The organism is Helicobacter cappadocius (genome assembly GCF_030688855.1).
Lineage (GTDB): Bacteria > Campylobacterota > Campylobacteria > Campylobacterales > Helicobacteraceae > Helicobacter_J > Helicobacter_J cappadocius.
On record NZ_JAUYZK010000001.1, the window covers coordinates 230,686 to 288,356 of the forward strand.

At 34.4% G+C, this 57,671-nt stretch carries 51 protein-coding genes and 1 tRNA gene (2 of these 52 only partly in view); 34 read left to right on the plus strand and 18 right to left on the minus strand.

The features are described from left to right. The 4 genes in view from rsmA to Q5I06_RS01085 are tightly spaced (at most 9 nt apart) and all read left to right on the plus strand, a layout consistent with a single transcriptional unit that may run on beyond the window. Nucleotides 1-646: the 3' portion of a 16S rRNA (adenine(1518)-N(6)/adenine(1519)-N(6))-dimethyltransferase RsmA gene (gene rsmA, locus Q5I06_RS01070; protein WP_305516407.1), read on the plus strand. The gene continues 155 nt to the left of window position 1, outside the view; only the last 646 of its 801 coding nucleotides appear in the window; the start codon falls outside the window, past its left edge; the stop codon is at nucleotides 644-646. Next, entirely contained in the window at nucleotides 633-2,660 is a 2,028-nt protein-coding gene (locus Q5I06_RS01075) for a ribonuclease J (RefSeq protein WP_305516353.1), read from the plus strand. Before rsmA ends, Q5I06_RS01075 begins: the two co-directional genes overlap by 14 nt. A 9-nt stretch (nucleotides 2,661-2,669) precedes the next feature. Then, a complete protein-coding gene (locus tag Q5I06_RS01080) occupies nucleotides 2,670-3,632 on the plus strand; it encodes a KpsF/GutQ family sugar-phosphate isomerase (RefSeq protein ID WP_305516354.1) in 963 nt (320 codons plus the stop codon). A gap of 9 nt (nucleotides 3,633-3,641) precedes the next feature. Next, nucleotides 3,642-3,881, plus strand: coding sequence for a DUF2443 family protein (locus tag Q5I06_RS01085; RefSeq protein WP_305516355.1), 240 nt, complete (start codon nucleotides 3,642-3,644; stop codon nucleotides 3,879-3,881). Nucleotides 3,882-3,911: 30 nt separating this feature from the next. Here Q5I06_RS01085 and Q5I06_RS01090 read toward each other — a convergent pair whose 3' ends face one another. From Q5I06_RS01090 to ilvD, 5 genes are all read right to left on the minus strand, one after another. Next, nucleotides 3,912-5,336: an efflux transporter outer membrane subunit gene (locus tag Q5I06_RS01090; protein WP_305516356.1), complete on the minus strand. Its 1,425-nt coding sequence runs from the start codon at nucleotides 5,334-5,336 to the stop codon at nucleotides 3,912-3,914. A gap of 3 nt (nucleotides 5,337-5,339) precedes the next feature. Continuing rightward, nucleotides 5,340-6,401, minus strand: coding sequence for an HlyD family secretion protein (locus tag Q5I06_RS01095; RefSeq protein WP_305516357.1), 1,062 nt, complete (start codon nucleotides 6,399-6,401; stop codon nucleotides 5,340-5,342). A gap of 19 nt (nucleotides 6,402-6,420) precedes the next feature. Beyond that, nucleotides 6,421-8,097: an MFS transporter gene (locus tag Q5I06_RS01100; protein WP_305516358.1), complete on the minus strand. Its 1,677-nt coding sequence runs from the start codon at nucleotides 8,095-8,097 to the stop codon at nucleotides 6,421-6,423. A gap of 363 nt (nucleotides 8,098-8,460) precedes the next feature. After that, complete coding sequence (locus Q5I06_RS01105; RefSeq protein WP_305516359.1) at nucleotides 8,461-10,761, minus strand: DNA methyltransferase; 2,301 nt, start codon at nucleotides 10,759-10,761, stop codon at nucleotides 8,461-8,463. A 25-nt stretch (nucleotides 10,762-10,786) separates the two neighbouring features. Beyond that, the gene (ilvD, locus tag Q5I06_RS01110) at nucleotides 10,787-12,475 is read right to left on the minus strand and encodes a dihydroxy-acid dehydratase (protein ID WP_305516360.1); all 1,689 of its coding nucleotides are present in this window, start codon (nucleotides 12,473-12,475) and stop codon (nucleotides 10,787-10,789) included. A gap of 124 nt (nucleotides 12,476-12,599) precedes the next feature. Between ilvD and glmS the strand changes: the two genes are divergently transcribed. Continuing rightward, entirely contained in the window at nucleotides 12,600-14,387 is a 1,788-nt protein-coding gene (glmS, locus tag Q5I06_RS01115) for a glutamine--fructose-6-phosphate transaminase (isomerizing) (protein ID WP_305516361.1), read from the plus strand. A 1-nt stretch (nucleotide 14,388) separates the two neighbouring features. Here glmS and Q5I06_RS01120 read toward each other — a convergent pair whose 3' ends face one another. Beyond that, on the minus strand, nucleotides 14,389-15,096 hold the full coding sequence (locus tag Q5I06_RS01120; RefSeq protein ID WP_305516362.1) for an outer membrane beta-barrel protein: 708 nt from the start codon (nucleotides 15,094-15,096) through the stop codon (nucleotides 14,389-14,391). 78 nt (nucleotides 15,097-15,174) lie between these two features. Between Q5I06_RS01120 and Q5I06_RS01125 the strand changes: the two genes are divergently transcribed. Genes Q5I06_RS01125 through Q5I06_RS01145 form a run of 5 tightly spaced genes read left to right on the plus strand, consistent with a single transcriptional unit; the run spans nucleotide 15,175 to nucleotide 19,003 of the window. Then, on the plus strand, nucleotides 15,175-16,467 hold the full coding sequence (locus Q5I06_RS01125; RefSeq protein WP_370690899.1) for an MlaE family lipid ABC transporter permease subunit: 1,293 nt from the start codon (nucleotides 15,175-15,177) through the stop codon (nucleotides 16,465-16,467). Further along, nucleotides 16,464-17,234 (plus strand): ABC transporter ATP-binding protein, encoded by a 771-nt coding sequence (locus Q5I06_RS01130; protein ID WP_305516363.1) that lies wholly within the window; start codon nucleotides 16,464-16,466, stop codon nucleotides 17,232-17,234. Before Q5I06_RS01125 ends, Q5I06_RS01130 begins: the two co-directional genes overlap by 4 nt. Beyond that, nucleotides 17,219-18,007, plus strand: coding sequence for an MlaD family protein (locus Q5I06_RS01135; protein WP_305516364.1), 789 nt, complete (start codon nucleotides 17,219-17,221; stop codon nucleotides 18,005-18,007). Before Q5I06_RS01130 ends, Q5I06_RS01135 begins: the two co-directional genes overlap by 16 nt. Further along, complete coding sequence (locus Q5I06_RS01140) at nucleotides 18,004-18,570, plus strand: hypothetical protein (protein ID WP_305516365.1); 567 nt, start codon at nucleotides 18,004-18,006, stop codon at nucleotides 18,568-18,570. Before Q5I06_RS01135 ends, Q5I06_RS01140 begins: the two co-directional genes overlap by 4 nt. Nucleotides 18,571-18,574: 4 nt before the next feature. Next, nucleotides 18,575-19,003 carry a hypothetical protein gene (locus tag Q5I06_RS01145; RefSeq protein ID WP_305516366.1) on the plus strand — a complete coding sequence of 143 codons (429 nt, stop codon included), beginning with the start codon at nucleotides 18,575-18,577 and terminating at the stop codon, nucleotides 19,001-19,003. Between the two features lie 12 nt (nucleotides 19,004-19,015). Here Q5I06_RS01145 and recG read toward each other — a convergent pair whose 3' ends face one another. Then, the gene (gene recG / locus Q5I06_RS01150) at nucleotides 19,016-20,872 is read right to left on the minus strand and encodes an ATP-dependent DNA helicase RecG (protein ID WP_305516367.1); all 1,857 of its coding nucleotides are present in this window, start codon (nucleotides 20,870-20,872) and stop codon (nucleotides 19,016-19,018) included. A gap of 53 nt (nucleotides 20,873-20,925) precedes the next feature. On the opposite strand from recG, the gene queF reads away from it, so the two are divergent. Continuing rightward, nucleotides 20,926-21,414 (plus strand): preQ(1) synthase, encoded by a 489-nt coding sequence (queF, locus tag Q5I06_RS01155; protein ID WP_305516368.1) that lies wholly within the window; start codon nucleotides 20,926-20,928, stop codon nucleotides 21,412-21,414. On the opposite strand, the gene ybeY is transcribed toward queF, so the two are convergent. Next, a complete protein-coding gene (gene ybeY / locus Q5I06_RS01160; protein WP_305516369.1) occupies nucleotides 21,415-21,843 on the minus strand; it encodes an rRNA maturation RNase YbeY in 429 nt (142 codons plus the stop codon). It abuts the gene before it with no gap. A 118-nt stretch (nucleotides 21,844-21,961) separates the two neighbouring features. Here ybeY and speA point away from each other — a divergent pair, with 118 nt between their 5' ends. Continuing rightward, entirely contained in the window at nucleotides 21,962-23,815 is a 1,854-nt protein-coding gene (gene speA, locus Q5I06_RS01165; RefSeq protein WP_305516370.1) for an arginine decarboxylase, read from the plus strand. A 32-nt stretch (nucleotides 23,816-23,847) separates the two neighbouring features. On the opposite strand, the gene Q5I06_RS01170 is transcribed toward speA, so the two are convergent. Beyond that, complete coding sequence (locus Q5I06_RS01170; protein ID WP_305516371.1) at nucleotides 23,848-25,209, minus strand: outer membrane family protein; 1,362 nt, start codon at nucleotides 25,207-25,209, stop codon at nucleotides 23,848-23,850. Between the two features lie 229 nt (nucleotides 25,210-25,438). Between Q5I06_RS01170 and Q5I06_RS01175 the strand changes: the two genes are divergently transcribed. Beyond that, nucleotides 25,439-26,530, plus strand: coding sequence for an alpha/beta fold hydrolase (locus tag Q5I06_RS01175; protein ID WP_305516372.1), 1,092 nt, complete (start codon nucleotides 25,439-25,441; stop codon nucleotides 26,528-26,530). A gap of 42 nt (nucleotides 26,531-26,572) precedes the next feature. Here Q5I06_RS01175 and Q5I06_RS01180 read toward each other — a convergent pair whose 3' ends face one another. Then, on the minus strand, nucleotides 26,573-27,952 hold the full coding sequence (locus Q5I06_RS01180; RefSeq protein ID WP_305516373.1) for an outer membrane family protein: 1,380 nt from the start codon (nucleotides 27,950-27,952) through the stop codon (nucleotides 26,573-26,575). A gap of 247 nt (nucleotides 27,953-28,199) precedes the next feature. Continuing rightward, a tRNA-Ser gene (locus Q5I06_RS01185) sits at nucleotides 28,200-28,290 on the minus strand. Nucleotides 28,291-28,422: 132 nt separating this feature from the next. Here Q5I06_RS01185 and fabD point away from each other — a divergent pair. The 6 genes from fabD to Q5I06_RS01215 all read left to right on the plus strand — a co-directional run bounded on the left by fabD (nucleotide 28,423) and on the right by Q5I06_RS01215 (nucleotide 32,565). Further along, entirely contained in the window at nucleotides 28,423-29,349 is a 927-nt protein-coding gene (gene fabD / locus Q5I06_RS01190) for an ACP S-malonyltransferase (RefSeq protein ID WP_305516374.1), read from the plus strand. Between the two features lie 10 nt (nucleotides 29,350-29,359). Next, complete coding sequence (locus Q5I06_RS01195) at nucleotides 29,360-30,061, plus strand: 5'-methylthioadenosine/adenosylhomocysteine nucleosidase (protein WP_305516375.1); 702 nt, start codon at nucleotides 29,360-29,362, stop codon at nucleotides 30,059-30,061. Between the two features lie 2 nt (nucleotides 30,062-30,063). Further along, complete coding sequence (locus Q5I06_RS01200) at nucleotides 30,064-30,507, plus strand: prepilin-type N-terminal cleavage/methylation domain-containing protein (protein ID WP_305516376.1); 444 nt, start codon at nucleotides 30,064-30,066, stop codon at nucleotides 30,505-30,507. After that, a complete protein-coding gene (locus tag Q5I06_RS01205; RefSeq protein ID WP_305516377.1) occupies nucleotides 30,488-30,916 on the plus strand; it encodes a type II secretion system protein in 429 nt (142 codons plus the stop codon). Before Q5I06_RS01200 ends, Q5I06_RS01205 begins: the two co-directional genes overlap by 20 nt. 129 nt (nucleotides 30,917-31,045) lie before the next feature. Further along, complete coding sequence (locus Q5I06_RS01210) at nucleotides 31,046-31,960, plus strand: DNA adenine methylase (protein WP_305516408.1); 915 nt, start codon at nucleotides 31,046-31,048, stop codon at nucleotides 31,958-31,960. Between the two features lie 2 nt (nucleotides 31,961-31,962). After that, on the plus strand, nucleotides 31,963-32,565 hold the full coding sequence (locus Q5I06_RS01215) for a GIY-YIG nuclease family protein (RefSeq protein WP_305516378.1): 603 nt from the start codon (nucleotides 31,963-31,965) through the stop codon (nucleotides 32,563-32,565). 77 nt (nucleotides 32,566-32,642) lie between these two features. On the opposite strand, the gene Q5I06_RS01220 is transcribed toward Q5I06_RS01215, so the two are convergent. From Q5I06_RS01220 to Q5I06_RS01250, 7 genes are all read right to left on the minus strand, one after another. Beyond that, the gene (locus Q5I06_RS01220) at nucleotides 32,643-33,212 is read right to left on the minus strand and encodes a YceI family protein (RefSeq protein WP_305516379.1); all 570 of its coding nucleotides are present in this window, start codon (nucleotides 33,210-33,212) and stop codon (nucleotides 32,643-32,645) included. Between the two features lie 117 nt (nucleotides 33,213-33,329). Further along, a complete protein-coding gene (locus tag Q5I06_RS01225) occupies nucleotides 33,330-34,172 on the minus strand; it encodes an ankyrin repeat domain-containing protein (RefSeq protein ID WP_305516380.1) in 843 nt (280 codons plus the stop codon). 2 nt (nucleotides 34,173-34,174) lie between these two features. Continuing rightward, entirely contained in the window at nucleotides 34,175-34,663 is a 489-nt protein-coding gene (locus Q5I06_RS01230) for an HIT family protein (protein WP_305516381.1), read from the minus strand. An 8-nt stretch (nucleotides 34,664-34,671) separates the two neighbouring features. Then, complete coding sequence (locus Q5I06_RS01235) at nucleotides 34,672-36,156, minus strand: Mur ligase family protein (protein ID WP_305516382.1); 1,485 nt, start codon at nucleotides 36,154-36,156, stop codon at nucleotides 34,672-34,674. A gap of 11 nt (nucleotides 36,157-36,167) precedes the next feature. Then, nucleotides 36,168-36,440 (minus strand): acylphosphatase, encoded by a 273-nt coding sequence (locus Q5I06_RS01240; RefSeq protein ID WP_305516383.1) that lies wholly within the window; start codon nucleotides 36,438-36,440, stop codon nucleotides 36,168-36,170. After that, nucleotides 36,437-37,150, minus strand: a complete 714-nt coding sequence (locus Q5I06_RS01245) for an alpha/beta fold hydrolase (protein WP_305516384.1) — start codon at nucleotides 37,148-37,150, stop codon at nucleotides 36,437-36,439. Before Q5I06_RS01245 ends, Q5I06_RS01240 begins: the two co-directional genes overlap by 4 nt. Next, nucleotides 37,150-38,211, minus strand: coding sequence for a D-alanine--D-alanine ligase (locus tag Q5I06_RS01250; protein ID WP_305516385.1), 1,062 nt, complete (start codon nucleotides 38,209-38,211; stop codon nucleotides 37,150-37,152). Before Q5I06_RS01250 ends, Q5I06_RS01245 begins: the two co-directional genes overlap by 1 nt. 227 nt (nucleotides 38,212-38,438) lie before the next feature. Here Q5I06_RS01250 and Q5I06_RS01255 point away from each other — a divergent pair, with 227 nt between their 5' ends. The 15 genes from Q5I06_RS01255 to Q5I06_RS01325 form a co-directional block, all read left to right on the plus strand. After that, nucleotides 38,439-39,605 carry a hydrogenase small subunit gene (locus Q5I06_RS01255; RefSeq protein WP_305516386.1) on the plus strand — a complete coding sequence of 389 codons (1,167 nt, stop codon included), beginning with the start codon at nucleotides 38,439-38,441 and terminating at the stop codon, nucleotides 39,603-39,605. Between the two features lie 10 nt (nucleotides 39,606-39,615). Then, a complete protein-coding gene (locus Q5I06_RS01260; protein ID WP_305516387.1) occupies nucleotides 39,616-41,352 on the plus strand; it encodes a nickel-dependent hydrogenase large subunit in 1,737 nt (578 codons plus the stop codon). 12 nt (nucleotides 41,353-41,364) lie between these two features. Beyond that, on the plus strand, nucleotides 41,365-42,063 hold the full coding sequence (gene cybH / locus Q5I06_RS01265) for a Ni/Fe-hydrogenase, b-type cytochrome subunit (protein ID WP_305516388.1): 699 nt from the start codon (nucleotides 41,365-41,367) through the stop codon (nucleotides 42,061-42,063). After that, nucleotides 42,060-42,596, plus strand: coding sequence for a HyaD/HybD family hydrogenase maturation endopeptidase (locus Q5I06_RS01270; RefSeq protein WP_305516389.1), 537 nt, complete (start codon nucleotides 42,060-42,062; stop codon nucleotides 42,594-42,596). Before cybH ends, Q5I06_RS01270 begins: the two co-directional genes overlap by 4 nt. Then, the gene (locus Q5I06_RS01275) at nucleotides 42,596-44,260 is read left to right on the plus strand and encodes a hypothetical protein (RefSeq protein WP_305516390.1); all 1,665 of its coding nucleotides are present in this window, start codon (nucleotides 42,596-42,598) and stop codon (nucleotides 44,258-44,260) included. The genes Q5I06_RS01270 and Q5I06_RS01275 overlap by 1 nt, the downstream gene beginning before the upstream one ends. 8 nt (nucleotides 44,261-44,268) lie before the next feature. Continuing rightward, on the plus strand, nucleotides 44,269-45,516 hold the full coding sequence (locus Q5I06_RS01280) for an EAL domain-containing protein (RefSeq protein WP_305516391.1): 1,248 nt from the start codon (nucleotides 44,269-44,271) through the stop codon (nucleotides 45,514-45,516). A 27-nt stretch (nucleotides 45,517-45,543) separates the two neighbouring features. Continuing rightward, nucleotides 45,544-45,909, plus strand: coding sequence for an aspartate 1-decarboxylase (gene panD / locus Q5I06_RS01285; protein WP_305516392.1), 366 nt, complete (start codon nucleotides 45,544-45,546; stop codon nucleotides 45,907-45,909). A 1-nt stretch (nucleotide 45,910) separates the two neighbouring features. Then, nucleotides 45,911-46,216: a YbaB/EbfC family nucleoid-associated protein gene (locus Q5I06_RS01290; RefSeq protein WP_305516393.1), complete on the plus strand. Its 306-nt coding sequence runs from the start codon at nucleotides 45,911-45,913 to the stop codon at nucleotides 46,214-46,216. Beyond that, the gene (locus Q5I06_RS01295) at nucleotides 46,216-47,265 is read left to right on the plus strand and encodes a DUF7488 domain-containing protein (RefSeq protein ID WP_305516394.1); all 1,050 of its coding nucleotides are present in this window, start codon (nucleotides 46,216-46,218) and stop codon (nucleotides 47,263-47,265) included. Before Q5I06_RS01290 ends, Q5I06_RS01295 begins: the two co-directional genes overlap by 1 nt. Then, nucleotides 47,266-48,144 (plus strand): polyprenyl synthetase family protein, encoded by an 879-nt coding sequence (locus tag Q5I06_RS01300; RefSeq protein WP_305516395.1) that lies wholly within the window; start codon nucleotides 47,266-47,268, stop codon nucleotides 48,142-48,144. Continuing rightward, nucleotides 48,141-48,926 carry a 5'/3'-nucleotidase SurE gene (surE, locus tag Q5I06_RS01305; protein WP_305516396.1) on the plus strand — a complete coding sequence of 262 codons (786 nt, stop codon included), beginning with the start codon at nucleotides 48,141-48,143 and terminating at the stop codon, nucleotides 48,924-48,926. The genes Q5I06_RS01300 and surE overlap by 4 nt, the downstream gene beginning before the upstream one ends. A gap of 49 nt (nucleotides 48,927-48,975) precedes the next feature. After that, nucleotides 48,976-49,617 carry a hypothetical protein gene (locus Q5I06_RS01310; protein WP_305516397.1) on the plus strand — a complete coding sequence of 214 codons (642 nt, stop codon included), beginning with the start codon at nucleotides 48,976-48,978 and terminating at the stop codon, nucleotides 49,615-49,617. A 10-nt stretch (nucleotides 49,618-49,627) separates the two neighbouring features. Next, a complete protein-coding gene (locus Q5I06_RS01315; protein ID WP_305516398.1) occupies nucleotides 49,628-50,251 on the plus strand; it encodes a 6-pyruvoyl trahydropterin synthase family protein in 624 nt (207 codons plus the stop codon). Next, complete coding sequence (locus tag Q5I06_RS01320; protein WP_305516399.1) at nucleotides 50,245-50,991, plus strand: 7-carboxy-7-deazaguanine synthase QueE; 747 nt, start codon at nucleotides 50,245-50,247, stop codon at nucleotides 50,989-50,991. The genes Q5I06_RS01315 and Q5I06_RS01320 overlap by 7 nt, the downstream gene beginning before the upstream one ends. Nucleotides 50,992-51,151: 160 nt before the next feature. After that, nucleotides 51,152-57,671, plus strand: part of the annotated coding region (locus Q5I06_RS01325) for a beta strand repeat-containing protein (protein ID WP_305516400.1) (this coding region is incomplete at its 3' end). 1,786 nt of the annotated region lie beyond the right edge of the window; 6,520 of its 8,306 annotated nt are in view.

Consider the following 57,671-nt stretch of genomic DNA (forward strand, 5'->3'; position numbering starts at 1 on the left):
ATTTTATCAACTTAAAGCGTATGAAGTCGATAGTGATTTATGTTCTTTTCTTCTGCAAAAATATAAAGCTCCTATCGCCTCTGAGGATTTAGTTCTTGTTTGCCAAGATGTTTTGGAGCTCCCATTAAAAGAAGGTTGGCTTGATGATAAGGAGTATATTCTTGTATCAAATCTTCCATATTATATAGCTTCAACGATTTTGCTACGAGTTCTAAGAGATCCAAAATGCAGAGGTTTTGTCGTAATGACACAAAAAGAAGTTGCACAGAAGTTTTGTGCCAAGAATGGGGACAGGAATTTTTGTGCTTTGAGCGTGATAACCCAAACGCTTGGAGAATCTGAAATGCTTTTTGATGTTCCAGGGGAAGCTTTTGAGCCTATACCCAAGGTAACTTCATCGGTTTTCAGGATAAGAAAGAATAATAATCTGATTCAAAGTGGCTTTGAAGAAATGCTTAGAGTTGCGTTTTGTGCCCCTAGAAAAAAACTATTTAGCAATCTTGCTAATAGATACGATAAAAAGATTCTTCAGGATTTGTTTGATGAACTTTCTATTGAGCTAGATATTAGGGCACATCAAATTCCAGCAACAATATATCACCAAATATACAACAACCTAAAGGTAGAAAAATATGGAAAACAATAACGACAATATAAATCAAAATCCTCCAGCAGGTGAGGGACAAAAAAAGAGATTTTTTAGGCCTCGTTTCAAAAGAAATTCAGAAAACGATGATAAAAGCCAAAATTCTAATAGTTCCTCTCATGCAGAAAATTCAGAGAAGCCACGACCTAGAAGATGGGTGGGTAAAAATAAAAATACCCATACCAATCCATCTCAGCCACAAGAATTAGAGGCCAAAAATGGAGTGCGCGAAATTCAAAGTATAGATGAACGCGGAAATTTGGGATTTCATAAAGATCTAAAAAGAGGGGTAGAGGCAAATAATCGTATCCAAAAAAATAGTCTTAATCCTCACTACAAACTTAATCTTAATACAAAAGCCAAGGTGCGTATCACTCCATTAGGTGGGCTTGGAGAGATAGGTGGGAATATGATGGTGATGGAGACAGAAAACTCTGCGATTATTATTGATGTTGGAATGAGTTTTCCTGAGGAAAATATGCATGGCGTGGATATTTTGATACCGGATTTCAATTATTTATATGCTATCAAAGATAAAATAGCAGGTGTGATCATCACACACGCACATGAGGATCATATTGGAGCTGTGCCTTATCTATATAAACAGATGCAGTTTCCTTTGTATGGAACACCTCTATCCTTAGGGATGATAGGGAATAAATTCGATGAACACGGTCTCAAAAAATTCCGATCATTTTTCAAGATTGTTGAAAAACGTCATCCCATTGTTGTAGGTGATTTTGAGATAGAATGGATACATATCACGCACTCTATTATCGATGCTTCCGCTCTAGCGATTAGAACAGAAGCGGGAATTATTATTCATACAGGAGATTTTAAAATCGATCACACACCTATCGATAATCTACCTACAGATTTACATCGATTAGCTCACTATGGAGAAGAGGGAGTAATGTTACTTTTGAGTGATTCTACGAACTCTCACAGAAGCGGTGTTACTGCAAGTGAGGCAAGTGTTGGCCCCACTTTTGATTCACTTTTTAAGGGTGCCGAGGGACGTGTGATAATGAGTACCTTTTCTTCAAATATACATCGTGTTTATCAGGCAATTACTTATGGCTTGAAATACAATCGTAAGGTGGCTGTCATTGGACGCTCTATGGAAAAAAATCTTGATATTGCCCGTGAATTAGGTTACATAGACCTTCCGCATAATATTTTTATTGAGGCTCATGAGGTTGCAAAATATCCTGATGAGGAAGTTTTGATAGTCACGACAGGGAGTCAAGGCGAGACAATGAGTGCTCTATATCGAATGGCAACAGACGAACACAGACATATTAAGATCAAGCCTACAGATATGGTTATCATTTCTGCAAAAGCAATTCCTGGAAATGAAGGATCGGTTTCCACAGTTTTGAACTTTTTAATGAAAGCAGGTGCAAGGGTTGCATATCAAGATTTTAGTGAAATTCATGTGAGTGGTCATGCAGCACAAGAAGAACAAAAATTGATGTTGCGTTTAATAAAGCCAAAATTTTTCCTTCCCATACATGGAGAATATAATCACGTGGCCAAACATAGAGATACCGCTATCAAATGCGGGGTTTTGGAAAAAAATATCTACCTGATGGAAGATGGAGATCAGGTTGAAGTCAATCCAAGCTATATAAGAAAGGTTCGCACAATAAAAAGTGGTAAAACTTATATTGATAATCAAGTGAATAGACAAATTGATAGCAATGTAGTTGCAGAGAGACAAGCTCTTGTTGATTGTGGTGTTGCAATCTTAAATATTTTTATTTCGCCTAGAGATCAGAAAATACTCAAAGAAACAAATATAATGACTCTTGGAATTGTAAATATTAGAGAAGAGAAAGATCTCTGCAGGGAGATTGAGAATGCACTAGAAATGTATATAAAAACTGCTAAAAAAGAAGTTTTAGAGAATAAAAAGACTTTGGAAAACGAGATAAGGAATATAGCACGAAAACTTTTATTCAAAAAGCTTAAAAAGTATCCAACTATTATTACAAATACTTTTTTGTCTTAAGGAGTGGTTGTGGATTTCAGTAATATTGCCAAAAAAGTTCTTGAAGATGAAGCTAAGGAACTCAATCATTTAGCTTCAAAATGTAAGGATATCCAGTGGGACAAAATTGTTGATATGATTGTTGCCGCAAGGGGAAAGTTGATCGTTTGCGGGGTTGGAAAGAGTGGTTTGATAGGACAAAAAATATCAGCTACACTTTCAAGCACGGGAACTCCTAGCTTCTTTCTTCATCCTACAGAAGCGATGCATGGAGATTTAGGAGCAGTAAGCAAAGAAGACATTGTTTTGGCTATCAGTTATAGTGGCGAAAGCGAAGAGCTTGTTGCGATTATGCCTCATTTAAAGAGGCTTAGTGGTGGTCTTATCACGATGAGCAAGAGTATAAATAGCTCTATTTCAAGACTTGGAGACTATTTTATTCCTCTTGAAATATCTCAAGAGGCTTGTCCTTTGGGTATAGCTCCTACAAGTTCGACAACTCTGACATTGGCATTGGGAGATGCCCTTTCTGTTTGTTTGATGGAAAAAAGAGGATTCAAGAAGAGTGATTTTGCTTCTTATCATCCAGGAGGAAGTCTAGGAAAAAAACTTTTTGTAAAGCTCAACGATTTGATGCAAACACAGAATTTGCCAATTATCAATGCAGAAATCACTCTTAAAGAAGCTGTTATTAAAATGACTGAATCAAGATTGGGAAATGCAATCATTGCACAAGATGGAAAATTACTCGCAGTGCTTAGCGATGGCGATTTGCGTCGAGCGATGATGCGAGAAGATTTTAATTTCAATCATCCTGTGATATCTTATGCTTGTAAAAACCCAAAATATTGCGATAACCCAAATTTATTAGCAGTACAGGCATTGAAATATATTGAAGATAACAAAATCCAATTTTTGGTCGTCACTGATGAGGATAAAACAATAAGAGGTGCTATTCATCTGCATACTCTTATTAGTGCAGGGATTGAATAGGAATATAAAATGTTTGAAAAAATTGATGAAATTTTTAGAAATGTAGAATCTATTAGAGATGAAATCCAGATACTGTTAAATATGGCAAATATTACTCTAGTGGATTATATTATGATAAAAAGGGGATCGCAGGATATGCCAGAGGGCTTAAGTATGTCTTTGTTTTCTCAAATAAATGAACAAATTGACGATCTCAAAAAACAAATCGATGCACTTAATAAACTCAAAAGACAACTACTAGTTTTTTGAAATTCAAATTTCAACATCTCTTTTGAGGTATTATTTTGCATTTTTCTTCTCTTTTTTGCCCTCTTTTGGTAATTTCACTTCTTCAATATTAAACCCACTTCCAAGCGATTGATATAAATTGATAAGCGATTCGATGTAAGCAGTTTTTAAGGTGATAATTTGTCCTTCAAGATCAAGCAAGGAACGTTCTGCATCTACAACTTCCAAATATGAAGAATATCCATCTTTATAGCGACCTTTTGCGTATTGCAATGTCTTTAGAGCAGCTTTGTGTTCTTCTTGCAGTGAAAGCTGTTGATCTTTGAGCCATTCAATACTAGCTTGAGCATTTTTTACTTCTTTGTAAGCATTTAGGACAATTTTTTTATAAGTGTATGCAGCTTCATCCCTTTTTGCATTTGCAACCGCAAACTCACCTTTGAGTTTTCCTCCTTGAAAAAGAGGGGCTAAGATACTTGCTCCAATAGCTCCTGTGAATATATGTCCTGCTGTGTCAAAAAAGTCAGTAAAAGCTGCTACACCTAGATTAGCAATTAGATTAAAATCAGGTAAAAAATTTGCTCTAGCTTTTGCCAAAGCCTCACTACTGGCGGCAAGTTCAAATTCAGCATAGGCTATATCAGGTCTATTTCTCAATATTGAAGAAGGAATCTTTTTTGGCAAAATAGGTTCGTTGATCTGATTGAGGCTTTTGAGTGTTTTGAGCTCTTTTGCATTTATGCCGGTAAGCTCTTCTAGTGTATTTTGAGTTTTTTCTATGCTTAGTTTTGTTGGGGCAATTTGAGCTTTTGTCGCTTCGTATTGGATTTTTGCTTGTTGTTCATCATATTGGCTGCTATAGCCTGTTTTTGACTTGCTTTGAGCGATATCTAATTCAATAGCACGGGCTTTTAAAGTATTTTGGAGTATGGAAAGCTTGTCTTTAAGTGCGATAAGATTGATATAGGTTTTTGCCACCGAAGCATCAAGAGAGATCTTTGTGGCGATAGATTGAGCTATTATTGCCTGGGCTTGATAAGCTTTATTTTTGCGTTCTTTTTTGTTTTTTCCAAAGAAATCAAAATCATAAGAGATATTTAGGGTTGGATCTATCATTCCAATAGGTGTGCTAAATCCAAAAACTGGGGTGAGCATATTTTGTGTGTATTGCGGACTCATTGTTATATTTACACTTGGATAAAGCGTTGATTTTGCAATTTTTAATATTCCCATTGCCTGTTGTATTCTTGTTTGTGCTATTTGAAGATCGCTATTATATTCTCTTGCTTTTTGGAGGATAAATATAAGATTAGGATCATTAAAGTTTTTCCACCAGTTTTTTTGCACTTGTTGTTCTGAAGTTTCTTCTAATGCAAGAGTTATTTTGCTATCTTTTGGCAGTTCTGAAATTTTTGGCACACATCCAATGAATAAAATACCAAAACTAGCTATATAAAAAGCATTGCTCCATCGCATTTTTTAGTCCTTTTGGGTATGGATGGTTGCTATGACGCTCATACCAGCTTTTAGATCCTTAAAATGTGAATCATTGGGATCGATTTCTATGCGCACAGGGATGCGTTGAATGATTTTTATAAAATTTCCTGTAGCATTATTCACTCTTATAGAACTAAATTCGCTTCCTGTAGCTGGAGATATTCTTTCTACCCTACCTTGCAGGACTGCTCCACCCAATGCATCTACGCTGAAGGTTACTTTTTGTCCAATATGTACATCTTGCATTTTGGTTTCTTTTATGTTAGCTTCTACCCACTTCAGATTAGGTATCAAAAATGTAAGAGGAGTGCCTTGCGTGACAGCTTGACCGATTCTTGCACCAATTTGCCCAAGCGTACCATCTACGGGGGCTTTAATTAATGAATATTCAAGATTGATTTGAGCTAGTTCTAAAAGTGCCTCTGCTCTTTTAACATCTGCTTGGAGTGCAGCTTTGCTAATTTTGTATGCTTGAAGTTCTTCAATGGCTTTTTGATATTGAGCTTCAGATTCAGCAAGCGCGTATTGAGCTTTTTTGAGAGCTGTTTGTGTATCTTCATACTCTCTAGCACTTAATGATCCTTTTTTGACAAGTTTTGACACACGGTTATTCTGACTTTTTGCATTTTCAAGAGTTGCTTTATCTGCATCGATAATTGCTTTTTTTTCATTTACTACAGCTTCTCTTAATCGATAATTTTGATCATAGGTATCAAGAGAAGCTTGCACACTTTGTAAATTTGCTTCGGCTTCATTGACTTTTTGGACAAATATTCGTCTATCTATTTGCAAGATAGGTTCCCCTGCTTTTACTGAAGTGAAATCATGCACGTATATGTCTGTAACATATCCACTTACTCTTGGAGAAAGAAGCGTTGTTTTTGCTTGTATGTATGCATCATCGGTGCTCACAACTCCTCGAAAAAAAGGTGGTAATTCCCAAGCATACAAGATGGATAAAACCCCACATATAACAACGATAATGCTGATAAATGTTGCAATGAGTTGAGGTTTTTTAGGTGTCCAAGATTTCAAATAAGGCATAGGTATTCCTTTTTATGGATTAAAAATGTGCATCATAACTTCTTCCTTCCTGAAGACGTCGTTTTTCTAGCTCATCTAAGAAGGTTTTAGTTTTAAGATTTGCAATAGCAGTCCTACGACCAAGTATCGCAAGTTCTCTATCAACAGCTGTTTTCTTTCCAACTGCAAAATATAGCCAATGTAAAACCAAAAACAAAAAGATTCCAATTGCCATATAACCAACGATTGAAAATAGATCGCTATAGGCCATTACACCTGCTTGTTTGGTGATTTCAGTAACAAAGTCAGGGTTTGTGCTGATTGCAGGATTTGTATCTGGAGCATGATTGATGATATCTTGAAGTCTACTAGCAGTGCGCACTTTGATAAAAGTAGTTACCAATGCAGAACCCAATTGACCAAAAACACTTTGAGAAAAACTAAAAATAGCGATGAAAGTCAATACATATCCACCTCCTCTTGGAAGTGAAACAACAATTCCTTCAGCAAACAAAGGTCCTATAAAAAATACACTTGCTGCAGCAATCAGGAATTGAGGAATATAGAGTTGATTTGGAGTGATTTGTGGAGATAGGTTTGTAGAGGCAAAAGAGCCAACAATAAGCATTGCAAAAGAGATAATCAAAATAATAGAAGTGCGTTTGTATCCCATCATTGCTATACAAGAGACACCACCAAACAAAGCTCCCAAGGCTACGATTCCATAGTAGTTTGCGAGTTGATAATCTGTATATCCTAAAACATTTCTGAATAATCCTGTTGCACCTGTAGTTTGTTCGGTTAGGCACATCCTAGCAAAAGCACCAGCAAGAGCAAGTTTGAATACTTGAAGTGTGCCTACAAAAGAGAAATTTATGAGTGGCCTTACCCTATTTATTTCAATCAGAAAAAATCCTACAATACAGACTATTCCGATACATATTCCATACGCAATCCAAGGCTTATCCCACCAAATAATATTTCCAACACTGAAGATCAAGCAAAAAGTTGCGGTCCCTATAGCGTATAGAGCGAGGGAGGGAATATCTTTGATTGAAAAGGCTTTGCCTAGTTGAGAAGGAGGGAGTTCAATGAGCAAATACGCTGCTAATACAAATAAGGTTGTTCCCATATCAATATATGCAACCAAGTGAGCATCTTCGCCTAGCATCAAAAAAGGATCTAACCACCTTGCAAATGGAGAACCCACCTGCATAAGACCAACACTCACACACATTACGAGGTAAGTTTTCGTTTTTGGAAGCATTTGCATGGCATAATAAGCACAAAAGGTAGATAGACCACTGCCTACAAGTCCATTGAGAAATCGACTGAACGCATAGATGTAAAAACTATCACTAAACATCTGGATAATATGGGCAATACATAAGATCATTACCACACCACCAAAAAAAATCCTCATTCCAAATTGCTGACGCATTTTGAAAAGCACCACACTTGTCCAAGCATAGCCCATATAATAACAAGCTGTTAAAATCGCACCTTCTGCTGGAGTGATACCTAGATAGCCCTGAATTTGATTGATATTAGCGATTGTGAGATTGTTTTGCAGTCCTGCTGCAAATAAGGCAACTATCCACCCTATCGCATAAACAAGTTTTATTTTTGTAGGAAGCTCTGGTCTTGCTACAGATCCCCAAAAAGAAGGCATTTCGTTGGGTTTGAGCACCTCATTTAAATTCTGGGTTCTTGGCATATATTCCCCTGATTTAAGAGTTTTTCGTATATTTTCAAAATATTAATTGCACTATCAATGAATTAGAATTGGCACTTCAAGTCGATTTGGACATACTTTAGATTTTTTTATGTTTTTAGGACTTTAGTTAGATCGTTTATTCTAAATCAAAGAAGAAAATCTGTCTGATTTATGACAAAACAGAATAAAACTTGCAATTTTGTTTGCATTATACATCTTTTTTATTAAATCAATGTATTATCTTCTGATGTTGCTTTTTCAAGTAAGTCAAACGGAGACTTAAAGATACTTTATTGTTTTGGTGCTTGGCTTTGACTAGATATGATGCTAGATCAAAGTTTTATTACAATTTAATCACTAAAATCAATTAAATAAACTCATAGAAGCACTTTTAAAAACATAATTTCCTTCTTGAGTGAGAATAGAAACCTCTTCGAGAATATCTTTTATGAGTTCTTTGCTGGGTGTTACTCCATTTTTTAGTAAAGGTATCACTTCTAGGCATATGTCATCAAAAGTTATTTTTGTGTTTTGTCTTTGTGCTTTTTTTAAAAAAGAAACAATAAAATATTTTGCTCGTGTTTCTATGGATATGTTGTGGCTTTTAAATTTAGAACCTTTTTTGATGTGATATTTTTGAGTCTCTTTATCATAATCATAGTTTTCATTGATGATGGGAGTGAGAGTTTCAAATTTATTTCCAAGTTCGTGTAAAAAACCCATTTCAAGACCCGTAATAGTCAGCTCTCCATAGATTTCTTCTAGGGTTGCTCCATTTTCTTTTGCGATCAAAGCTTCGATATGATTAAATATTAGATCGTAATCATCGCCTAGTGATTCTTTGGCGAGAGTTTTTGGATTTTCTACTTTTTTAAAGTGCATTATGAGTTGTCCGCTTAGGACGGTAAATGGGTTTTGAACCTTTTTAAAACTCGATTGACCATTGCTCTGTCTGATGCTACCTATGTACTCAAATCCGATTTCTTCAGCGTACTCTACGATAGTTTGCCAAAGCTGTGGGCTTTGATGTTGGAATACAAAGCTCATCCAGCGATTGAATTTTAGCACTCGATACATTTCTTTGAGACCTTGTTTTATTAAATCATAATACTCTTGAGTGCTTTTATTGAGACTACCTTTTTCAATACATTCTTTTTCTAGTAGGGTTTTATCTACAGGGAAATCTAGCCAAGCATTCCACATAGTTGATAAATCTAAATAAGGGATTTTAGCTCCATAAGGTGGATCTGTATAGATATAATCAACACTGTTAGATTCTATTTCTTTGAGATTAGTGGCATCTCCTTGAATGAATTTAGATTTTGGGAGCATTTGATAGAAATGAGGAGAATTTTGAAGTTCTCTTTTTCCACTGATAATCCTCTGAAGTTTGCGTCTAAAGGTTTCAGAAATATTAAAAGGAGTTGATATTTCAGTTTTTGCTATTCTGTATCTATAATAATTAAAAATGCCACATACTCCACCACTTCCTTTTCTTTTTTCTGTTTCGTGGAAAGTTTTATTGCACATTGTAATTGTGTTAACAAGTGCAAGGAGTAGAGATAGTTTAATATTTTCTCCTTTTGTTTTTAGAATTTCTCCACGAAGTAGAGCTAATTCTATAATCTGAGAAGGGGTAAAAATATCTCTTAGAGTAGCGACATCACTACCTTTGGGTAGTATTTCGTCTTTGGGTATCCATAGGGTTTTCTTATGCCCCCCCCCCATAGAGTTTTTAGCTTGAATGTTAGAAGGATAATAGGAAGCATTTTTTAGCATCTCTTTAGCTTCTTTATCATTTTTTGGAGTGATTTTTTCAAAATTTTTCAATACCATCTCGCCTATTTCGTAAAGTTCGCTTAGATTTACCTCTGTGCTTAGTGCAGTTGCCATAAAGACTGATAGAGGGTTGAGATCGATATGAATTCCCACTCTGCCTTTCATCATCGCTTCTATCGCACTCACTCCACTACCTCCAAAGCTATCTAGCACAACATCGCCTTCTTGAGTAAAATTAAGAATATGATTTTGCACAATATCCCAGCTTTGACGAGTGAAATAAGCTAGACAACCAAAGTGCCTCTTGGCTTTTTGTTTTTGAGGTTTTATTGCCTTTGGTAGGCTTCTATTTAGATACCATTCATCATCTCTATTGGCATCTTCTTTTATTTTTTGAATTTGTGATTCTGTATTGTTTGTGATATAACTTTTTAGGGTGTCAAATTTAGTTTCTAATTCATTTTTTAAATCAATCTCTAAAATTAACTCTTGACCTATTGAAGTAAATAGCGTAAATTCTTTTCCATTACATAAGGCATAATAGGGAGCTTTGATCTCTGCATTGATGGCATAATAAAAAGCTTGTTGAGGGTGATTGCCATTTTTGATGTTTTCAGTTGGAGCTTTTGCATCTAAAACACAAATGGGTTTATTCTCTACATAAAGAATATAATCAGGAATCAGTATTCTATCTTGACCTATTTTGGTATTTGAGCCTAAAATTGTAGGTGATTTTATGCTTAAGGAAGTCTTAAAGCTTAGTGTTTTGTTTCCCTTAAGATCAAATTCAAAATCTAGTTCTTTTAATAGTGGATCAATAATTTCTCTACGAACAGAATCCTCTTTAAAGTCTTTTTCATCTACATAATCAAGATTTATATTCACTTGTTGCCCTTTGCTAATCCTAATATTAAAGCTCTGTCTTCAGCATCGCACCATTACTTGCATTGCTTACTAATAGGGCATAGCGTTTGAGCCATTTGCCTTCAATTTCTTTGCGTTTAGGCTGCCATTTTTGCTTTCGATCCTTAAGGATATCTTCGCTTACTAACAATTCTAAGATTCCATTATTCACATCGATTTTTATTTTATCTCCATTTTCTACAAGTGCTATCACTCCTCCTTCTGCTGCCTCTGGACTTACATGACCGATACAAGCCCCTCTTGTAGCTCCACTAAATCTTCCATCTGTTACTAAGGCTACAGATTCTCCTAGACCCATTCCCATTATTAGGCTTGTAGGGCTTAGCATTTCTGGCATACCTGGTCCGCCTTTTGGTCCTTCATAGCGGATAATGACAACATCTCCAGATTTTACTTTGCCTGTAGAAATTCCTGCTATCGCTTCATCTTGGGAGTCAAAAACCACTGCAGATCCAGTGAAATTTTTCATCTCTTCTGCCATTGCTCCAGCTTTGATAACCGCTCCTTCTTGAGCTAGATTTCCATAAAGTATTTTTAACCCCCCTGTTTGAGAATAGGCATTTTCATTTGTGTGAATGATGGTAGTATCTGTGATAGATGCGTTTTTGATCCGTTCTAGCATACTCTCACCTGTAATAGTGAGGGTATCATAGATAACTCCCCCTCTTTTATTCACTTCTTTCATAACAGCACCCACGCCTCCAGCACGATTGATATCTTCCATAAATACATTATTAACTGCAGGAGCTATTTTAGTGAGGTGAGAGACATTTTTTGCGATTTCATTGATATTTTTGAGACTGAAATCCACATCTGCTTCTTTTGCAATCGCCAACATATGTAGGACAGTATTTGTGCTACCTCCCATTGCCATATCTACAACAAAAGCATTGTGAATGGCTTTGTCATTGAGAATATTTTTCATTTTAAATTTTTCAGTTTTTGCTTTATCTAGAGCAATCTCAACTATCTTTCTAGCAGCTATTCGTAAGAGTTCTTCTCGTTCTTTTGTAAGTGCTGGAATAGTTCCATTTCCTGGAAGTGCAATACCCATAGCTTCACATAAAGTATTCATTGAATTTGCAGTGAACATACCACTACAGCTTCCTCCACTTGGACAAGCTTTGCACTCAATTTCATAGAGCTTGTCCTCACTGATTTTTTTAGCCTCATAAGCACCTACAGCTTCAAATACCTGCGAGAGACCAATACGACTACCATCACTAAGCGTTCCTGCAAGCATAGGTCCTCCACTCACAAATATAGTCGGCACATTCACTCTAAGTGCTCCCATAACCATACCTGGAACGATTTTGTCACAGTTGGGGATGCAAACCATTGCATCGAGTTTGTGAGCATTCATAACAGTTTCTATGCAGTCTGCGATAAGCTCTCTACTAGGCAAACTATAGAGCATTCCGCTATGCCCCATCGCTATGCCATCATCTACCCCGATTGTATTGAATTCAAAGGGAACACCCCCAGCCTTTCTGATTTCTTCTTTTACAATTTTGCTATATTCAGGTAGGAAATAGTGTCCAGGTATGATGTCAATATAGCTATTTGCTATTCCGATAAATGGTTTATCAAAATCTTCATCTTTGAGTCCCACGCCTCTAAGTAGGCTTCTATGAGGAGTTCTTGAGTGTCCTTTTTTGATGGTATCGCTTCGCATTTTCTATCCTTTTATAGTGTATAGATATTATTATACTTAAAAAGATTTCTATTTTTTAACAAATCTTTCGCATTCAAGAGAGTTTATTGTAAAATGCTAGATATTGAATTATCGGAGGTTTTGAATGTGTGGCATTGTAGGCTATATCGGAAGCAATGAGAAAAAAGAAATCCTGATCAATGGTCTAAAAGAACTTGAATATCGCGGTTATGATAGTGCTGGTATCGCGGTATTATCTGCTGGAGAACTTAAAACCTTCAGAGCAGTGGGCAAGATTTGTAACCTTGAAAATAAATGTGCAGATTTTATCTCCAAAGGATTTGGAATAGGGATAGGACATACGCGTTGGGCAACACATGGTAAGCCTACAGAAATAAATGCTCATCCTCAAATTGCACATTTTAGCAATGTTGTCCATAATGGAATCATAGAAAATTATCAAGAAATCAAAAAAGATCTTGAACAAAAAGGTCATTGTTTTTTGAGTCAAACAGACACTGAAGTCATCGTGCGTTTATTTGAAGAGTTTCTCAAGGACACAGAGGATGGATTTGAGGCTTTTAGACAAACTATCGCTACTTTAAGAGGAGCTTATGCGATTTTGCTTATCAGTGTGAAGTATCCAGATAAGATTTTTTATGCAAAAAATGGATCTCCATTGATTATTGCAAAAGGAAATGACGGAGTGTATTTTGGAAGCTCAGATGCTTGTGTGATTGGATATGCAGATAAGGTTGTTTATTTGAAAGATGGGGATGTTGGATGTATGGACATCCATTCTTTTGAATCTTTGGAAAATATTAGACCTTTGGAGCAAAATAAAGCATTTGCACAAAAAGATGGGTTTAGATATTTTATGGAAAAAGAAATCTATGAACAACACAAAGTTTTGCTTGAAACAATGATGGGTAGAGTAAATGAAGATGGTGTTGCACTGGAGTCAGTTCCAGATGGATTTTTTGAGGGTGTTGACGAGCTTATTATTTGTGCTTGTGGAACGAGCTATCATGCGGGTATGAGTGGAAAATATGTGCTAGAGCGGATCGCAAAAATAAGAACAAATGTAGTCATGGCTAGTGAATTTAGATATGCTAATTCGGTGATGAGGAAATCTGAAATTTTTATCGTAATCTCTCAAAGTGGCGAAACTGCCGATACGCTAGAAGCACTCAAACTTGCTAAGGCAAATGGACTTAAAACTTTAGCTATTTGTAATGTTGATAATAGCTCAATTGTACGTGAAAGTGATGCAGTAATCTTGACTCGTGCAGGAATTGAAAAAGGTGTAGCTTCTACTAAAGCTTTTGCAACACAAATGATGGTTTTATGGATGCTTGGGGTTTATATAGCAACTCAAAAAAATTTGCTCAATAAAAATGATCTGGAAAATCAGTTTACATCTATGGTTCGTTCTGTAAAAGCTACAGAAGTCAGCCCTAAACTTCATGAAAGGTTAAAAAGACTTTCAAAGAGATATTTACACGGACATGGATTTTTCTTTATTGGTAGGGATGTTTTTTATCCTTTGGCATTAGAAGGAGCATTGAAACTCAAAGAAGTTAGCTATTTGCATGCAGAAGGATATCCAAGCGGAGAAATGAAGCATGGACCTATAGCATTGGCTGATTCTTTATTATTTACTATTGCTTTAGTTCCTAGACATTTGTTAGGTGATAAAATTAAAAGCAATGTAGAGGAACTTAGTGCCAGAGATTCTACAATTTGCGTTATTAGTTCAGAGGAAGTTGAGACTGCCGATGATATGGTATATATCGATCCTGCACAAGACTATATGGAGGAATTTTTTTCTATGATGGTGGCACTTCAGCTATTGGCACTAGAAGTTGCCATCAAGCTAGGTAATGATGTGGATATGCCTAGAAACTTGGCAAAAAGTGTTACAGTAGAATAGTTTAGAATTTGTAATTGTACATTACATAGGGCATCAAACTTGTTTGGAAGTTTCCATTATTGAGAAGGCTTTTTGCTGTTGGCAGGACTTTTACCCCGAATTCTATGCGATGTTTTACAAAAATATCTAGTGTTATTCCTGCTTCGATAATGATTCCTGCTGTATAGATTGAATCTTTGATGAGTTTGAAATTTTGATTATCTGCATAAATAAGTGCTCCGCCACCAAGTCCTGCAAACCCTCCTAAGAAATGTTTATAGCTCTGACTTAGTGGAAATTCAGCTATCACATCGATCCCTAAAGAAATCATAGCAAAAAATGAATTGCTATGATCGGGTGCTAATTTATAATTTACAAATCCACTTGCCATATCCAAACCAAAAAATCCTCGAATACCTATGTTTTTGTTGAAAAATGTTTGAGAACCTGTTTTCAAAGACAACATAGCAGGGATGCTCTCTAGGGTTTGTTGATTGTACTTTTTTTTGACTTCAAAAATACCAATTCCTATACCGATATATTTTCCACTTTTTTTGCGGATAAGCCTTTGCTTTTCTCTGATTTCAGCAACTCCATAGCCTTCATTTTTGGATTTTTCTATCTCTTGAGATGTTGTTGATATTGAATTATCAGATGAATTTGAAATATCTTGGGCACATAGAATATGAAAAAAAACTAGCATCAAAACAATTGTTTTAATTTTATTCATTTTTTGGCCTCTAAATCAATAGTTGGTTGTGCAACTATTTTTTGTTATAATCTTAGCAAAAATATTGAAGGAAGGACAATGTCAAAAACTTCTTTGAGAATGTTGAAAAATTCTCAGAAATTGATTGTTTGTCTTGATAAAGATTGGGATTTTCAAAGTCAATCTGAACATATAGATTCCAATACGCAAAACACTAAAACCTTTTCTTCAATTCCTCTGAGAGTTGTTGAAGATTCTCAGAAGATTATTGTTTATCTCAATGGTGATTGTAATTTCCAAACCCGTTCTAAATACTTGGAAGCCCTAAGATCTAGCATCAAAAATATCTCAAAAGATTTGATAATTGATTTTGAACGCACAGGACACTTTGATTTTATGTTTGCAGTTTCTTTATTTTCTATCCTACGTTCTTCTAACTTGGATACAACTTTTATCAATGCTTCTGAGAAGATTTGCAAGATACTAGAGACTGTATCGGCGATTTTGCCAAAAATTCTTCAAAATAATCGCTTAGATATAGATACCTCAAGCAAAAATCCTTCCCAAAATTCTATAAAAAACATATGGAAAATATTGCTAATTCCTCTAAATGCTCTTGGTAAAGGCGTTTATAACACTCTTGCCAAAGCATTGGATTTTTTTAATTTTACGGGTCTAACACTTTATTTTTTTGGTCAGTCTTTGCTCCATCCTTCAAAAATACGAATCGCACCGCTTTTTTATCACATCAATGAATCAGGGTTTAAAGCCCTTCCTGTAAGTATTTTAACGGCAGTTATAGTGGGTTCTGCAATAACATTACAAGGTGCAATACAACTCCAAAGTATGGGAGTTCCTATGATGAGTATTGAGACAACTGCCAAACTTTCCCTCAGAGAGATGGGACCTTTTATTCTTGCACTTGTTATCGCAGGACGAAGTGCTTCTAGTTTCACAGCACAAATTGGCGTAATGAAGATTACTGAAGAGCTTGATGCAATGAAAACGATGAATTTTAATGTATTTGAGTTTTTGGTATTGCCTAGAGTTTTAGCATTGGTAATAGCAATGCCTCTGATGGTCTTTTTAGCTGATGGATTTGCTTTGTTTGGAGGAATGTTAGCTATAAAATATCAGTTGGGGGTTGGTTTTGCTCAATATATTGATAGGTTCTATGATACAGTTAGTTGGAATCATTTTTGGGTGGGGATTATTAAAGCACCATTTTTTGGTTGGGCAATAGCTATGACAGGATGTTTTAGGGGATTTGAAGTGAAGGGCGATACAGAGGAAGTTGGTCGATTGACAACGATCAGTGTTGTGAATGCTTTATTTTGGATTATTTTTATCAACGCCATTTTTTCAGTTATTTTTACAAAGTTGGGTATATGAAGCCAATCATACAAGTTAAAAATCTCTATACAGCTTATGGAAAACATATTATTCATAATAATATTAGTTTTGAGGTGGAAAAAGGGGAAATATTCGCTATTTTAGGCGGAAGTGGTAGTGGTAAGAGTACTTTACTTCGAAGTATGATATTATTAAACCGTCCCAAAGCTGGAAAAATTGAAATCTTTGGTGAGGATATTTGGAGTCTCAAAGAAGATAAAAAAAATATGTTTTTAAATCGTTGTGGCGTGTTATTCCAGTTTGGAGCACTTTATAGTTCTTTGAATGTTTTAGAAAATGTTGGAATTATGCTCGAAGAATACAGTTCTTATTCAAAAAAAGAGATTCAAGAGGTTTCGAAAATATGGCTAGAGATGGTAGGATTGAATAAAAGAGTTTATCAACTCTATCCCTATGAGCTTAGTGGAGGAATGAAAAAACGCGTAGGATTAGCCAGAGCAATGGCCATTGGACCTGAGATTTTGTTTTTAGATGAGCCAACAAGTGGATTAGATCCTGCTAGTGCTGGGAAATTTGATGAACTTATTTTGAAATTAAAAGAAATGCTTAATTTGACTATTGTAATGATAACACATGATTTAGATTCTATTGCTGATACGGTAGATAGGTTTATATTATTAAAAGATGGACAAATTGATTTTGATGGGAATTTGAAAGAGTTTGTTTTTGAAGCCAGAACAGAAGGTCTTACAGAGGATAATTTATTTAACTCAACGCGAGGAGAGAGATTTTGGAAAGAAATATAAACTATACGGTAATTGGAAGTGTGTTTTTTGCTGTAGTTGTGTGTATGGTTATTTTTGTATTTTGGATTGGTCGTATTGGCGTAGATGATACCAAATACAGAGCCTATGAAGTCTATACAGATAAGGAAATTTCTGGTATAGCCATCAATACACCCGTGAAATACAAGGGGATCACAATAGGAAGTGTGACTAGCGTTGCTTTTGACAAGGATAGATTAGGTACGGTAAAAATAGGGCTGAATATTTTATCAAGTATCCCTATTCACAAAAATTCTCTTGTAACTCCAGATTCTGATGGTTTGGCCGGTCTTGGCTATTTATCCTTGGAACAAGGTAGTGATCCATCATTTATAGGCAAAGATGATCCTCATATTTTGAATTTCAAACAAAATTTTATGGGAAAGATAGCCTCTCAAGCTGATGAAGTAACAAAAGAATTGCTCGGTGTATTAAAAAATATCAAAGATCTTACTGATACTCAAAACATCAAAAGCATTTCTAATATTATCAAATCATTGGATTCTCTATCTACAACTCTTGCGGAGACAAAAGATGAAATCAATGGATTTTCAAAAAATTCCAATTTACTTTTGCTTAATATTAATCACAAACTTGAAAGTGGCGAATATGATATTAAGAAAATGCTAAATCCAGTAGTTATTGAACTTGAATCAAGTTTAAAAAATGTAAATAACTTTTTTCAAAAAGGTTCAGGAATGCTTGATAAGTTTGATAATGATCCCTATAACACACTATTTGGAGTGCAAAAATGAAAAAACTAACAATTCTTATTTTCCCAATTTTTATATTGTTTTTGACAGGATGTATTAGTTTGAAAATAAAATCAGAATTACCCACAATATATTCTTATGATTTTAATGCCAATATTTCACCAACCTCTTGTGAAACATATAAAAATATTGCTCTTATTGACATTGATAGTACGGGCATTTATGAAAGCAAAAAAATTATCGTTCGTAACGATGATGGGAGAATAACTAACTTAGAAGGTAAGCAGTGGATTGATTCACCAAAAAATATTTTCAGAGACCTATTGATTCAAGAAGGTGCAAAACATTGTATTTCAATAAATTTGCCTCCATTTGGAACACAACTTCCACAAAATGTTCTCAAGCTCACTTTGGTATCACTGGAAATACGCAATGGTAATCATCCAAGCGCACAAATGGTGTTAGGCTATAATCTTGCAAAATCCGGAAAAAAGATGAATGGATTCCTGCAGGAAACACAAGAAATACAAGGCGATGATATTAAGGCACTTCAAGAGGTAGCAAAAAATATCGTTAATCAGTTGGTTAAATTGTTTGGAGAATAACAAAATGTTAAATTCAAGAATATTATTGAGTTTGTTAGCCATAATTTTTTTATTGGCGTGTTCAGATAAACAAAGTAGTGATGAAGGAGAAAAAGAACTCAAAGATTCTGTTAAGTTGGATTTTTTGAATGCAAAATATATGATGAGTTTGAGTCAAGCGTCTTGGGAGGGGATACAGTTGAATCGCTTAGAAAATGGTAGATATAGTTTGGTTTTTTCTTTTATTACTCCTTATGAAAGCAAGGATTGTGTTCTGCAAGGAGAAGGAAAACAAAAAGAAGATGAATTTTATTTTTTCAGTAAGAGCAATGATTTGAAAGTATTGCTTAAACGCACCGATGATGGACTTGCAGTTGGTGTAGATAACAAAAAAATTCAAAATGTTTGTGGCAAAGATCATCGTGCAAAGGGTATTTATACTATCAGCCAATAAAATATTTTCATTTTAAGTGGCATCAATTTGTGACTTTACTTCCTGTAGAATTGCCTCATCGGTACTCATATTGAAAAATTCAAATTCTGCACCACTTTGTCTCTCTCCCATCAAAAGATCTCCGCTATTTCGATATTTTAGATCAAGCTCTGCAATATCAAAACCGCTCAAATGTCTTGAAAAATCTTTGAGTCTTTGTGATTGTTTTGTATTTGTGTATAAGAAACAATAACCTTTAAGTCCATTTCTGCTAACTCTACCTCGCAATTGATGAAGAGTGGCAAGACCCAATCTTTCTGGGGCAACAATAATAATGCTAGAGAGTTTTGGCAGAGAGATCCCTACTTCTATAAGCGTAGTTGCAAGTAGAATATCTCCCTTATCTCTAAAATCTTCTAAAACTTGTTCCTTATCTTTGTCTTTTCCGGAAGTTACATATACATTTTTAAAGTGTTTTTTCCAAAATAGCATTCCTTCTTTGAGTGAGAGATAGTCAAAATTTTCACTTTCTTCTACGAGTGGATAGACAATCACTATTTGTCTGTGTTGATTGATTTCTGATTGAATGTGAGAGATAAGGTGATGAAAATCGCTTTTGTCGATAATTTTTGTAGTGATGTCTTTTTTGAATGGAAGTTCTTTGATATAGCTCACATCTATGAGGCTTGAGTTTAGCATAGCCATTGTTCTAGGAATTGGTGTGGCTGAAAATTGCAAAACATGAGGTTTTTTAGTATGTCCGGAGGTTTTTTCCTCAGTAGTTTTTTCTAGCTGGTGACGTTGTTTGGTTCCAAATCTGTGTTGTTCATCGCTCATTACAAGGGCTAAATCCTGGGTTTCAAAATCTCTGTAAAGTAAAGCTTGAGTTCCAATGATAAAATGTACTTCTTCTCCAAAAATATTTTTATCTATCTGCATGTCTTTGCTATCTGCAGTTATGAGTTTGGTTTTAATTTTTGTAGGAAGATATTTTTGAGCTTCTTCATAGAGTTGTCTAGCTAGAATGGTTGTAGGTGCCATTAATATAGATTTTTTGGGATAGGCCATTGTAACAGCACTTAAAATAACAATGGTTTTTCCACAGCCCACATCCCCCATAATCAGTCGTTTTGCGGCAATAGGCTTTGTTAGGTCTTTTGCAATGGTTTCAATAGTCTCATTTTGTGCTTTGGTGAGGCTAAAAGGAAGGGATTTTATGAAACTTTTATAATCTCCTGTGCAGATATGTTTAGCATCAAAATACCTTCTTTTTTTCGATAGATGTCTCAGATAATTGTAGATTTCTATCCATTTGAGTGCATTTAGATAGGGATCTGGAAAAGAGGCATTTTTTTGATATTCTTTGAGGAATTTTTCTGTAGGATGAAAGATTGTTTCAATATATCTAGCAATATGATTTGGCACACCTTCTTCCATCAAATTTTCTATGGTAATGATTTTTTGGGCAAGTTCAGAAATCGTAGAACTTCTTAAAGCAGTGCTTTTAAAACTCAGTGTAATTTTCCCTATCTCATTAATCGGTTTTGGTTGAACTATTGTGTATTTATTGAATTTATATTCTATTTTTCCTAGTACATATAGGCTTTTACCTACAGAAAAAATATTTTTATGGAAGCTTTTTGCATTGAAAATCACCATTTCTATTGATTCTTTAAATTTTGGCATAAAGGCCTGAATTTTGAGTATATTTTTACCTCTTATAAAATCCAAAGCACATACCTCAATATTCAACACTCCTATAGAGTTGTTTTCCAAAGATTCTAATAAGCAGGTATTGATATAAGCTTTTGGAACATGTGTAGCAAATGAAAGTATGTCTTTATGACCTAATTTCTGCAGTTTTTGATGTTCAATGGATGTTATCTTCATGGGGATATTTTATTATAAAATTTGTATAATCACAAACTTTATGAGGAGTATTAATGGACAAAAAAGATTTAGAGAATATTACGCTTTTGGGAAATCAAAATACAGAGTATGATTTTAGTTACAATCCAAATGTCTTGGAAGTTTTTATTAACAAACATCCAGAAAATGATTATTTTGTAAAATTCAATTGCCCTGAATTTACAAGTTTGTGTCCCATTACTTCGCAACCAGATTTTGCGACGATTTATATTAGTTATATTCCTCAAGAAAAGATGGTGGAGTCGAAATCTTTAAAATTATATCTCTTCAGTTTTCGCAATCATGGGGCTTTTCACGAAGACTGTATGAATATTATTCTCAAAGATCTTATTAGGGTTATGCAACCAAAATATATAGAAGTTTGGGGAAAATTTACCCCTAGGGGTGGAATCAGTATTGATCCTTATGTGAATTATGGAATATCAGGTACAAAATATGAACAGATGGCAGAATACCGACTAAAAAATCACGACCTTTATCCTGAAAAAATTGATAATCGTTAATTATTGATTTCTATCAATAAGGCTTTTTGGAAGATTAAATAGTTCCATTAATTGTTGTTCTTTTGCACGGTGTTCCCCATTGTCTTTTTCGTGATCATATCCTAAAAGATGTAGACCTCCATGTATAAACAATAATGCTACTTCTGATTCTAAGGAGTGTTTGAGCTCCTCACTAATTGTTTTGGCCATTTGTAGATTGATAACAACGCTTCCTAGGGGTAATTTTCCATCTATAATGCCCATATCATCAAAAGGAAAACTCAACACATCAGTTGTGCTATCCTTAGAGCGAAAGGCTATATTTAGCTCTTTTATACCTTCGTTATCAGTAAGGATAAGTTCTATGTTTTTTGGGGTCAAAGATTCCGCTATCCTCTCTAAAATACTAATATCAAAACAAATATTTGTTTCATTATTGATTTCTAACATCTTCATCCTAATAAATTTAAATTTCATAATTATACATTGCTTCATAAGAGGAAGTATAAAACTCAATATAAATGATATAATTTATCTCAATATTATTTAAGCTCAAGAGGAAAAATTTATGGTTGATTATGGAATCAAGTTTTGGTCAAATGATGATTTTATTATTGATAATGGTGTGGTTAAGGTGAATTACAAAAACAAACCCGCCTTAATAGAAATTGTAAATGAAGTTCGAGAAAAGGGATATAAAGGACCTCTTCTAATTCGTTTTCCACATTTGATTGAAAAACAAATTGAAAAAATATTTACAACCTTTGAGAGTTCTATTCAAGAATACAAATACAAGGGTAGCTTCAAAGCCGTTTTCCCTTTGAAGGTCAATCAAATGCCAAATTTTGTTCTTCCTTTGGTTGCTTGTAGTGAAGATAAATGCTACGGATTAGAAGCTGGGAGCAAGTCTGAACTTATTGTCGCGATGGCATATACAAATAAAGGATCTCCTATAACTGTAAATGGCTTCAAAGACAAAGAAATGATAAGCTTGGGTTTTGTTGCCGCAAATATGGGACATGATATCACTTTGACCATTGAAGGTCTCAATGAGCTTGAAACTATCATTGAAGTTGTCAAGGAAATGGGAGAACCTTATCCAAAAATAGGTTTGAGGATTCGCTTACACAGCACAGGTACTGGGATTTGGGCAAAAAGTGGAGGGATTAATTCTAAGTTTGGTCTTACAAGCACTGAACTTTTAGAAGCAATAAAACTTTTGGAAGATTCTCACTTGCTCCATAAATTTACAATGATTCATTTTCACATAGGGAGTCAAATTAGCGATATTTCTCCTCTAAAAAAAGCTATTCGAGAGGTGGGAAATATTTATGCAGAACTTAGAAAGATGGGAGCAACCAGTCTTACTTGTGTAAATATTGGAGGTGGGTTGGCAGTGGAATACACCCAGCATGAGGGAAGCAATAATCGCAATTATACTTTGAGTGAATTTAGCGGAGATGTTGTCTTTTCCTTGAAGGAGATTGTGAAAAACAAAAAAGAACCTGAACCTGATATTTATATTGAGTCTGGACGATATATTTCTGCCAATCATGCTGTACTCATTGCCCCAGTTTTGGAGTTGTTTTCTCAAGAATATGATGAAAAAGCTCTTAAACTGAAAGAAAAAAATCCTCCCTTGATAGCTGAAATGCTTGATTTATATCAAAGCATGAGTGAAAAAAATGCGATTGAGTATTTGCATGATAGTTTTGATCATATGGAATCTTTGCTGACTTTATTTGATCTGGGTTATATTGATTTGCAAGATAGAAGTAATACCGAAGTGCTTGTGCATTTGATTATCAAAAAAGTTATCAAACTTCTTAAGTATAAAAATCATAATGATATTATTCGTATTCAAGAGCAAGTTCAGGAACGATATTTGTTGAATTGCTCATTTTTTCAGAGTTTGCCTGATTATTGGGGATTAGGTCAAAATTTTCCTGTGATGCCACTAGATAGGCTTAATCGTAGACCTACCAGAAGTGCCAGTTTATGGGATATTACTTGCGATAGTGATGGAGAGATCACATTTGATTCTTCTAAGCCCTTGTTTTTGCACGATGTAGATGTAACCAAAGAAGAATATTTTTTAGGATTCTTTCTTGTGGGGGCATATCAGGAAGTCTTAGGAATGCGACACAATCTTTTTACCCATCCTACGGAATTGAGTGTTGTTTTTGATGATGATCTCAATAAAGGCTATGAAATAGAAAATCTCTTAGAAGCCCAAACAATTTTAGATGTATTAGATGATTTGGATTATGATACAAAGGAAATTGAACGTATCTTAAAACAACGTATTGAAGAAAATCAGGATATTGATGAAGAGACAAAAAAAGAAGTAATGGGTCAGCTTTATATTATGCTAAGTGAGAATGGCTACCTTCGAACAATAGCAAGCAGTGAGAAAAATTGATTTTTTGCCTTATTCTAAATAGCCTAAAATTTTCATAAACGTACAATAAGGTTGAACATAAAATAACTTCTGTCTCCTAAATTTTTTGGTGTGTCCGTTTTTGTGATGGGGCCTCTTGCGTATGCAGGGACATCTTTGGTGGGTATCCAAAACTTAGAGTTGTATCCCGCAAAGGTCTCATCTAGGTAATATGCCAATACCCCTTTTAAGGTCACATTTGGAGTCCAGTTGTATGAAGCTAGAATACCAGCTGTATTTTCTGTGCTTCGATAGGACCAAGTTCCTCTATAAAATAGTCCTAACACGGTATTTTTAAGAGTCGTTGTTGTGGCATTTACTAAAAAACTTTGGGAATCTTTTGCTAGAAAATCACTCATCCATAAATTAGCATAATAGCTGTTGTCATAAATGCCTACCATTCCAGGATTTCCATAAGTTCCGAGCATCGCATTAAAATTTCCAAAATTCTTAAAATAACTCAATTGAACTTGATAGTCTTTTAAAAAACTGAAACTTTGCAAGATATAAATATTCCCAGCATCTTTGCCTGGACTCAAAAAAGGAAAAAGTAGTTTTGTTCCGGGTGAATATGCTTTGTGATGGAATCTTTCATAAGAGGCTGTGATATAGGTATACCATAGAAAGGTATTTTTATCCCCCACACTTGCTTTAAAAGAAAATCCTGGTATTGTGTAATAATCAGGAACAGAGTATATATAAGGACGGATTTTGATCTTCTTGTTTTGGGTATGATATTCTAAGCTCAAATGATACAGTCCATTTGGTATGCTTTTATTCTGAAAGTCCCATACCCAAGCTCCAAAAGCTGTAGTCAAATCTGAAACTGCCAACGCCTTGAGTAAAAAATTATCACCTGAATAAATGTATTCCCCACCTTGTGCTGTTGATTTTATCCAATCATCATCTTCCACGATAAATCTTCCTATGCGCAGGAAATTGTTTGGATCATCGTATCCTATAAAAGCACGATAAAATAAAAAACGATGAAATTCAATCGCTTCAGGATTATTTTTTCTTGTATCATCAGGGACGGGATAGGCTCCATTGTATGTATAAGCAACTCCACCGAAATACCCTAAAGACACTTTTAATTTTTTTTCATCACTGATATTGTAGTCATAGTCTCCATAAAATTTTAGACTTGTGTAAGCAAAACTATCTTGAGGATAGATTCCATCGTTAGCATTTTGAAGACCTTTTATTTTGTCAGTTGAATTAATTGTCGCAGGATGAGTAAAAGCAGTCCTACTCAGTAAATTTGCTTCAGCTCCTAAAAAGAATTGATTTTTCCCATAATCTCCTATATTTTGTTGAGCATTCAAAAGGGTTGCATATCCAAGCAAAATAATCAAACTCAATTTTTTATGTAACATTTTTTCCCCCAAATGTATGATTTTATTGTAAATGGGTAATATTTACAATAAAGTATGTATCAATGATATATAAAATGGAATTGTAAGCAAAAGAATTTTGATTTATTAGAATATTTTTATATTATACTATTACAAAAAGAAACAATGTCAGTAGAATCTTTTAAGATCGATCAAAGATACTGCTGAATATTGAATATCAAGAGTAGTTAATACTTTCAAAGGAGTTTTTATGTATAGATTTTTTAACATAGGTTTTAAGATTATTGTTTCTATTTTCAGTGTAGTACTTATAACTCAAGCTTTATATGCAAAAGATAGTCCGAGTATTGATAAGTCTCTAGGAGAAAACCCTGACGCATTTTTGATTTTGCAAATCCCAAATAATGATCAAAAAATATCAAAACTTGCCATTGACAAAAAGGCTTACATCAAAATCAATGGAATACAACAATATATTATGATTAAAGGAGAAAATCTCAACAATCCTGTGCTTTTGTATCTGCACGGAGGACCTGGACTTTCTGGAATGGGAAAAGAACCTTTGATGCGAAATTTGGAAAAACTCTACACTGTTGTGTATTGGGATCAAAGAGGGACTGGGAAAACATATGAAAAAAATCACAGCTCAGATCAAATAGATCCAAAAAATAAACCCACCATAGATAATATGATTGAAGATACTAGGCAAGTGGTACAATATCTTAAAAAAATATTCCATAAAAATAAAATAGCCATATTGGGGCATAGTTGGGGGAGTGTTCTTGGAAGTGAATTTGTTTTAAAATATCCTGAAGATGTTTTGTATTATATAGGTGTGGGACAGGTAACAAATGCGATGGAAGATGAGAGGATTGTTTATGAACACTTATATGATATTGTAAGCAGGAGTGGAAATAAAGAAGATTTAAAAGCATTGAATAAAATTTCCAAATATCCTTATTTCAAAGATGAGAATGAAATTTTTAAGGACCTCATAATGGTGCGTACTTTACAGGCGAAATATAAAATCATTAATACTGATATTAAACCAACAGCAAAATCTCAAAAAAGCTATCACAAAAATGGACCCATCTACAGTAATATCTATAAATATATGATGGGTTTTGATCTCTATAAAACCACTGATTATAAAATTCCTGTGTATTATATTTTGGGAATGCACGATTGGCAGGTTCCAACGGTGAATGCGATTAAATATTTTTATAAAATCAATGCTCCAAAAAAAGAGTTATTTTTAATTCCAAATGCAGGGCATAGCACAATGACCGATCAGCCTAGAGCGTTTTTTAATGCTTTAAAAGTTATTTTAGAAACAAAATAACTCATATTAAGGTGCTACTCTTGATGCACCTTAACTTATAAGCTATTTTAGAAAGTTGTATTTCATATATATGGCTAGATAGCTTCTATCTGAAGTGTTTCCGGGATTGTTTGGAGAGGGTGGAGCATAAGATCCTACTTGGTAGCCAGGTTTTGTTTCATTTTTAAAAAATTCTACAAACGCTCCTACTAAAATCCCTTCTTTTTTGAAGTTATATGACCCGCCTATTCTTATGGCTTGTTCATTAGCTCTTCTTGAATAGGTCAATCTACCCAAGACTGACCAGTCAAAATCTTTTATATGCCCACCTCCAAATAAATAGGGAGTGAAAGCATCTGCACCAATGGTATTGGATACTGATTGTCCGATGTCATATACGGAGTTATCCCAAATATCAATCATCAAGACTGTGTTGCCCCTATTGCCTAAATAACCATTAGCATTTCCAAAATTTTTATGAACACCAAGACCAATATTATAAAAACTGATTTTGAAAGTTTGTGTGAAATCTACTGAGACGGAGAATTTATCATTGTAGTTTCCATATCTAAGTTTTCCCATAGCATTTGGACCAGAAAAAGGGGTAAAGATTAGAAACCTTGTGTCTGATCCCCAGCCTTTTTGTGCTAGAAATTCAGGACTAGTTTCATATGAAACTTTGAGAGATGGGATATAGTATAAAGTGGGATAAAAATAAAAATTTGGACGAATGGTTAGACCATTTTTGCGATAATCCATCCCGATAAAATACATACCCAAGTTTGCTTGATAGCCTTTTTTAGTTGTTATAGAATAAGGTGAATACCAGTCATATATCCATCCAGCCCAAGAGGCATTTGCTCGACCAAAACTCGCCTCAAAAAAAGCTCTAAAATCTTTGTATTTAAATACCAAATCTAGCCCTTGTGTGTATGAGGAAAAAAGATCAGCATAAGAGTTAGAGGCAACAGGGTATCTTCCTCCCCAGAATTCAAAAAATTCAGAGTTATAATGCAAATAGGTTGTGGGAAAAAGAACATTATGAGTGAATTTCCCCGCATCTAGCTGTCCATAAGGAACATTTCCAAGATAACCCACCCAATAACCAACATAATTGTAGGCAAACCCATCAGGAACATACAAACTTCCATCAGCTGTTCTATCTGATTTTGTAGAATCATAAAGTATTTCTCCTGCTGTACCGGAAAATCCAAAATCAAGAGATGAAGAATTACCCTTTAGAAGTTGCATATTTACGCCTAAAAATACAGACAATGCACTATAACTTTCAGTTGGAAAGATACCCTTACTCGCATCAATGTATTTAGGATTATTGATATTGAAACCTTTTTTATTCCAAGAACTTATCCAGCCATCAAATTGATAATCAAGCGAGAGAGCAGAGGAAATCACCATTGCACATAGAAGGAAAATTTTACACATATTTCATCCTTAATATTTGTGTTATTCGTTTATATTCTAAAGCAAATCAAAAAAAAACGATAAAATAAAGATTTTTTTGAATATATTTTTATGAGATATGTTACAAAAAGTATTTTTATAAAAGTTTTTGATACATAAAGTTACATTTTATTTTTGAGAAAACCTAGATTAATGTCTTAATAAAAATTCTTTGGATTTAAACATGCAAGAGATAATTTAGTATGAAGAATCTTTGAGGTTACGAAAATGGCGGACAGGGAGGGATTCGAACCCTCGGTAATCTTGCGACTACGCATCCTTAGCAGGGATGTGGTTTAAGCCAACTCACCCACCGGTCCAACGAAAATAATATTGTATTGATCCATTATTGGAAGTGTAATTCTAACTGAACGCATTAAAAAAATCAAGTAAAATATGTTAAAATTCTCACCTCAATTAAATATTCCAAAATATTCAAACAAAGGTCATCTATGAAATATGCTTTTATTTTTCCTGGTCAAGGAAGCCAAAGTATCGGCATGGGCAAAGAGTTCTACGATAACTTTAGCGTAGCCAAAGATCTTTTTGAGAGAGCCTCTCAAAGTATCAAGGTGGACATGAAAAAATTATTATTTGAAGAAAATGATCAAATTAATCAGACCGCATTCACACAACCTGCTATCTTTTTGGTGAGTTATGTTGCCCATACAATATTTCAAGAAGAATGCTCTTTGTTGCCAGAAATTGCACTTGGGCATTCATTGGGAGAAATTAGTGCTTTAAGTATCGCAGGAGCACTTAGTTTTGAAAACGCAATGATTTTAACTCACAAAAGGGGAGAGTTGATGCAAAAGGCTTGTGAGGGTAAAGATGCTGGAATGATGGTTGTAGTCGGGTTAGAGGATGAAAAACTTCAAGATTTCTGCACAAAAGAACAATCTGAGGGCAAAAGCATCTGGTGTGCAAACTACAATGGAGATGGACAAATAGTTCTTGCCGGAACAAAAACAGATTTAATGGCAGCAGAATCTAGCATAAAAGAAATGGGGGCAAAAAGAGCATTGCTTCTTCCTATGTCAGTGGCTAGTCACTGCCCTATTTTGACAGATATTTGTGGTGACTTTAAAGTGTTGCTAGATGAATTATTGAGCGAGAATTTTTCTCTAAGTGTGCTTTCAAATGCAACAATGGAAGCTTATAATACAAAACAAAGAGCGATTGAATTATTATCTGATCAGCTTGTTAAACCCGTGCTTTATAAGCAATCTATCAGAAAGCTTAGCAACGATGTGGATATGTTTATAGAATTTGGTCATGGGGGAGTGCTAAAGGGACTAAATAAGAGATTGAGTGAGAAAACCACATTAAATGTGGCTAATTTGCATTCGCTCAATGAGGTCATCACTCAGATAAAATAAAGGAAAACATATGAAAATCGGTATTATTGGTGCAATGCGTGAGGAAATTACTCCTTTACTTGAGATATTTGGCAAATATGAAGAATTCAGCTTAGGGGGCAATCGTTTTTATTGTATTTCCTATAAGGATTCTCAAATCTTTATCGCTTATAGCAAGATAGGCAAGGTGCATTCTGCTTTAACTGCTTCAAGCATGATATTGCATTTTGGATGTGAAAAAATCATTTTCAGCGGTGTTGCTGGAGGATTGCGAAGTGATTTGAAGGTAGGAGACTTGATGATTGCTACTAAACTTTGCCAACATGATGTAGATATTACAGCTTTTGGACATCCACTTGGGTTTATTCCAGAGAGTAAGGTGTATGTTGAGACAGATGCAGAGCTTAATGATATTGCACGAACTGTGGCAAAAAAACATGACACCTTGCTCAAAGAGGGCATCATCGCTTCAGGAGATCAATTTATTGCTAGTGGTCAAAAGAAACAATGGCTTATTGAGAATTTTTCTGCTGATGCAGTTGAGATGGAGGGAGCTTCTGTAGCTGTTGTGTGTGATTTGCTGAATGTACCTTTTTGTATATTCCGATCTATTAGTGATAGTGCAGATGGAGAAGCAGATGTGAGTTTTGATGAATTTTTAGATAGTTCTGCACGCGTTTCGGCAAACTTTGTCAAAAATATGGTAGATACTTTATTAAATATAGGGAAATGAAGATGAGGAATGCATTTAGTATGATTGAGTTAGTATTTGTCATTGTTATTATTGGTATTATTGCTGCTATTGCTATACCTAAGCTTTCTGTCACTCGAGCAGATGCACAGTATGTGGCAGTGCAGAGCGATATACAGACAATTTTGAGCTCTATTCAAGCTAAAAGTCTCACTGAAGATATTGATTCTAGTACTCTTAATGGTGATTTTATAATGGAAACAGCGGGTCTAAATCCTACGCGATGGATACCCACTGCAAACGGAGTGCGTTTAGCAAAAGATGGAGCAGTAGATAATAAAAATAACTGTGTATTGATAGATTTTTCTAGCAATACACTTGATGTAAAGATTGATAAGACTATTACTTCACCTTTGTGTCAAAAACTCGCACAAATTTATACCAAACCAATTACTATTTCATTTGGTAATGGTAGCATCAAACTCTAACGCATTTAGTTATATAGAGCTAGTGTTTGGAATTGTGATTTTTGGGGTTATTTTGAGCTTGGCAGTGCCAAGACTTAGTTTTAATTCCAAAATCTGTAATATTACTCTAAGCACTAGGTTGGCTACTGTTCAAAATGAGCTGTCGCTATTATTTACGCAATCTCTTTTTTCTCAAAAAAAGATAACTAAGAATGAAATTTATTTGGTATTATCGCATCTCGAAGAGGAAAATACTTCAAAATGCTCTATGAAATTCGATACCAAATCCAATAGTATTTTTGCTGTTTCTGGTGAGGAAAGTGTGAAATTTTCTATCTCACCCAAAGATTTCTCTACTAATCCAAAAATATCCTGCCCTCTTGTCAATAGATTATGCAAGAAATTGAGTTACAAGAGAAAGCAAAAATAGATATTTATCAAATAAATTTTAGAGCTTTTATCAGTGTGTTATAATTAACAATCTATATAGCTAAGGTGTAAAATTTTAATGTCAAGATATCTCAAAACTCCAACTCTCTTTGAATCAAATTTAAAAGAAATGGATCTCAAAGAACGGAAAAAATATTTTTTAGATACTTTAAAGGGCAAAACTCTTGCTTATAAACGTTATAGCAGAAGTCCGCTTCGTTATGGTGGTGGTAAATCCCTCGCGGTAGGTTTGATTATCGAGCATTTTCCTAATGAACTCAAAAGACTTATCAGTCCTTTTATGGGTGGAGGAAGTGTTGAGATTGCTAGTGCTTTGGAGCTGGGTATTGAGGTTAAGGCTTTTGATATTTTTGATATTTTGGTGAATTTTTGGCAGGTTTTGATTGGGGATTGTGAAAGACTTTATGAGGAGCTTTTGAAGTTAGAGCCTGTAAAAGAAGTGTATAAAGATATAAAGATTGAATTAAAAAAACACTGGGATAAGGAGATCAGCTTAGATTCAATAACACTAGCTAGAGACTATTATTTTAACTTTAATCTGAGCTATGGACCTGGTTTTTTGGGATGGATGAGCAGTATTTATGAAGATAAAAATCGTTATTTAAAGGCATTAGAAAAGATTAGGGATTTTAAAACTAATAATTTAAAAGTAGAATGCCAGAGTTTTGAGTATTCTTTTCAAAAATACCCTGATGACTTTTTTTATCTTGATCCTCCTTATTTTCTTGAGGGGGATTCTAAAATGTTCAAAGGAATTTATCCCCAGAGAAATTTTCCTATACATCATAATAATTTTAATCACCAACTTTTAGCTGATTTATTGAAAAATCATAAAGGTAGATTTATCTTGAGTTACAATGATTGTCAATGGATAAGAGATAAATATAAAGATTTTAAAATCTTAGAGCCCCAGTGGCAATATACAATGGGGCAAGGCGAAAAAAGAATTGGCAAAAATAGAATCATTAGAGGGGATAATCACAATATCAAAAAATCTCATGAATTATTAATTATTAAGGAATAAATATGAAAATTACCCAAGTGAAGACCGCTTTTAAAATTGCTGATGTAGAATTTGTGCAAGGTAGCACGAAACTGAATTTTAATTATCTAAAAGAGCTAAAAAATCAGAATGGAAAAATTCTTCCTCAAAAAATTATTACAGAAAATCTAGCTAGAGTTTATCTTATAGTGGTTGATGGAGAGATTAAAAAAATAGGTGGATCACAAGCTAGTGGCGGTATTAAAAGTACTTTAAATATCTATCAAGATGGCGGAATAAAGGGAAGACCAAGTATTAGAAGTTACGGGATTTGGTATTTTTTGTATCATACGATTTTGAGTGGAAAAAAGATTGAGTTTTATATGATTTATCAGGAGAATTTTGAAAAAGATATTAAAGGACTTTTTGGACTAAAAAAGGTTAAAGAAGCATATATTAGTTATAAGTTAATCGAACGGTGTTGTATTGAAGATTATCTAAATACCGAAGATGGAAGATTTCCTGAATGGAATGTTCAAGAACAGGGTATGGACTGGCCATTAAATATAAAAGATGATCATGCTCAGCTATTGAATAAAAGCTCTCGTCGCAAAAAGACAATTAACCGCAAAGAAGTAAAAGCGTAGAAATAAAGCCTTCAGATAAAAAATAATTTATGATTTGATAGGGCGAATTGGTAGAAAACTACCAATTCTAAAGAAAATTATTTGATGTCTGCTTGGAAACCGATTTCTACTTCTGTATAGGTTTGTTTGCCATGAAGTGCAGAGACCATTTTATCTGTAGATAGGGCTACATAAGAGTTGTTGAGATTAAAATCTTTGGACATATCTATTTTGCCTGAAGCTTTGAATTTGCCATCAGTTAGAGTGTACTTCATAGGCACTTCTTTGGTTATGCCATTGAAAGTAATTTTTGCTGTGATTTCACCGCTAGAATCATCACCACTAATTTTAGTCACCTCCGCTTGTATTTTGGAATCTTTTAGTTTGGCTATAAAGGTTCGATGAATGTTGCCATCTCTTGTTTTGTCTTTAGTATTTTCTTTGCTGAAATCCGCTGTTGCTTTTGCTTTGGACATAATATCAGAAATGCTGCCTTCTGTTTTTACAAAGGTAAAAACAGCACCATCAATAAATCCAGGCACCTTTGTTTTATTTTTGAGCTTATAGCCCACGAAATAGACCTTTGCACTTGCAGTATCGATTGTAAGTGCGTTTAGAGAGTGGCCGAATATACTTACAAAAGTAAGTGCTAATAGAATTCTTTTCATTGATTTTCTCCATTTATTTATAATGATACTCGTTATTATAATATAAAAATTGATAATTTACGCAACATTTATTCAAAACATTTTTTATTTTTTATATCAAGATTTCAAGTGAGAGAATTACCACACCTGAACATCTATACGAGTTGTTTTATACATACTTTTGTTGCTACCGTTAATAGTGTATTCTACCGCAAAACCATATTTAATCTTTGCCATCCCTGATCGACTGATAGAAATGCTTTTATATGCGTCTTTGCTTATGGGTAGTGATCCAATATTAGCTGAAGCATTTGGTGGCAGAGTTCGATTGAACTGTGATTCTGATACTAGATCTCCATCAATATATAAAGCAGCATAAGTAATGGTTACAAAATCAGGTGTAAGATTTGCTATAGAAAACCCTACAGAACCTTGAGAAACCCTAAAAGCACTTGATGTAAGTAAAATATTTTTATCACCCAATCTCACAGCCGGTACGCTCACGCGTGATAGTATATAACGTGCAGGGGTATCTCCATTGTTATTTTCAATATACATATCCCCGCCATATTTCATTAAGAGTGCAATCATATTATTATCTTGTCTAGATACAGCATAGTGAAGAGGAGTATTCCCTCTAATGCTATCTTTGATATTAGGATCAGCACCTTCTTTTAAGAGAACTTGTGCGAATTTTAGATTACCAAACTGAACAACTTTGTGAAGTGCTGTTTCGCCGTGCGAGATGGCATTTACATCTGCTCCACGATTGATGAGTAGGTATAAAATATCCATATTATTTTTTCTAGATGCATCATATAAAGGAGTGCTTCCACGCAAACGAGAGTTTACATCAGCCCCAAGATCAATACCCTTTCTAACATCTTTGTAATTATTGCTAAACAAAAGATAATCATATTTATTAGCATAGGCAACCGAGATTAAAAGACACAATATGCACAACGAATAAATTTTTTTCATTTTCACTCCTTGAAGTATTTTTGAGCTAGTTTTTTAATTTTTTCATACACTATATCGAAATCTACTCCATAGGTTCTACCCTCTGCAATAGTGGTGAAAAAATTTGTATCCCCAATATATCGAGGAAGTATATGCAAATGGATATGTTCAGGAATCCCTGCACCCCCTGCTTTTTTGATATTCATACCGATATTAATTCCACTAGCTCCATAATCATAAAGTAGCGATACGGCTTTTTGCGAAAGTTTATGTATGTGTAGCCAATCTTTTTGAGAAAGTATGTCTGGGCTGTCTGTATGAAAATGTGGGATAAGCATAAAATGACCTGGTGTGTATGGATAACGATTCATTACCCCAAAAAGAATCTCATCGCGATAAAATACCCGATTTTCAATATCAAGTTCTGGATGTTTGCTTATATCGCAAAATACACAACTATTGTCTTTTGAACCAAAGTATTCACTACGCCAAGGAGAGTAGATTCTATCCATCTGCTTTCCTAAATGTAGCTTGGAGCATCATTAGCAAAAAGTATCAAATCTTCTTGCTGGGTGCTAGCTTGGAGGATATTTTCTAGTTGAGCTTTATCTTTGAGAATAATCTTTTGAGGTTTTTGGATATATGCAGATAAGATCTTCGAATTTAATTCCCCTGTAATAATGACAATATCAAAAACCTTATCAATTTCTTTTGCAAGAGCAATATTAGATTCTGCATCGCTTTCAACCAATCCAGGTGTGACGATTATTTTTCGCTTAGGATAGAGGCTAGACAACCTTACAGCTTCAAGCATACCTTTTAGATTCCCATTAAAGCTATCATCAATGATGATTTTTTGATTTACATTTAACAGATTGAGACGATGAGGTGTGGGCTGGAGTTTAGAGACAGACTTTTGAATATCGGCAATAGGGATTTTTAGAGCATTAGCCAACACAATCGCCACGCTGATATTATCTACATTGAATTCCCCTAAAACTTTGGTTTCAAATAGATACCATTCTTTTTGTAGTTTTATCTCAAATGATGTGCCCTCCAGTGTGGCAGAAATATTTCTTATATCATCTGGATAGGGCTGTATAAGAGATTTTTTATCTCCTGATATATACTCAGGTATAGGATTTTTTTCATAAACAAAAGCTTTCTTTAATCGTTTGGATTCTAGGAGTTCAAGTTTGGTTTGCAGAACATTATCAAAAGTCTTAAAATATTCAATATGTTGGTATCCTACCTCACCTATAATAGCATATTGTGGTTGTAGCAATAGAGCTATTTCTTTAATATCCCCAGATTGCCTCGCACCTGCTTCGGCGATATAGATATCTGTGCCAAAATCAAGATTTTTATTAATATCATCAATAATGCCCTTGAATGTATTTACACTTCTTGGAGTTGCATATACAGTGTATTTGTTTTGAAGAATTTGATAGAGAAAATTTTTGATACTTGTTTTTCCAAAGCTCCCAGTAATTGCTATGATTCGTAGTGATGCCATCAGGGCGAGTTTATCTTTTGCCATTTGAGTGTAGCGATTCAAAAGTAATATTTCATAAAGTTTTGAAAATATGCAACCAAACAGCAATGGCAAAAGATATAGGAAACGTAGACTTGGATTGAAATCTTTTGAAAGGATAGTCAATATTTCATTGAAAAATACAAATGCGAAACAGATGACAAAAAATCGTAATACCCTCTTAGTGAATACCAGCTTTTTATCAAGCTTGAATGTCCATATTGTTAGCAATGGTATTTCGACAATATATAAATACGCATAGAAAATCATATTTTGGGCATAAAAACTAGATATAAGAAACACACAAATAGGGATTACAAAATGAAGAAAGTGCCATTTTTGTTTGTGGTGCTTAGTGATTACACGATAAAGACTGTAGTTATACCACTGTAGATTGGTAATCAAGTAATAACTAATACAAAAAATAAAAATCCACCTTGAAACAATATCAAGAATTTCTAACCAACTCATACCCGCCCCACTTATTTAATGATTTCAAAACTATCTGATAAAAAACCATCGATGATGTGAAAATCTACACTCTCAACTTTTGATCTTGAAGGCCCAACTTTGAGAATAGAAATAAATTTTTCAATATTTTCTTTTTCCCCATATGCGAAGATTTTTACACTTCCATCTAGTTGGTTTTGGGCTGAACCTACGATATGGAGTTGTTCGGCTTGTGTTTTAGAAAACTTTCTAAAACCCACTTTTTGGACAATGCCTGTGACCGTTATTTCGATAGCTTGTTTCATCGCCCTTCCTTGTGATATTGTTCGTCTATTATTTTGGCCTGTTTGAGGAAAAAATAATGATCACCCTCTAAGACAAAAAAATGATTATTTGGTATTAGGGTTGAAATTTTTTCACCACACCATAATGGAGTAGCACTGTCACTTCTGCCCCAAAATACATAGGCTTTTTTGCAAAAATGAGCGTATATATTACTAAAATCTTCATTTACAACTTGTTTAAACACTTCATACATAGCTTCATTTAGGTTTTCAGCATCAGCACTACGAAGTTTAGATGAATTTATCCCTAGAGTTTTGAAAATTTTAGCAAGAAAGATTTTAGTCTTAACTCTTAAAGATTTTTGTATAGGGATTCCTGCAGAGCTTAGTAGAATGATTTCATCGCTATTACAGAGCAAGGCAACCTTGCCACCAAAACTATGTCCCACAATAACATTTATTTTAATATCAAATGAAGCGATGAATTCGTTGGTGATTTGAGCGTAATCTTGGGTTGATATAACTACAGAATTGGGGCTATTTCCAAATCCAGGCATATCTAAATAGTAGTGATTGAAATCTTTAAAACTATTTTTAAATGCAAGTTCCATCAATTCTTTATTGCTTCCCCAGCCATGTAAAAAAAGAATATTTTTAGAGCAGTGATGATTTAAGAATGTATAGGATAATTCAAATTCATTGCCTCTGTAGCAAATCAGTCTTTTTGCCACTATTTGCCTTTTGCTCTTTGAATTTTGTCTATATATTGATAAGAAATTTTGATAGCTTCTTTTTTGGGCAGATATGAGCTAAGCTCTAATAGAGTATTTAGAAAATTATCAAATAAATAATTTGCCCCACTCCCAGGAATAGGATTGATTTCATTGAGATACACTTCATCTTCAATCACAAAAAAATCACACCTTATCAATGCTCCTTCAAATTTATTGACATAAATTTTTTTGAAGGCATCTTTGATTTTTTTTTCTAAATCTTCGCTAATATCTGCCTTCCTGACTTGTTCTGTTCGAGAAAAATCAAGATACTTATTCTCAAAGTCCAGCAAATCTTTTTTTTGAGGCTCTTCAATGATAGAAAAAATATATTCATCATCACTATTATTGCCATCAGCAATTTTGCAACCAGCTAGATTATATTCTTTGACTCCCTTTATAAAAGGCTCGATGATGATTTCTTTATCAAATTCAAAGGCACTATCAATAGCATAGGAGATTTCATCTGAAGAATAGATAACCGATACTCCAATAGAGCTTCCCAATCGTGAAGGCTTGACAATCAAAGGAAATTCCCCATTTATTTTTCTAGGACTATGTTTTTGAAGCATTTCAAAAGGAAGCATTTTAATACCCCTTTCTTTTGCGTATAGCTTTGTAAGGTATTTATTGAAACTAAGTACGCAACCTTCAAGACGCGGACCGATGAAGGGTATTTTATAAAAGTCCAAAATACTAGCTAATGTTCCATCTTCTCCATCAGCTCCGTGTATAAGATTGATAACTATTCCAAGTGGAATGGATTTCTTTTTCAACAATCCTTGCGAAAAAAAACTTCCTATGCCGACATAGAGTTCCTTGCATTTTTTGTATTCACCAGAAGAAAAAAATGTTGATTTCATACTTTCAGAAGGGATCAAATAAAATCGATGAGAAGAGTCTAAGAAAATAAAGCCTTCTACATTTTTCTCACCCAAAACCTTTTTGAGCGAAATCGCACTCACAATGCTGATTTCGTGTTCCCAACTCAGTCCTCCAAATAAAATGCTGAATTTCAAATCCAACTCCTCTTTGTATTATCGTTTTTGGTATTTGGTGCGAGTTTATCTAAAAAATACTTAAAAATCATTTCTTGAAATTGTAATCACGATGTTATCACGAGTTTATTTTAGTAATATTTTAACTTCTACATTGTTTCTCATTTTATTGTTTTGTTGGGAAAAAAATTATATAGTAACTAATGGAAACGATTTCAAACTAACAAACACGACGCAAGGATAATCTTATGGAACAACAAAACAAAGACAAACGTCTGTATCAACAAATTTCCCAAAGGCTTCAAAAACTCTCAAAACTCGCCGCTCACAATGAGGATAAGGACCTTGTTAAGGAGATGAGTAAAAAAGGCATCGATAGGAGAGACTTTATGAAATGGGCAGGGATGATGACTGCTACATTAGCTCTTCCTGCTAGTTTTGCACCTCTGACCGCAAAAGCGGCTCAAATAGCCAATCGTATTCCTGTGATTTGGCTACATATGGCAGAATGCACGGGTTGTAGTGAGAGTTTGCTTAGAACCGAAGATCCTAGTATCGATAGTGTTATTTTTGATTATATTAACCTAGAATATCACGAAACCATTATGGCAGCCTCAGGTTATCAGGCAGAGCAAAATCTTAAAAATGCCATTGAAAAGCACAAAGGAAACTATATCTTGATGGTAGAAGGGGGGATTCCTCAAGGAACTGAATATTTTCTCACCATTGGAGCAGATGGGCGCACGGGAGCTCAAGAATGTAGAGATGCCGCAGAGGGAGCGGCAGCTATCTTTGCTATAGGTACTTGTTCAAGTTTTGGAGGGGTTCAAGCAGCCTATCCAAATCCTTCAAATGCAAAACCTTTGAGCAAGATTATTAATAAACCTATCATTAATGTGCCTGGTTGTCCGCCAAGTGAGAAAAACATTATAGGAAATGTGATGTATTTTATCATGTTTGGGACATTACCCGCTGTAGATGCCTATAATCGTCCGACTTGGGCATATGGTCATAGAATCCATGATCTTTGCGAGAGAAGAGGGCATTTTGATGCAGGAGAGTTTGTGCAAGAGTTTGGAGATGAAAATGCAAAAAATGGTTATTGTCTCTATAAGGTTGGATGCAAAGGACCTTATACCTTTAATAATTGTTCTAAGCTTCGTTTCAATTCACATACAAGTTGGCCTATACAAGCAGGACACGGTTGTATAGGATGTTCAGAGCCAAATTTTTGGGATACAATGAGTCCTTTTGAAGAACCTATTGGAAACCGATTGTTTCATACTTCTTATGATGGCATAGGTGCAGACAAGACTGCCAATACGATCGGAACGACCATATTGGCAGCAACAGCAGTTGGAATTGCTGCTCACGCGGTGATTTCAAGTTTTGTAAAAAAAGAAGATGAGCAATAAGGAGCAAAACATGACAAAACGAATAGTAGTAGATCCAATCACAAGAATAGAGGGGCATTTGAGAATAGAGGTGATTGTAGATGAAAATAATGTAATCCAAGATGCTTTTTCTTCATCCACTCTTTTTAGGGGGTTGGAGACAATTATCAAAAATCGCGATCCTCGAGATGCTGGTTTTATAGCACAGAGGATTTGTGGGGTTTGTACCTATTCTCATTATAAAGCTGGTATTAGTGCTGTTGAAGATGCATTGGGTATCACACCTCCTTTGAATGCACAGCTAGTGAGAAGTTTGATGAATATTGCTCTGATTTTGCACGATCATGTCGTGCATTTCTATACCTTACATGGACTTGATTGGTGTGATATTACCTCTGCACTCAAGGCCGATCCAGCAAAGGCCGCAAAGATTGCATTCAAATACACAGATTATCCTTTATCAGCAGGTGAAGATGAACTTAAAGCAGTTCAAAAAAGAGTGAGTGATTTTGTTAAACAAGGTGCTCTAGGACCTTTTAATAATGGTTATTGGGGACATAAAACCTATCATTTTTCCCCCGAACAAAATTTAATTGTTCTCTCGCATTATCTAAAACTTCTTGAAATTCAAAGAGAGGCCGCAAAAATGACAGCTATTTTTGGGGCAAAACAACCTCATCCTCAAAGCCTTACTGTGGGGGGAATTACTTCTGTAATGGATGTGTTAGATCCTACTAGACTTGCAGAATGGAAGTCCAAATTTGAAAAAGTTGCTGATTTTGTTAATCGTGCTTATTGGCCTGATCTTATTATGGCAGGGAATGAGTTCAAAAATGAACAATCTGTTACAAAAGGTTGTGGATTGACAAATTTTATTGCACATGAAGAGATTCTTATTGGCAAAGGACAAAATCTCTTGAGTTCGGGTATTGTGCTTGATGGCGACATCAGTAAATTAATCCCTATTGATGAAAACCTTATCAAAGAAGAGGTTACTAATTCATGGTATACCTATGAAAACACAGAGGAAACTCAACTTCAACCCTATGATGGACAAACCAATCCAAAATACACAGGCTTTAAAGATGGCCAAAGTATTGGTCCTGATGGAAAACTCATTGATACAAAATTACTTGATTTGAAAGGGAAATATTCATGGATCAAGTCTCCTAGATATGATGGGGTGCCTATGGAGGTCGGACCTTTAGCAGCTGTTGTTGTTGGACTTGCAGCAAAAAATCCTTACATTACACCTGTAGCTACTAGGTTTTTAAAGGAATCAGGATTACCATTAAATGCTCTTTTTAGCACACTTGGAAGAACTGCAGCTAGATGTATTGAAGCTAAAGTAATAATAGATAATGGTTTGAAAACCTTGGATGCACTGATAGAAAATCTGAAGTCCGACAAAGAAACTTGTGCTCCTTATGTGATTGATAAAAATAAAGAATATAAAGGCAGATATATAGGTCAAGTTCCAAGAGGAATGTTGAGCCATTGGGTGAGAATCAAAAATGGCGTAGTTGAAAACTATCAAGCTGTCGTTCCTTCGACTTGGAATGCAGGTCCAAGAGACTCAAAAGGTCAAAAAGGACCTTATGAAATGAGTTTGATTGGCACAAAAATAGCTGATATTACAAAACCTTTAGAAATTATTAGGACTATCCACTCCTTTGACCCTTGTATAGCTTGTTCTGTGCATTTAATGGATGCTAAGGGAAATAAAATCAGTGAATACAAAGTAGATCCTGCATTCGCAAGAATCTAAAGGAGGGCTAAAATGAAAAACTCAATCAATTCAGGCAAAAAAGATTTCCAAGCTTATGAGGAATTTTCTGGTCTAACTAGGATATTCCACTGGATAAGAGCATTTGCTATTTTTGGGTTGATGTTCACAGGTTTTTATATTGCCTTCCCATTTTTACAAGCCGAACCTAGTTCTACGCCCACACATTTTTTACAAGCCTATGTTAGGAGTTGGCATTTATTCTTGGGATTTGCACTTATTGGAGTGTCTATTTTTAGACTTTATCTTTTTATATTTGATAGGCAAAGTCATCCTGAAAGGATTTCTTTTGCAGCTTGTCTCTCTCCTAAAATATGGATAGATCAGATTAAGGTCTATTTATTTTTAGGAAAACATCCACATATAAAAGGTGCTTATAATCCTCTGCAGTTTGTAACTTATTTTGCTTTGGCTTTACTTGTTTTGATTATCTCTATTACAGGGGTTGTCTTGTATTACAATGTTTATCATAATGGCTTAGGTGCTATTTTGCAAACTTTTTTTAAGTGGTTTGAAGTGATGTGTGGTGGACTTGCAAATGTGCGTTTGATTCATCATATTGCAACTTGGGGTTTTGTTATTTTTATTCCGGTACATATCTATATGGTTGTGTGGAATTCTTTGAGATATCCAAATGGCGGGGCTGATGCTATGATAAGTGGAATTAGATATAAAAAAGATATAAAAATTTGAATATCTTAGTCTTAGGTATAGGTAATATTCTTTTTGGAGATGAAGGAATAGGCGTTCATCTCTCCAATCTTTTAAAACTCAATTATACTTTTAGCGGAGAACATCAGGTTGATATTATTGATGGTGGGACTATGGCACAAATGCTTATTCCTATCATCACTTCTTATGATAGGGTTCTGATACTTGATTGTGTCAGCGTGGAAAAAGAACAAATTGGAGAAGTGTATTATTTTGACTTTGATAATGTACCAGATTGCATTACTTGGGCAGGGAGTGCTCATGAGGTTGAAATGCTTCAGACACTCAAATTAACACAGCTTTTAGGAGATTTACCTCCTGTAAAGATTATTGGCATTGTTCCAGAAGTCATAGGTGAAGACACTGCATTCAGGTTATCTAGCGAAATTTTGAAGGGTGCTGTTTTGGCGGAAAAATTAGCTATCAAATATTTAGAAGAACTTGGAGTTCAGGTTCAAAAAACAGATTTTAGAGACCTCCAAGACATTGCTAATTTTTCCTTTAAAGGCTATTGATGATATTTGAATTTGTTTTTTCAGCCTCTAAGGCTATTTCTTGCAATAACGGATTCATATCTATTTTGCACACCAAAGCCCAAAATCGGGCATTAAGATTTGCTGATAAATTTCAGAACTCACAAAATAACACTTTGTATTCATTTTTTATTGATTGCGATCCCAAAGATGCTTTGGATTTTGCAGATGAGATTTCAAAAACTCTACCTTCATCCATCTGGTTTAATTTTATAGAGCTTAAAAATCCTGAAAATCCGGGCATCAAAAAATGGCATAAAGTTTCTACTAGATCTGTAGATTTTTTGGATGTTTTGACGACAAAAGACATATTAGATAGTCAATCTTCAAAATTTTGCGATGTATTCAAATGGGTGAAATCCATAGAATTTTTGGGAAAACCTATAGACGATGTTTTTAGCCTCAAACATAGCTTAAAAGATATAGCTACTAGGCTCAAAAATGCTGAAAGTGTGAATATAAAAACCTCCAGAGGGATCAAAGAGTTATCCATAAATTCCAAAACTTCAGATGTTATGTTTTGGGATATTTCAAATCTTTTTACTTATATGCGTGTGGATAGGATTCAGTCCGAAGTTTTAGCTAGTTATGAAAAACCAAAGATGAAACTCTGTCCTAAAGAAGTTTTTACTCCATCCTTATTGCAGAGCGAAGAAAATTTTGAGCTTAAAGCTAGTCTTCCTTTTGATCTAGTGTTGTCACTTTTGGGTATATTTGCTCTTGAACTTGAAATTGGCTATGTTTTTTTGAAGGATGTTAAAAAATCTCAGATTTGTTTGAGTTATGAATGCTATAATATTGCTAAGGAACAAGAGATTGTTGTGAGTAAAGATGGAATCATTATTGATACAACGATTTCAAAAAAATCTAAAAGTATCCTTGATATTATTGATAAACATTTTGAAGATGAAATACCCAAAAAAAATACGCATTCAGATGAACTGAATGGATATTCCAAAAAAAGTACTCCTCCTTTAAATCATCAAAAACTCATTGTATTTTTAAGCAAAACTCACCCGACAAATATTCTTATCAAAGATGATAAAAACATAAAATCCCTTTTTCCTATCCAATATGATAACAATCCAAAAAACATTCTTGATAATATCAAGAAAAATTATAAAAGCGGAGATAAATTGATTGCAAATTTTGAGAAAACTTTCCCAAATCTTTTCTCAGCTATTAATTCTCTTTCAGATAATCCTAGTGAAACAAACAATCTCATTGATATATTCTCGAGTGCTTCGTATATATTAGGCTATACTTCAGAATTTAATACAAAAAATGAGAAGATACTCAACAATGCAAAAAAATTTCTTCGAGACAAGGGGCCTAGAATAGATTTTAAACTCCAAAAGATTGGTGATGAGGTCTGTTTGGATTATCCTAAGATATTGAGATCTTCGATGAGTTTCAGGATAGCTGGACTTGATGAGGCGACTTTGAGTTATGGTTTTGTAGATTCTATGGCGGAGTTTTTGGGGAATTTTGTTCGAGATGCGACGATGAATTTCAATATAAAAAGAATTTTAATTTGCGGAAATATGCTAGATGAGAAGATTTTTTTAGATAAAATTTTACACTATCTTCCAAAGAATATAGATCTTATGCTCCCCAAAGAGGGGTATATAGATTATAAAAGCTAAGGCCCATTGTGCATGTAAATAATCTGGATTTTATTGAAAATCAAACAAATAATGCAGATACTTTTATCAAAGAAGTCTATAGCGGAAAGGTTACAAACCTCGCTATCATCGAAGTAGAGAATTTTAATGGAATAGGCATTGTTTATGGGATTAAAGCTGTTATCGAAATGATCGGAAACTTTGCATTACATGCGAGAAATTTTTTTTCTAGCGAGTATGAAATATATACTTTGGGTTTTGGCATGTTTGCGATTACCACAGATTCTAGAGTTTTTCTTAACCCATTTGTCGATAAAGTTAACAGTTTCAATGATTTTTTTATCAAACACGAATTTTCCATCAATAAAAAAGTAAAAATTTCTTTGGGTCTATACATAGGAATATCTTCAAAATATACACTCAGAGGGACTTTTAAATATCGTTTTGATGTCTTAAAAGAGGCTTTTTGTGCTTTATTGGACACAAAAAATTCGCATCAGCATTTGATTGTCTATAATAAAACCCAAACTAGTCTCAAAGACATTCAAGAAAATATCAAAATCACCAAGCTAGTCTATCAAGCTTTTAGTGAAGATGTTTTGATACCTTATTTTCAGCCTATTGTTGATATTAATACTGGAAAAATTTTTAAATACGAAACTCTCATTAGAATCCACACAAGCAAAAATGAAATATTTTATCCCAAGGATTTTTTGCAAGTGCTCAAAAAAACAGCTATTTATTCCCGTGCTATCAAGCAAGTTATAAAAAAATCCATTAATATTGCTGTTTTAAAAAACATCAATATTACGATAAATCTCGGGATGATTGATATTGAATATACAGATATTGCTCAATGGCTACTTGAAGAAATACAAAAAAATAAATTAGGTGAACGTATCACTATAGAAATCACAGAACATGAGAGGAGTAAAAATTTTTCCTCTCTTGTGGAGTATTTTAATGCAGTGCGAAAAACCGGAGCACAGATTGCACTAGATGATTTTGGTTGCGGTTATTCAAACCTTGAAATATTAATGCATATTCCACTAAATTTCATCAAAATTGATGGAAGTTTTGTTGTAAATATTGATACAGATAAACATAAAGCACAGATTGTCTCTGGGATTGTCAAATTTGCAAAAGCACTCAACATACAAACTGTTGCTGAATTTGTTAGTACAAAAGAAATCTACAACAAAGTCAAAGCGTTAGGTGTAGATTATGTGCAGGGATATTTCACAGGAAAACCTATAAAATTTGATGAAATATGTTAAAATCACAGAAAAAGGTTACTGAAAAATATGAGATTTGAAATGCTTCATAGCAAAATACATCGTGCAAAAGTCACTGATGCTAACCTCAATTATGTAGGTTCTATCACTATTGATTCCCATCTTGCCAAAAATGCGGATTTATTTGAAGGTATGAAGGTAGAGATATTGAACATCAATAATGGTGAACGTTTTAGCACTTATGTAATTTTTGGCACTCCTTCTTCTGGAGAAATCTGCCTCAATGGAGCAGCTGCTAGAAAAGTCCAGATAGGAGATATTATTATTATCGTTGCTTATGGAAGCTATGAAAAATCAGAATTACCCTCTTATCGTCCTACTATTGTGATGGTAGATGAGCAAAATAAAATATTATCTATAAAAAACGAGGTGTGAAATGTTTGATCCTGAACAACTAAACGGACTTTTTGGAAATATGCAAAAAGAACTAGCTGGTATGGAAGAAAAGGCAAAAGAAACTACCCTAACTTCCAAAAGTGGAGGAGGGCTTGTGAGTGTGAGCGTAAATGGAGCTGGAGAGCTAGTAGATATAGATATTGACAATAGTCTTCTTGAGGACAAAGAATCTTTACAAATTCTACTTATCAGTGCTATCAATGATGCTTACAAAAGCGTAGAAGAGAATAAAAAATCAATGGCTATGCAAATGCTAAGTGGCCTCAATCCATTTGGAAATCAATAATGCCTAGGGGCTTTTTTAAGATTTTATTACCTGCTATTTTTTTTAGTGGAGTTTTTGGGTATGATTTTTCTCACTGTATCACTTACTACAACCAAGCCACAATACCTACTCAAAATTCCCGTTCTGTTTCGATAAAAACCTCAAAAGGTCCTTTAGAGATAGTTTTTTCTCCTACTCTTCCACAGGGTTTAAAAATACTAAAATCAGATCCATTTGTGGGTTTGTATATTGTGCAGGGAAAAAAACCACATTATTCTTATCAGTTTAAAAATATTGATTCTTATGCTAAAAATAGAGAACTTTCAGCCATTGCTCTAAGATATTCCAAAAAAGGCAAGATTTTAGCATATCAAAAAGGTTTTATCGATTATGCAGAATTTTCTTCTCCTATTCCTAGAAATGGTGTAATTAGTAATATATGCTATCAGATTTATGGGCTAGGAGTAGGTGGAAGATATTTTATTGACAAAAAATATTTAGACAGATTTTTGAGTGAAAAATCAGCTTATTATGGAGATATTGGTGTCAGGGTTATTCAAAAAGACAAATACATTCTTGTGCGTCAAGTTGATCCATTTTTTCAGGATAATCCATTTTTATCAGGAGATGTGATTTTATCCATTAATGGAAAAAATATCAATTCTTATGGAGATTTTGAATGGACATTGAGCAATCTTCCATACAAAAAACCCGCACAAATTGAGATATTAAGAAATACTCAAAAACAAAAATTGAATGTTGTTGTTGATAAACGTTATGGAGGATTTTTACTCCCAGATACTTTTTTGGAGAGATTTGGTATTGTGCTAGACAAAACTCTGACCATCACCGATATTGACGAAAATTCAAAAGAAAAATTAAACTTAAAGATAGGCGATCAAATCATTTGGATTAACGACAAGCCTGTGTTGAAAAATACCGATGATTCCACCCAAAAAGCAAATGATTCTCTTAGAAGTGCTTTGACTCAAGCAGGGTTAAATAAAAATATGGAAATTTTGATTATGCGAAGTGGCTTAGAACTTCGTTTAAAGTTGCAGGAAGAATAAATGGATTTGAATTTTTATCACAAAACATGTAGCGATTTTGAAGAGTTTTTGATGCACTCTTGCCCTAAAATTGAAGGATTTCACCCTTATTTTCAAAATGCTTTTTGGGAAATGCTTCTAAGTGGAGGAAAGAGATTTCGTCCCAAACTTTTATTAGCTATTGTCTCAGGAAGTATCCCTTCTTTGGCAAAAAATGCTTTTTTACCTGCTCTTGCCTTAGAGTGTTTACATACTTATTCGCTTATTCATGATGATTTACCCGCCATGGATAATGCAGATCTTAGAAGAGGGCATCGCACACTCCATAAGTTGTATGATGAAACAGGGGCAATATTAGTAGGTGATGGTCTTAATACCTATGCTTTTTATCTTCTAAGTATAGCTCGTCTTGATGAAGGAGTAAAAATCAAGCTCATTGAGGAGTTGTCTTATAATGGCGGTATTGGCGGAATGGTGATTGGTCAAGCGATGGATTGTTATTTTGAAAATAAGACTTTAGAGTTAGAAAAGCTTGAGTTGATACATCTAAACAAAACAGCCAAATTGATTGCTTCATCTTTGAAAATGGGGGCAATTATTTCAAATCTCTCCATTGATATTCAAAATCAACTCTATGATTTTGGCTTAAAGCTAGGCTTGTATTTCCAAATACGAGATGACATCATTGATGCTACCCAGTCAGAATCTCAAGCTGGAAAGAATACTTCTGCAGATGGGAACAAAAATAGCTATGTAAATTTACTAGGGTTGCAGGGTGCAAAACAAAATGCAAAAGATTTATGTGTGCAGATAATTGAAATGATTGAAAAATACGATATGCCTATCAGGAAAAATTTGGAGGATTTGTTGTCAGGGTATTTATTACAAGGAGATGAATGAAAACAATATTGCTTACCAATGATGATGGTTATGATTCTAAGGGACTTTTAGCACTCAAAGAAGCTCTTTGCGAGATAGCAAACATCTGCATTGTTGCACCATCTACTGAAAAATCTGCCTGTGGGCATGGACTTAGCCTCACAAAACCACTAAGATTTGTAAAAATACAAGAGGATTTTTACAAACTTGATGATGGAACTCCAGCAGATTGTATTTATTTAGCACTCAATACCTTGTATAAGGATAAACATCCTGATTTGATTGTCTCTGGGATCAATCTCGGATCAAATATGGGGGAAGACATCACCTATTCTGGAACGGTTGCAGGAGCTATGGAAGGAGTGATTCATGGCATTCCATCTGTTGCAATCTCACAAGTGATAAAGGACAAATCAAATATTGATGGATTTGATTTTGCCTTAGCCAAACAAAGTATTTTTGAAATAGTGAGCAAGATTTTTGAAGGTGGATTTCCCTTAGAAGATAGAAAGTTTTTAAATATTAATATTCCTCAAATACTTCCTTCAGAATCAAAAGGTTATCAAATCACCCAAAAAGGCTATAGAATTTATAGTAATCAAGCCCATTTTAATACAAATCCAAGAGGACAAGGGTATTATTGGCTTGGACTTCATCCATTGGCTTGGAACGAACGAAAAAAACCTACAGGAATGCTTTCAGATTTTGGTGCAGTATCTAAGGGCTATGTCTCTATAACTCCTATTACATTGGATATGACAAGTTATGAAGACATAAATTCTTTAAGTTTGTGGTTAAAATGACTATTTTGTCGATATTATTCTATACATTTTATAATTCTGGAGAATCCCGATGAAAATTAAAATCTTTACTTTTTGTTTGTTTGTAATGGTTTTTTGGGGCTGTGCTAATAAGCTTAGTATGGGATATTACTCAGTTTTACAAAAGGGTTACACTTTCAATGCAAATGCTCCTATTGTGGTTATTTATGACAAAAATGACTTACTTTCAAGTGGATATGTCAATGCAGTTGTTTATGGATTGCAAATGCAAGGATTTACAAGCGTTTATAAAGAAGGAGATATGCCCTTAAGCCGAGCAAAAAACGCGGTATATATGAGGGTATTTCGTAGTATCATGCCTTTTCCGAATGTAAATTACAGCTTTGCTGCAATTGATGATGGGATGTTGCAGTCTTGCTATTGGTATGGCTCCCAGTTTTATTGTGCTCCCAAAGCTAACAAAACCATTGCCTTAACAGGATATTCAGAGACATTAAATTATATTTCCACTTATCATTTCACATTAGATTGGTATGATCTTAATATCAAAAAACGAGTTTTGTATGTTGATGGTAGCGTAAATGGCAAGACCTGTGGCTATAGTATGCTTTTTAGGGATTTAATATCACACACTATTTCTCGTATTGATTTCACGCGTCCTGAACGTTATCAATATTATTCAGACTTGCCTTATTATTGGCCTTGCAACTAGAGGAGATTTGATGGTTATCAGACGTTCTTTTGGATTTTGTGCTTCGCACATCGTTCGCAACTGTACTTCCAAGAGATGTTCAAGCAGTATTCACGGACACAACTATAAAGTGGAAATTTTTGTTCAGGCAAATTCGCTAGATAGTGCAGGGATGATTCTTGACTTTGGAATTTTTAAAAATCAAATTGCCGATTTTATTGATGGTTTTGATCACTCCCATCATTTTTGGGATGCTGAACAGAGTGATTTTATTGATTTTATCACTCAAAATTCTGCTAGATATGTCAAACTTTCAGTGAATCCAAGTGCCGAAAATTACGCACTTTTGTTGTTGTTTTATATTGATAAAATTTTAGAGGCGATGGAATTTGGCAACTCTGAAGGAGATATTCTTGTCTCTTCTGTGAGGGTTCATGAGACCGATCATGGATATGCAGAGGCTTTTAGAGAAGATTTGTCTAATCCCAAGATGATGAAGCATATTCATATAAATTCTATTTATTTTTCAGAACCCATAATGGCTGAATGGAAAAATCCTATTATGCTCGAAGAACTAAAAAATTATTATGTATCCCCACATTCAAAGCCTTTCAAAAATATTACTCCGCCCCATCAGATAAAGATACAATGTTAGGAATTTCAGAAATATTTTATAGTTTGCAGGGTGAAGGTGAATTTATTGGCACACCGAGCATCTTTGTACGGCTTGGGGGTTGTAACTTAAAATGCACGGGTTTTGGAAATCGCTATGAAGGCAGTAATATCATCGGTTGTGATAGCATTTACGCCGCGAATGCAAAATTTTCAAAAGAGTGGATTTTTTTTCAAAATTCTCAAGAACTGATTTCTTCCATACAATCTTTCAGTACTCTAAAATCTGATATTGTTATCACTGGCGGAGAGCCAACCCTACAATTTAAAAATCCTATTTTACTTCAATCTATAGCATATTTTTTGAAAGAAGGTCATAGGGTTTGTGTAGAAAGCAATGGAAGCATTAAATTTATATTTGATGAGGTGCTAAAAGAGCTTTATTTTACTCTAAGTGTTAAACTCAGCAATTCTGCGGAGCCATTTGAGAAGAGAATCAATATACAAGCGATTCAAAATATCATCGACAATGCAAAAAGTGTTGTATTTAAGTTTGTATTAAATGCGCAAATGTGCGAAGATGGTAGTGCGATAAGAGAAATAAAAGATTTGCTCTCCAAGCTAAAACTCAAAAACAATCGTGTTTATCTGATGCCCCAGGGAGTTTCTGTAGCAGAACTCGATAAAAATATTGAAAAAATCTACCCTCTATGCCTTCAAGAGGGTTTTTCTCTAACAGACAGGATTCACATACGTATCTGGGGAGACAAAAGAGGAGTATAAATACTATTAAATATAAATAGAAATAAATTATTTTACTTTTTATATAAATAAAGCCTTATTTTCGATGTTTTTCGAGATTTTCATCTTTTATTTACTATCAAGTAAAAAAATATGATATGATTCCATTCAAAAATAACAACTAATATCCTAAGGAAAACCTATGAAAAATATAATGAACAGCGACAAAAACAATAAAATAATGTCCTCTAATGCCCAAAATTCGGTTATAGCCCCCCCCCCATTGACTTTTTTAAAAAGCAATTCTTTAGAGAATTTTGAAAATCCAAAAAAATCTCGATCTACTGAAAAATACAACAAATCTTTTATCCCTGTTATTTCTTTTGTGCTTTCTACATTTTTGTTTTCATTTAGTGGTGAGTTAAGAGCAGACACTTTAGGTGATGCTTCTTGCACACTAGGAGATAGTGCTTCTTGTGCGAAGCTTATTTCTGAGCCTAACGGTGTTTCACTCACGCCATTAGGCTCAGATCAGTACAATTTAAATTTCAATATGACGCATTTAGATTTTAATAAATGGCAAAATGAAAATCTCCCTAATAAAGTTATTAATCTAACAGCCAATAATGCTATTATTAATTCTAATGGCAAAGAGATTTATGGAAATAATACGGAAACTAAGTTTAATTTTAAGAATTCAGTTTTAAATGGAACGATCTATTTTTACAAATTTCTATCTTATGGAGCCATCTATCCTTATAGAATGTCTCCTGACACACTTAATTTTGATGGTTCTTATCAGGGAGATTCTAATCCTTCACTCAAAGATTATGCTTTTGTAGGCGACTTAAAGGGACATGTAGCCAAAAGCGTAACATTCAACTTTGCAAACAATGCGAATTGGAAGGGCAACACTTCAATTGATGGTTGGTATACTGGTCATTCTTCATACACATTTAATTTTACGAATTCTTCTTTAGAAGGAAACATCACTGGTCCATCAGATAATGACCATATACACTATAGTACAACAACTTTAAATTACAACTTTTCAGGTAATTCAGACAAAGGCTTCGCTCTAAAGGGTGCTAATGGTGCTAGCTCAAATATATCTGCTGCTAGAGGAGCTTTTAATTTATCCCTTGATAAAGGAGCTAAAGCTTACGCAAATATTACAATGAATTACAATGGATTTAGTGGTTATGATACCCAAAAAGTTAATTTAACTCTTAATGATAACTCTTTCTTGCAGGGTAATGTAGTTTCTTACATGGGTACTATCAACGCTAATTTAACTGACTCTTCTATGATTGGAGGGATTAAAAACTCCACAGGAACAGCTTGGAAATGGAACTTAGACAACTCTAGCGTTGATACAAAGAGTGCAGGGATAACTATAGGAAATGGTGCCACTTTTAATTTTGATCTTAAAAACAACTCTTCTTTGATAGGCAAAGCGAAACTTACTAATAGCAACATTACTGTAACTCTTAATAATTCTTCTTGGCAAGGTGGTGCAAGTGGCAATAGGGGGAATTTCAATCTCAATCTCGATCAAGGTTCTAAAGCTTCTGGAGATATTACGTTTACTACAGATGGCACTACCTATGTAGGTCCTCTTAAGGCAAATATTAACCTTAATAATGGCTCTATCTTAGAAGGAAAGATGAGCACAACAAATGGTAAAATTACAATAAATGCTGATAATGATTCTAAAATCAACGGAAATCTTACTCTAAGTGGTAATTTTTATAATGTTTCTTTTAATCCTTCAGCTACTGTTAATCTGACTAAATCTAGTTGGGTAGGCAACATCACTATTGATAATAGTGGCACTTCTAACAATCTCAATGTGAACCTCACCCTTAACAACAACTCTTCAATACTAGGCAATATCACTACCACCACTGGCTCTACCAACCTCACCTTAAATGCAGCTTCCTCTGCAGATACCATCACCTCTACAGGGGGCAACACTACTTTAAATGCTAATTCAGGTTCTTCTGTTAGTACCATCAATAATAATGGTGGCACAGGTAAATACACCTTTGATAACTCCACCCTTAACACCTACAATACTAAAGTAAGCAATGGAACACTCACTCTTAATAACAACTCTGTATTGAACAACCTTGTTGTTACAAATGGCAATGCCAATATCTTTTTAAACTCAGGCTCTACTTTAAACAAGATCAATTTAACTGCAGCTCCATCATCTACAACCACCAACATCACAGCTGATAATGCAAGTATAGGGAATCAAATTTATGTCAATAATGGTGCAAAAGCTATTTTGAACATCAGCAATAACTCTAAAATCGGAACACCTTCTAGTGCTAGTTCTACTTATTCAATAGGTGCAGCTTGGGGAAGTATCAACGCAACCATAGACAACTCCAATGTATATGGTGCACTTACTTGGCAAGATGGAACACTCAATGCCAATTTTACTAACAACTCCAAACTCATAGGAGATATTGGATTTAAGAGTTGGCCAAGTCCTTCTGCTGGAAATGTTAATGGCTCTGGTAATATCAGTTTTGCTGATTCTTCTATGGAAGGAGACATCAATGTCTTAGAAAAAACAAAAAACAAAGGCACACACACAAGCTTGACCCTCTCTTTTACTGGAAACTCTTCTTATAAAGGTTCTATCAATGTAACAGATGGAGGCACTAGCAATCCTGGAGGAGCTAGTTTAAATGCTAGTTTTACTAACACAGCTTTAGATATTAAAGAAATCTCTGCTTCTGCTGCTAAGAGTGATTCTACTCTTAGTTTTACAAATATCTCCAATGCAAAAATTGGAAACATTGCTTTTGATAATGGAACTTTAACTGGGGATTTCTCTTTTTCTTCTTTGGGCAATATCATTAATACCAATGCCAACTCTTCTATTAGCCTTAAAGACACACAAGCTCAAAGCTATGGAAATATTGGTTCTTCTGCTAAAACCTATAATGGAAGCTTATTAGCTGATTTTGATTTCACTCCTTCTACTAATTCAGACACATCTGACACAGATTCTAATGTCAGTTCAAATGCTACAAGCATTGGGGATATTTATTTAGGTTCTAATTCTACAGCCAATCTCTCTTTTACTTTTGCAGGATTAAATGCAGATGGGAGTCTTATCAATAAACAAGCAATCACAGATCCTAGCACATCTAATACAAGAAATGTAACAATAACAGGAGGGTCTGATAGCTCTTCTTTTAGTTTTTCTAACATTGGCACATTGGATTTAAGCCTAGCTAATTCTTCAGATGCTTCCAGTGCTGATGGTAGTGCTAAGGATATCATAGATAGCATTGCTAAAGACACAGGCATCTCTCTTAGTAATGTCAAAGGAAGCTTGGGTCTTTTAAAAACCAATGTGGTTTTAAATACTCCTAGCTCAAATAGTTCAACTTTAATTGCCAACTCTATTTTCTCCCTTGCTGGTACAGATACCACTAATACAATGAGCAAGGCTGCTTTAAACACAGGCAATAATCATTTTAAAATCCTAAAAGCCACCTTTGGAAATGCTACTTTAGGATTAGATAATGGCACAGGTATTCCTGTTATTATTGCCAATAATGCAAACAATCCAAGTGATGTTTCTTCTTTTTACACTCTAAGTAACCGCACCCATACTTCTGCAACCACAGATAAAAACACTGAAGATGGCTTTGTATTAAATAAATCTTCAGATGCAGATATTGGTTATACAAATGACAATGTTGAAAAACACATCAATTTCATCTTCACTGAAGGGAGCTTTGATAAAAATCAAAGTGGTTATACAGGAACAATCTCTGGAGGAACAGCAAATTCTACCTATGGATTTTATAATGCAGGTTCTCTTAATGTCTCTCAGATCACCAACTATCTAGGAAGCCTCACGCTTTATCAAACTTCCTTAGTTGGAGTGCTTGGAAAAAGCACTCAAAGCACTGCAACAGATGGAAGTGTGAGCTATCTTCCTAAAGATGTTTCTATTGCTTTAGATTATTCAGGAGAAGATTCCAATCCTTATGGCTTAGCGATTGTTGGCACTGGAAAACACAATATTACTTTTAATTTTACTGATAATGATAATGCTGTTAAATTTGGAGGAACTCTTCTAGGAGGAAGCACTAATAAACTAGCAGGAAGCAACAATACAGATAATCAAATCACCATCTATGGTTTAGAAGGTTTAGGAGATAATAATAGTGTTTCTAATTCCTTAATAGATGAGCTAAAAAACGCAGGAGTTTCCTTTAATCAAACAGATACAAGCATAGATGGTTCTAGCTTAACGGATGCTTCATCTAAAGCTTATATCAATGGCTATGATAATGTGAATGATACAGATAAGCAATCTATTGCTAAAGGCACTACCTTTAAATTCTTAAACACCACTTTTAACTCTGATCTCAAAGAAAGTGATTATGCTTTGGATTTGACCTTTGCTTCACAAAGTGTTGCAGAACAATCCAATATCAAAAATGCAGCCAATGACAGCAGTTCTTTGATTATTAATCCCAATAAACTCTTCCCTTTAAGCGCAGCTTCTTACAAAGGAACACTCATTGATTTAAGTGATAATATCTATGATAATTCCCTTTCATTCTTAGGAGAAGGTGCTATTTCAAATGCTAATAACCTTGTAAAGATCAAATTAGGAACTGGAAAAACCACTTTAACAGCTATTGATACACAAAGTACTCTTGTATTAAGCAATACAGATAAAGTCAATGCTGCTTCTAGTTTGAATTTAAGCAATACTTCTTTGATAGGCGATTGGAGCAATGGAGGGAATTTTATCTTTGGAGATAATGCACTTGTTGATTCAAATAACAATCCTGAGTTAGATAGCAACAATCAACCCATCACATTCAATTCTAAATTCTATGGAAAAATATCTAATAGTGCCAACACAGCTTTAAACATCACTTTGAATGAGAACTCTATTTTAAGCAGTTCTAATAGCAATGTAATCAATTTTTATGAAGGAAGCTTAAAGAATACCTCTGAAAATACTTTTGATGTGCCTACTATCAGCTTTAATAATAAAGATAACTCTAAAAACAAACTCATTTTAAATAATCCTGGAGGGATGATTAAAATAGAGGGTCTTAATTCTAACATCAATCTCTCAGATGATTCTTCACTTATCTCTAATAATACAAGCATCATCGGGGATATAACCACTAAAATCAATAAGCAGAGTTCAGGTGTATTTGCAGATCTTAGTTTTAATACCACAGGTAAAAATAGTGCTGGAAATCCTATTAGCAATACCTTTTATCAAGGTGATAATATTGGATTATTAAAAAAAGATTCCACCCTTAGCTTTGTGGGTAAATACTCCATCAGAAGTTCCAAATACGATAGCACTACACAAACAGATAGTGGATGGGTGAATATTGCTTTACCTGGTAATAAAGAAGGTCTGAATTTAGAACTCAACAATACAGGAGCTAATGTTATTCTCTCTCAAGCTGGTTCTACTGTGGGTTGGTTTGCTCAAGGAAATTACAACATCAGAGGAACAAATATCAAAGTCGAAAATGGTATGGATTCAGACAATGGCACACCTGTGAGTTCAAATATGGTCTTTGCTAAAGCCTCAGATGCTACCCAAGATACGCTTTTAAAAACCCAAGATGGGAGTTTGCTCACTTCTAGCACAGATGCTAGTGGAAATACTAAAAATATCAATGACTACATAGAGGCTTCTAGTCTTAGTATTGCTAAACGTATCCAAATAAGAGGAGGTACGCAGAATTACACCTTCATTGGAGATTCTTCTATTGCTACAAGCACAGATACCACCTTGTTGGCTAATTTTAATACAACCATCAATGTGAATTTGATCAACTTAGGAGAAGCCTTAAATTCTAATGCTAAAGTATCAGGTAAAAATGTGAGTGATATTTTATTTGCTTCTAATACAGGAGGAGGAAATACCCAATCTGCTTACAACTATACCCTCAAAGGAACTTCACTTGGAGATACCACAGTTTCTTCAGGCACTGCTGCAAAGGATTCACAAAAAGTAAAAGTGAATTTTAGTGCAATCTTTGATAATAGAGATTTAGACAAAAGAGTAGATAGCAATAACAATGCACAAACCTCTTTGCAATACTATAGTGATAACAACACCATTGGTAATACCAAATTAGATATTGCCAAATCTGCTTTAAATGGAAAATTAGTTTTAGGTACTAGTTCTACACAAGATCTCATCACAGCTAATCTTGATTTTTATGGGAATGATTCTTTTACTTCAAATGCTTCTATTAGCGGAGGAAGTAGCTCTTCAACTTTCAGCTTCCATCATATGGATTTAGACTTTAATACCAGCTCTTCAGCTAGACTCAATATAAAAGGTCAAGCTCTCTTTGATGTAGCTAATATTAAAGGGGTCTTTGATGGAGTAGGGAGTGGAACTTATAGCACTTCTTCGATAAAAGCTGCTGATGGCAAGACTTCTACTAATGGCATCTTAGCTTTTTCAGATGGCACAGCCCCAAGCATAGATGTTTCTAATATTGATAATATTGATTATACAAACTTAGCTCAAGGAGGTTCTTTTAAAGGAGGGGTTTTAAACACCACCAAAGGAGCTTACTATACCTTTATAGGAGCAAACTCTCAAGGCTTTAATACAGCTGCTATATTAGATAGCACAGATAACACCATCTCTAATAAAGATCAAATCACAACCTTAGGTTCTAATTTAGATAAAG

What these genes read in the sequence shown, in the direction of transcription:
- Q5I06_RS01230 (WP_305516381.1), bottom strand. Translation starts at nt 34,663, where the DNA reads ATGGATAGAATCTACTCTCCTTGGCGTAGTGAATACTTTGGTTCAAAA.
- Q5I06_RS01140 (WP_305516365.1), top strand. Translation starts at nt 18,004, where the DNA reads ATGAAAAAACTAACAATTCTTATTTTCCCAATTTTTATATTGTTTTTG.
- queF (WP_305516368.1), top strand. Translation starts at nt 20,926, where the DNA reads ATGGACAAAAAAGATTTAGAGAATATTACGCTTTTGGGAAATCAAAAT.
- Q5I06_RS01290 (WP_305516393.1), top strand. Translation starts at nt 45,911, where the DNA reads ATGTTTGATCCTGAACAACTAAACGGACTTTTTGGAAATATGCAAAAA.
- Q5I06_RS01300 (WP_305516395.1), top strand. Translation starts at nt 47,266, where the DNA reads ATGGATTTGAATTTTTATCACAAAACATGTAGCGATTTTGAAGAGTTT.
- Q5I06_RS01200 (WP_305516376.1), top strand. Translation starts at nt 30,064, where the DNA reads ATGAGGAATGCATTTAGTATGATTGAGTTAGTATTTGTCATTGTTATT.
- Q5I06_RS01125 (WP_370690899.1), top strand. Translation starts at nt 15,175, where the DNA reads ATGTCAAAAACTTCTTTGAGAATGTTGAAAAATTCTCAGAAATTGATT.
- Q5I06_RS01320 (WP_305516399.1), top strand. Translation starts at nt 50,245, where the DNA reads ATGTTAGGAATTTCAGAAATATTTTATAGTTTGCAGGGTGAAGGTGAA.
- Q5I06_RS01205 (WP_305516377.1), top strand. Translation starts at nt 30,488, where the DNA reads ATGGTAGCATCAAACTCTAACGCATTTAGTTATATAGAGCTAGTGTTT.
- recG (WP_305516367.1), bottom strand. Translation starts at nt 20,872, where the DNA reads ATGAAGATAACATCCATTGAACATCAAAAACTGCAGAAATTAGGTCAT.
- Q5I06_RS01310 (WP_305516397.1), top strand. Translation starts at nt 48,976, where the DNA reads ATGAAAATTAAAATCTTTACTTTTTGTTTGTTTGTAATGGTTTTTTGG.
- Q5I06_RS01075 (WP_305516353.1), top strand. Translation starts at nt 633, where the DNA reads ATGGAAAACAATAACGACAATATAAATCAAAATCCTCCAGCAGGTGAG.
- Q5I06_RS01315 (WP_305516398.1), top strand. Translation starts at nt 49,628, where the DNA reads ATGGTTATCAGACGTTCTTTTGGATTTTGTGCTTCGCACATCGTTCGC.
- Q5I06_RS01295 (WP_305516394.1), top strand. Translation starts at nt 46,216, where the DNA reads ATGCCTAGGGGCTTTTTTAAGATTTTATTACCTGCTATTTTTTTTAGT.
- Q5I06_RS01175 (WP_305516372.1), top strand. Translation starts at nt 25,439, where the DNA reads ATGTATAGATTTTTTAACATAGGTTTTAAGATTATTGTTTCTATTTTC.
- Q5I06_RS01085 (WP_305516355.1), top strand. Translation starts at nt 3,642, where the DNA reads ATGTTTGAAAAAATTGATGAAATTTTTAGAAATGTAGAATCTATTAGA.
- Q5I06_RS01220 (WP_305516379.1), bottom strand. Translation starts at nt 33,212, where the DNA reads ATGAAAAGAATTCTATTAGCACTTACTTTTGTAAGTATATTCGGCCAC.
- Q5I06_RS01170 (WP_305516371.1), bottom strand. Translation starts at nt 25,209, where the DNA reads ATGTTACATAAAAAATTGAGTTTGATTATTTTGCTTGGATATGCAACC.
- Q5I06_RS01255 (WP_305516386.1), top strand. Translation starts at nt 38,439, where the DNA reads ATGGAACAACAAAACAAAGACAAACGTCTGTATCAACAAATTTCCCAA.
- Q5I06_RS01180 (WP_305516373.1), bottom strand. Translation starts at nt 27,952, where the DNA reads ATGTGTAAAATTTTCCTTCTATGTGCAATGGTGATTTCCTCTGCTCTC.
- glmS (WP_305516361.1), top strand. Translation starts at nt 12,600, where the DNA reads ATGTGTGGCATTGTAGGCTATATCGGAAGCAATGAGAAAAAAGAAATC.
- Q5I06_RS01145 (WP_305516366.1), top strand. Translation starts at nt 18,575, where the DNA reads ATGTTAAATTCAAGAATATTATTGAGTTTGTTAGCCATAATTTTTTTA.
- Q5I06_RS01090 (WP_305516356.1), bottom strand. Translation starts at nt 5,336, where the DNA reads ATGCGATGGAGCAATGCTTTTTATATAGCTAGTTTTGGTATTTTATTC.
- Q5I06_RS01210 (WP_305516408.1), top strand. Translation starts at nt 31,046, where the DNA reads ATGGATCTCAAAGAACGGAAAAAATATTTTTTAGATACTTTAAAGGGC.
- ybeY (WP_305516369.1), bottom strand. Translation starts at nt 21,843, where the DNA reads ATGTTAGAAATCAATAATGAAACAAATATTTGTTTTGATATTAGTATT.
- fabD (WP_305516374.1), top strand. Translation starts at nt 28,423, where the DNA reads ATGAAATATGCTTTTATTTTTCCTGGTCAAGGAAGCCAAAGTATCGGC.
- Q5I06_RS01240 (WP_305516383.1), bottom strand. Translation starts at nt 36,440, where the DNA reads ATGAAACAAGCTATCGAAATAACGGTCACAGGCATTGTCCAAAAAGTG.
- Q5I06_RS01195 (WP_305516375.1), top strand. Translation starts at nt 29,360, where the DNA reads ATGAAAATCGGTATTATTGGTGCAATGCGTGAGGAAATTACTCCTTTA.
- Q5I06_RS01235 (WP_305516382.1), bottom strand. Translation starts at nt 36,156, where the DNA reads ATGAGTTGGTTAGAAATTCTTGATATTGTTTCAAGGTGGATTTTTATT.
- Q5I06_RS01225 (WP_305516380.1), bottom strand. Translation starts at nt 34,172, where the DNA reads ATGAAAAAAATTTATTCGTTGTGCATATTGTGTCTTTTAATCTCGGTT.
- Q5I06_RS01275 (WP_305516390.1), top strand. Translation starts at nt 42,596, where the DNA reads ATGATATTTGAATTTGTTTTTTCAGCCTCTAAGGCTATTTCTTGCAAT.
- ilvD (WP_305516360.1), bottom strand. Translation starts at nt 12,475, where the DNA reads ATGCGAAGCGATACCATCAAAAAAGGACACTCAAGAACTCCTCATAGA.
- Q5I06_RS01120 (WP_305516362.1), bottom strand. Translation starts at nt 15,096, where the DNA reads ATGAATAAAATTAAAACAATTGTTTTGATGCTAGTTTTTTTTCATATT.
- cybH (WP_305516388.1), top strand. Translation starts at nt 41,365, where the DNA reads ATGAAAAACTCAATCAATTCAGGCAAAAAAGATTTCCAAGCTTATGAG.
- Q5I06_RS01100 (WP_305516358.1), bottom strand. Translation starts at nt 8,097, where the DNA reads ATGCCAAGAACCCAGAATTTAAATGAGGTGCTCAAACCCAACGAAATG.
- panD (WP_305516392.1), top strand. Translation starts at nt 45,544, where the DNA reads ATGAGATTTGAAATGCTTCATAGCAAAATACATCGTGCAAAAGTCACT.
- Q5I06_RS01095 (WP_305516357.1), bottom strand. Translation starts at nt 6,401, where the DNA reads ATGCCTTATTTGAAATCTTGGACACCTAAAAAACCTCAACTCATTGCA.
- Q5I06_RS01215 (WP_305516378.1), top strand. Translation starts at nt 31,963, where the DNA reads ATGAAAATTACCCAAGTGAAGACCGCTTTTAAAATTGCTGATGTAGAA.
- Q5I06_RS01260 (WP_305516387.1), top strand. Translation starts at nt 39,616, where the DNA reads ATGACAAAACGAATAGTAGTAGATCCAATCACAAGAATAGAGGGGCAT.
- speA (WP_305516370.1), top strand. Translation starts at nt 21,962, where the DNA reads ATGGTTGATTATGGAATCAAGTTTTGGTCAAATGATGATTTTATTATT.
- surE (WP_305516396.1), top strand. Translation starts at nt 48,141, where the DNA reads ATGAAAACAATATTGCTTACCAATGATGATGGTTATGATTCTAAGGGA.
- Q5I06_RS01130 (WP_305516363.1), top strand. Translation starts at nt 16,464, where the DNA reads ATGAAGCCAATCATACAAGTTAAAAATCTCTATACAGCTTATGGAAAA.